The 48,575-nt window shown below is 67.8% G+C and carries 43 protein-coding genes and 1 tRNA gene (1 of these 44 only partly in view); 20 read left to right on the top strand and 24 right to left on the bottom strand.

The genetic code is table 11. The features are described 5' to 3' along the window. A partial coding sequence (locus OZ671_RS17790; protein WP_268861978.1) for a DEAD/DEAH box helicase occupies window positions 1-2,713 on the bottom strand: 2,713 nt, incomplete at its 3' end. Window positions 2,714-3,171: 458 nt separating this feature from the next. Then, window positions 3,172-3,897 carry a response regulator gene (locus OZ671_RS17785; RefSeq protein ID WP_268861977.1) on the bottom strand — a complete coding sequence of 242 codons (726 nt, stop codon included), beginning with the start codon at window positions 3,895-3,897 and terminating at the stop codon, window positions 3,172-3,174. 181 nt (window positions 3,898-4,078) lie between these two features. Here OZ671_RS17785 and OZ671_RS17780 point away from each other — a divergent pair, with 181 nt between their 5' ends. Further along, the gene (locus OZ671_RS17780) at window positions 4,079-4,795 is read left to right on the top strand and encodes a response regulator transcription factor (protein ID WP_038302492.1); all 717 of its coding nucleotides are present in this window, start codon (window positions 4,079-4,081) and stop codon (window positions 4,793-4,795) included. Window positions 4,796-5,061: 266 nt separating this feature from the next. After that, complete coding sequence (locus tag OZ671_RS17775) at window positions 5,062-5,487, top strand: globin domain-containing protein (RefSeq protein ID WP_268861976.1); 426 nt, start codon at window positions 5,062-5,064, stop codon at window positions 5,485-5,487. 101 nt (window positions 5,488-5,588) lie between these two features. Here the strand turns inward: OZ671_RS17775 and OZ671_RS17770 are convergent, their stop codons facing one another. The 3 genes from OZ671_RS17770 to OZ671_RS17760 all read right to left on the bottom strand — a co-directional run bounded on the left by OZ671_RS17770 (window position 5,589) and on the right by OZ671_RS17760 (window position 9,369). Then, window positions 5,589-7,886 (bottom strand): PAS domain-containing hybrid sensor histidine kinase/response regulator, encoded by a 2,298-nt coding sequence (locus OZ671_RS17770; RefSeq protein WP_268861975.1) that lies wholly within the window; start codon window positions 7,884-7,886, stop codon window positions 5,589-5,591. Between the two features lie 158 nt (window positions 7,887-8,044). Further along, complete coding sequence (locus OZ671_RS17765; protein ID WP_038302490.1) at window positions 8,045-8,503, bottom strand: cyclic nucleotide-binding domain-containing protein; 459 nt, start codon at window positions 8,501-8,503, stop codon at window positions 8,045-8,047. Window positions 8,504-8,682: 179 nt separating this feature from the next. Beyond that, complete coding sequence (locus OZ671_RS17760) at window positions 8,683-9,369, bottom strand: response regulator transcription factor (RefSeq protein WP_268861974.1); 687 nt, start codon at window positions 9,367-9,369, stop codon at window positions 8,683-8,685. Here OZ671_RS17760 and OZ671_RS17755 point away from each other — a divergent pair. Then, window positions 9,289-10,062, top strand: coding sequence for a L,D-transpeptidase family protein (locus OZ671_RS17755; RefSeq protein ID WP_268861985.1), 774 nt, complete (start codon window positions 9,289-9,291; stop codon window positions 10,060-10,062). The genes OZ671_RS17760 and OZ671_RS17755 overlap by 81 nt on opposite strands. Window positions 10,063-10,086: 24 nt before the next feature. Here the strand turns inward: OZ671_RS17755 and OZ671_RS17750 are convergent, their stop codons facing one another. From OZ671_RS17750 to acs, 3 genes are all read right to left on the bottom strand, one after another. Next, entirely contained in the window at window positions 10,087-11,493 is a 1,407-nt protein-coding gene (locus OZ671_RS17750; protein ID WP_038302515.1) for a M48 family metalloprotease, read from the bottom strand. A gap of 66 nt (window positions 11,494-11,559) precedes the next feature. Then, on the bottom strand, window positions 11,560-12,294 hold the full coding sequence (locus tag OZ671_RS17745; RefSeq protein WP_268861973.1) for a hypothetical protein: 735 nt from the start codon (window positions 12,292-12,294) through the stop codon (window positions 11,560-11,562). 6 nt (window positions 12,295-12,300) lie between these two features. Beyond that, window positions 12,301-14,253, bottom strand: coding sequence for an acetate--CoA ligase (gene acs / locus OZ671_RS17740; RefSeq protein ID WP_268861972.1), 1,953 nt, complete (start codon window positions 14,251-14,253; stop codon window positions 12,301-12,303). 390 nt (window positions 14,254-14,643) lie between these two features. Here acs and OZ671_RS17735 point away from each other — a divergent pair, with 390 nt between their 5' ends. After that, a complete protein-coding gene (locus OZ671_RS17735; protein WP_268861971.1) occupies window positions 14,644-15,807 on the top strand; it encodes a serine hydrolase domain-containing protein in 1,164 nt (387 codons plus the stop codon). Between the two features lie 122 nt (window positions 15,808-15,929). Then, complete coding sequence (locus tag OZ671_RS17730; protein ID WP_268861970.1) at window positions 15,930-17,090, top strand: serine hydrolase domain-containing protein; 1,161 nt, start codon at window positions 15,930-15,932, stop codon at window positions 17,088-17,090. A 25-nt stretch (window positions 17,091-17,115) separates the two neighbouring features. Here the strand turns inward: OZ671_RS17730 and OZ671_RS17725 are convergent, their stop codons facing one another. The 4 genes from OZ671_RS17725 to tsaD are packed head-to-tail and all read right to left on the bottom strand — an operon-like array spanning window position 17,116 to window position 19,944. Continuing rightward, window positions 17,116-17,559 carry an EVE domain-containing protein gene (locus tag OZ671_RS17725; protein WP_268861969.1) on the bottom strand — a complete coding sequence of 148 codons (444 nt, stop codon included), beginning with the start codon at window positions 17,557-17,559 and terminating at the stop codon, window positions 17,116-17,118. A gap of 1 nt (window position 17,560) precedes the next feature. Then, window positions 17,561-17,848: a hypothetical protein gene (locus tag OZ671_RS17720; protein WP_038302484.1), complete on the bottom strand. Its 288-nt coding sequence runs from the start codon at window positions 17,846-17,848 to the stop codon at window positions 17,561-17,563. A 3-nt stretch (window positions 17,849-17,851) separates the two neighbouring features. After that, complete coding sequence (locus tag OZ671_RS17715; RefSeq protein WP_268861984.1) at window positions 17,852-18,847, bottom strand: NAD(P)H-dependent glycerol-3-phosphate dehydrogenase; 996 nt, start codon at window positions 18,845-18,847, stop codon at window positions 17,852-17,854. 14 nt (window positions 18,848-18,861) lie between these two features. Further along, on the bottom strand, window positions 18,862-19,944 hold the full coding sequence (gene tsaD, locus OZ671_RS17710) for a tRNA (adenosine(37)-N6)-threonylcarbamoyltransferase complex transferase subunit TsaD (RefSeq protein WP_268861968.1): 1,083 nt from the start codon (window positions 19,942-19,944) through the stop codon (window positions 18,862-18,864). A 98-nt stretch (window positions 19,945-20,042) separates the two neighbouring features. On the opposite strand from tsaD, the gene hemC reads away from it, so the two are divergent. The 5 genes from hemC to OZ671_RS17685 all read left to right on the top strand — a co-directional run bounded on the left by hemC (window position 20,043) and on the right by OZ671_RS17685 (window position 25,273). Further along, complete coding sequence (gene hemC / locus OZ671_RS17705) at window positions 20,043-20,972, top strand: hydroxymethylbilane synthase (protein WP_268861967.1); 930 nt, start codon at window positions 20,043-20,045, stop codon at window positions 20,970-20,972. Then, a complete protein-coding gene (locus OZ671_RS17700; RefSeq protein ID WP_268861966.1) occupies window positions 20,972-21,691 on the top strand; it encodes a uroporphyrinogen-III synthase in 720 nt (239 codons plus the stop codon). The genes hemC and OZ671_RS17700 overlap by 1 nt, the downstream gene beginning before the upstream one ends. A gap of 224 nt (window positions 21,692-21,915) precedes the next feature. Beyond that, entirely contained in the window at window positions 21,916-23,397 is a 1,482-nt protein-coding gene (locus OZ671_RS17695) for a COG4223 family protein (protein WP_268861965.1), read from the top strand. A gap of 10 nt (window positions 23,398-23,407) precedes the next feature. Continuing rightward, complete coding sequence (locus tag OZ671_RS17690; RefSeq protein ID WP_268861964.1) at window positions 23,408-25,114, top strand: heme biosynthesis protein HemY; 1,707 nt, start codon at window positions 23,408-23,410, stop codon at window positions 25,112-25,114. Window positions 25,115-25,196: 82 nt separating this feature from the next. Then, window positions 25,197-25,273, top strand: a tRNA-Arg gene (locus OZ671_RS17685). 128 nt (window positions 25,274-25,401) lie between these two features. On the opposite strand, the gene OZ671_RS17680 is transcribed toward OZ671_RS17685, so the two are convergent. Beyond that, a complete protein-coding gene (locus OZ671_RS17680) occupies window positions 25,402-25,974 on the bottom strand; it encodes a TetR/AcrR family transcriptional regulator (protein WP_268861963.1) in 573 nt (190 codons plus the stop codon). Window positions 25,975-26,082: 108 nt separating this feature from the next. Between OZ671_RS17680 and OZ671_RS17675 the strand changes: the two genes are divergently transcribed. Then, complete coding sequence (locus tag OZ671_RS17675) at window positions 26,083-26,511, top strand: tautomerase family protein (RefSeq protein ID WP_268861962.1); 429 nt, start codon at window positions 26,083-26,085, stop codon at window positions 26,509-26,511. Between the two features lie 88 nt (window positions 26,512-26,599). On the opposite strand, the gene OZ671_RS17670 is transcribed toward OZ671_RS17675, so the two are convergent. Then, a complete protein-coding gene (locus OZ671_RS17670) occupies window positions 26,600-27,265 on the bottom strand; it encodes a YggS family pyridoxal phosphate-dependent enzyme (protein ID WP_268861961.1) in 666 nt (221 codons plus the stop codon). Between the two features lie 117 nt (window positions 27,266-27,382). On the opposite strand from OZ671_RS17670, the gene leuS reads away from it, so the two are divergent. From leuS to holA, 3 genes are read left to right on the top strand one after another with little or no spacing between them, the layout of a single operon-like run. Continuing rightward, complete coding sequence (leuS, locus tag OZ671_RS17665; protein ID WP_268861960.1) at window positions 27,383-30,007, top strand: leucine--tRNA ligase; 2,625 nt, start codon at window positions 27,383-27,385, stop codon at window positions 30,005-30,007. After that, entirely contained in the window at window positions 29,994-30,536 is a 543-nt protein-coding gene (locus OZ671_RS17660) for an LPS assembly lipoprotein LptE (RefSeq protein ID WP_268861959.1), read from the top strand. Before leuS ends, OZ671_RS17660 begins: the two co-directional genes overlap by 14 nt. Before the next feature lie 58 nt (window positions 30,537-30,594). Then, on the top strand, window positions 30,595-31,626 hold the full coding sequence (gene holA, locus OZ671_RS17655) for a DNA polymerase III subunit delta (RefSeq protein WP_268861958.1): 1,032 nt from the start codon (window positions 30,595-30,597) through the stop codon (window positions 31,624-31,626). A 45-nt stretch (window positions 31,627-31,671) separates the two neighbouring features. On the opposite strand, the gene OZ671_RS17650 is transcribed toward holA, so the two are convergent. From OZ671_RS17650 to hemE, 8 genes are all read right to left on the bottom strand, one after another. Further along, window positions 31,672-32,550: a ParB/RepB/Spo0J family partition protein gene (locus OZ671_RS17650; RefSeq protein ID WP_268861957.1), complete on the bottom strand. Its 879-nt coding sequence runs from the start codon at window positions 32,548-32,550 to the stop codon at window positions 31,672-31,674. A 76-nt stretch (window positions 32,551-32,626) separates the two neighbouring features. After that, complete coding sequence (locus OZ671_RS17645; RefSeq protein ID WP_442957096.1) at window positions 32,627-33,469, bottom strand: ParA family protein; 843 nt, start codon at window positions 33,467-33,469, stop codon at window positions 32,627-32,629. After that, window positions 33,466-34,122 carry a 16S rRNA (guanine(527)-N(7))-methyltransferase RsmG gene (gene rsmG / locus OZ671_RS17640; protein ID WP_268861956.1) on the bottom strand — a complete coding sequence of 219 codons (657 nt, stop codon included), beginning with the start codon at window positions 34,120-34,122 and terminating at the stop codon, window positions 33,466-33,468. Before rsmG ends, OZ671_RS17645 begins: the two co-directional genes overlap by 4 nt. Before the next feature lie 9 nt (window positions 34,123-34,131). Further along, a complete protein-coding gene (gene mnmG / locus OZ671_RS17635; RefSeq protein WP_268861955.1) occupies window positions 34,132-36,003 on the bottom strand; it encodes a tRNA uridine-5-carboxymethylaminomethyl(34) synthesis enzyme MnmG in 1,872 nt (623 codons plus the stop codon). A 218-nt stretch (window positions 36,004-36,221) separates the two neighbouring features. Next, window positions 36,222-37,550 (bottom strand): tRNA uridine-5-carboxymethylaminomethyl(34) synthesis GTPase MnmE, encoded by a 1,329-nt coding sequence (mnmE, locus tag OZ671_RS17630; protein WP_268861954.1) that lies wholly within the window; start codon window positions 37,548-37,550, stop codon window positions 36,222-36,224. A 132-nt stretch (window positions 37,551-37,682) separates the two neighbouring features. Continuing rightward, window positions 37,683-38,948, bottom strand: a complete 1,266-nt coding sequence (gene rho, locus OZ671_RS17625; protein ID WP_038302447.1) for a transcription termination factor Rho — start codon at window positions 38,946-38,948, stop codon at window positions 37,683-37,685. A gap of 268 nt (window positions 38,949-39,216) precedes the next feature. Further along, entirely contained in the window at window positions 39,217-39,747 is a 531-nt protein-coding gene (gene hemJ, locus OZ671_RS17620; RefSeq protein ID WP_268861953.1) for a protoporphyrinogen oxidase HemJ, read from the bottom strand. After that, window positions 39,747-40,718 (bottom strand): uroporphyrinogen decarboxylase, encoded by a 972-nt coding sequence (hemE, locus tag OZ671_RS17615; RefSeq protein ID WP_442957097.1) that lies wholly within the window; start codon window positions 40,716-40,718, stop codon window positions 39,747-39,749. The genes hemJ and hemE overlap by 1 nt, the downstream gene beginning before the upstream one ends. A gap of 448 nt (window positions 40,719-41,166) precedes the next feature. Here hemE and OZ671_RS17610 point away from each other — a divergent pair, with 448 nt between their 5' ends. The 6 genes from OZ671_RS17610 to OZ671_RS17585 all read left to right on the top strand — a co-directional run bounded on the left by OZ671_RS17610 (window position 41,167) and on the right by OZ671_RS17585 (window position 45,462). Beyond that, window positions 41,167-42,018 carry a pyruvate, water dikinase regulatory protein gene (locus tag OZ671_RS17610; RefSeq protein WP_268861951.1) on the top strand — a complete coding sequence of 284 codons (852 nt, stop codon included), beginning with the start codon at window positions 41,167-41,169 and terminating at the stop codon, window positions 42,016-42,018. A 2-nt stretch (window positions 42,019-42,020) separates the two neighbouring features. Next, complete coding sequence (locus tag OZ671_RS17605) at window positions 42,021-42,611, top strand: Maf family protein (protein WP_268861950.1); 591 nt, start codon at window positions 42,021-42,023, stop codon at window positions 42,609-42,611. Beyond that, complete coding sequence (locus OZ671_RS17600) at window positions 42,608-43,438, top strand: shikimate dehydrogenase (RefSeq protein WP_268861949.1); 831 nt, start codon at window positions 42,608-42,610, stop codon at window positions 43,436-43,438. Before OZ671_RS17605 ends, OZ671_RS17600 begins: the two co-directional genes overlap by 4 nt. A gap of 1 nt (window position 43,439) precedes the next feature. After that, window positions 43,440-44,036, top strand: a complete 597-nt coding sequence (gene coaE, locus OZ671_RS17595; protein WP_268861948.1) for a dephospho-CoA kinase — start codon at window positions 43,440-43,442, stop codon at window positions 44,034-44,036. Continuing rightward, window positions 44,036-44,743, top strand: coding sequence for a DNA polymerase III subunit epsilon (gene dnaQ, locus OZ671_RS17590; RefSeq protein ID WP_268861947.1), 708 nt, complete (start codon window positions 44,036-44,038; stop codon window positions 44,741-44,743). Before coaE ends, dnaQ begins: the two co-directional genes overlap by 1 nt. Before the next feature lie 101 nt (window positions 44,744-44,844). Beyond that, window positions 44,845-45,462 carry a class I SAM-dependent methyltransferase gene (locus OZ671_RS17585; RefSeq protein ID WP_268861946.1) on the top strand — a complete coding sequence of 206 codons (618 nt, stop codon included), beginning with the start codon at window positions 44,845-44,847 and terminating at the stop codon, window positions 45,460-45,462. A gap of 59 nt (window positions 45,463-45,521) precedes the next feature. On the opposite strand, the gene pdeM is transcribed toward OZ671_RS17585, so the two are convergent. Next, window positions 45,522-46,226 (bottom strand): ligase-associated DNA damage response endonuclease PdeM, encoded by a 705-nt coding sequence (gene pdeM, locus OZ671_RS17580; protein WP_268861945.1) that lies wholly within the window; start codon window positions 46,224-46,226, stop codon window positions 45,522-45,524. Continuing rightward, window positions 46,223-48,575 carry the 3' portion of a ligase-associated DNA damage response DEXH box helicase gene (locus OZ671_RS17575; RefSeq protein WP_268861944.1) on the bottom strand. Its footprint extends 182 nt past the window's final position, so the window shows 2,353 of its 2,535 coding nt (coding positions 183-2,535); its start codon lies off the right edge, out of view; its stop codon occupies window positions 46,223-46,225. Before OZ671_RS17575 ends, pdeM begins: the two co-directional genes overlap by 4 nt.

Here is a 48,575-nt window from a genome sequence, read left to right as displayed (position 1 = left end):
CGGCCTCGGCCGCCAGCTCCTCCACCGGCGGCGCTTCGGTCGCCGCTTCCGTGACCGCGGCGGCCGGCGCGGCCGGTTCGAGCGGCTCGGGGCTGGCGATCAGGTCCGGCCCGGCGACCAGCACGGCCACCGGCCGCGCGGCCGGCGCGACGGTTGTTTCGCCGGCAACCGGTTCGGCGGCGGCATCCGCGACCTGCGGAACCACAGGCGCAATCGTCGCAGGCGCCGCCTCCACTTTCGGCGGCGGCGCGGGTCGCTTGTCCGAGCGATAGCCGAGGCCTTTCAGGATCGAGGCGAAGTCATCGCCCGAACAGCCGACCAGCGAGGTCATGCCGACGGTCGCGGTGAAGCCGCCGCCGGGAAAATGACCGGCGGGCTCCGGCGTCGCCGAACCCGGGCGCCAGGCGAGCGCCGGCCGGATCAGATCGGCGAGGCGCTCCAGGATGTCGACCCGCACGGCGCGCGGCCCGAGCGCTCGGAAGCCGACAAAACGATAGAGCTCCTTGTCGATCTCGGTATCGACCGCGATCGAGGTCCGGCCGGACGCGGCAAGCGCCGGCAGTTCGCTCAGCCCCTTGGCCTCCAGCTTGTCGGCCTTGAGCATGTAGAGCTGCAGGGCGAGCGCGCGCGGAGCGGGCTTCAGCGTCGCCGGCAGATAGATGTGATAGGCGCCGAAACGCACGCCGAGCTTGCGCAGGGCAGCGCGCGCCTCCTGGTCGAGCTGCTTGACCTCCTCGGCGATCTTCGAGCGCTCGATGACGCCGAGCGCTTCGGCCAGCTGGAACGCGACACCGCGGGCAAGGCCGGTCAGCTCTTCCGAACGCTCGAGGGCGGTGACCGGCCCGAGCAGCTTTTCGATCTGGGCGTGAACCCAGAGATCGAGCCGAGCCTGCACCTGATCGCGCGGCGTGCCGGTCAGATGCTCGTCGGCGAGAATGCGCACGCGCGGCGACAGCACCTTGTCGCCGGCGACCAGCTTGGCGACCGCATCGCCGTGCCACCGGATGGTGCCGTCGTTCGACAGGATGAAGGCATCGTCGCCGGAGGCGCTCAGCTTTTCGGCGCGCGCGTCGATTTCGCCGCCCAGCGCCTTCGAGGCCGCGGCCCGCAATGCCCGGCCGGCCTCGCCGTCGCCGGCCGACGGATCCGGCGTGAAGCGGAAGCCGTCCAGCCGCCCGACATGTTGGCCTTCGACGGTCACGTCTCCGGTCCTGGTGATCTCGGCCTCAAGCATTGTGTTTTCCCTTAGGCGCCGCATCAGCACGCTCGTCCTGCGATCGACGAAGCGCTGCGTCAAGCGCTCGTGAAGCGCATCCGACAGTTTGTCCTCGACCCGTCGCGTCTCCCCCTCCCAATGGACGGGGTCGTCGACCCAGTCCGGACGGTTGGCGGCGAAGGTCCATGTGCGGATATGGGCGATGCGGTTGGACAGCGTGTCGATGTCGCCGTCGATGCGATCGGCGAAGGCAACCTGCGAGGCGATCCAGTCGGACGGAATCCGGCCGGAACGGCCCGTCAGGAAGCCAAAAATAGTGGTTACGAGGTCGGCATGGCTCGCCGGCGATATCTTTCGATAATCCGGCATGAGGCAGGCGTCCCACAGTTTCGACACGGCCGCCCTGCCCCTGGCGCGGTTGCGCACGTCCTCGTCGCGCAGCGCCAGCTCCAGCACGCGCTGGTCCTCGGCGAGCGGCGAGCGGGTCAAACCAGGCTCGGTCGGCACCACGTCGAGGCTCTCGCGCAAGGTCTCGGCGGATGAGAAATTCAGATCGGTGTTGCGCCATTGCAGCACTTTCACGCCGTCGAAACTATGGGCCTCGAGCGCCTGGACGAGTTCAGGCTCGAACGGCGGACAACGCCCGGTGGTTCCGAAGGTTCCATCGCGCGTCGAGCGGCCGGCGCGGCCGGCGACCTGGGCGAATTCGACGGGGTTCAGCCGGCGGAACTGATAGCCGTCGAACTTGCGGTCGGCGGCAAAGGCGACGTGCTCGACATCGAGGTTCAGGCCCATGCCGATCGCGTCGGTCGCGACGAGATAATCGACATCGCCCGACTGGTACATCTCGACCTGGGCGTTGCGGGTGCGCGGCGACAACGCGCCGAGCACCACCGCCGCGCCGCCGCGCTGCCGGCGGATCAGCTCGGCGATGGCATAGACCTCGTCGGCCGAGAAGGCGACGATGGCCGAGCGGCGCGGCAGCCGGGTGAGCTTGCGCTCGCCGGCGAAGGAAAGATTGGAGAAGCGCGGCCGCGTGACGATGTTGGTGCCGGGCACGAGCTTCTCAATGAGGCCGCGCATGGTGGCGGCACCGAGCAGCATCGTCTCGTCGCGGCCGCGGCGATTGAGCAGTCGGTCGGTGAAGACGTGGCCGCGGTCGAGATCCGCCGCGATCTGGATTTCGTCGATGGCCAGGAACGACACGTCGATATCGAGCGGCATCGCTTCGACCGTCGAGACCCAGTAGCGGGCGCCGGCCGGCTTGATCTTCTCCTCGCCGGTGATGAGCGCGACCTGCGCCTCGCCGACCCGGGCGACGAGTTTTCCGTAAACCTCGCGGGCGAGCAGACGCAGCGGCAGGCCGATCAGTCCCGAGGGATGCGCGACCATGCGCTCGATCGCGAGCGTGGTCTTGCCCGTATTGGTGGGACCGAGGACTGCGGTAACCCCGCGCCCGCGATGGGCAGGAGGCAATGGCGGCAAGGATGAGGTCATGCAGAGCTCGACAGACGCCGCGCGGAGGCCGCGACGGCGTGGGGGTTGTAGCACGCGGCTGGCCGAAAGGAGTGATATTTCGGTACCGCCCGCCTGGCTGATGACGAGTAGAACGACTCTGGAACGAATCAGGGCCGAATCGCTGACACCTGCCGAGTCATGATTCGTTCACTACGAGATGTGGTGTGCGGAAGTTGTGCTTCATACCATGTGAATCAAATATGCGGTGAAATGATTCAAATTACCGATACCGTGAATCCCATCCCGCCGCGAATGCTTGGCGACACCTGTCCGTCGACGGCAGCGGCGGCGGTTCTGCCTTGCCCAAGACTCGAAACAGCGTCTTTGGCACCGCGACGGCAAACGCCGGCGCGGCGGTTCCGGACGCCGCTCCATTGATATGGGTGGCCCTGCGCGCCGGAGCCAGCACGGAATCGTCCCGATGGTCGGCCTGCGGTTCAACCACCGCCGGGGACGAAAACATAACCTTCGCCGCGGACGGTCTTGATGAAGCGGGGATGTTCGGGATCCGGCTCGATCTTCTTGCGCAGCCGCGTCACCCTGATATCGATCGAGCGGTCGCTTTCCTCGGCGCTGCGACCATGGGCGAATTCCTGCAGCTGCCCGCGCGAGAGCACCCGGTTCGGCCGCGTCGCCAGCGCCTGCAGCAGATCGAACTCCATGGCGGTCAGGTCGATCGCGATGCCCTGACCGTCGACCAGCCGCCGGGCATCGAGATCGAGTGTCAGGGTGCCGAACTTCAGGTGACGGCCTTCGGGCGCAGCGCCCGCGGCGGCCGCGGCGGCCCCCGCCGGCGCCGCCTTGACCCGGCGCAGCACGCTCTTGATCCTGGCCAGCAGCTCGCGCAGCTCGTAGGGTTTGACGAGATAGTCGTCAGCGCCGATCTCGAGCCCGACGATGCGGTCGATCGGCCTGCCGGCGGCCGTCGCCATGATGATCCCGGTGCCGCCCGACCGGCGAATGAAACGGGCAAGTGAAAGCCCGTCCTCGCCCGGCATCGCTATGTCGAGAATGGCGACGTCGATGGTCTTTCCGACGCTCTCCTCACGGAAGGCCAGCGCATTACGATAGGTTAACACCTCGAACCCCTGAAGGTCGAGATATTCGGCAACGGCTTCGCGCAGATGCTCTTCGTCGTCGACGATGGCGACCGTTGTCTTCATTCGTCATGCCCTTGCTGTTTGAGCCATGATGACAGCCTGTAGCACTCCGCACTAGGATGAACTGTCACGAGTTTCAACATGCCGGTTCGCGCCCTTGGCGCACGGCCCGCGGAACACGGATGCGGCGCGGGCCAAGACCCGGGCGATCGATGGGAACGAAGTGCCGAAGTGAGGTCCCGACATGGCGCGGCGCGGTCGCATCGCCATCCTTGACGACGAGCCGGACTGGGTCGAGGCGGTGCATGAATATCTGGTCGACCTCGGCTACGACGTCGACCGGCTCGGTGCCGCCTGGGAGCTCGAGCCCTATCTTGCGCGCGAGCGGCCGGATCTCATCATCCTGGATGTCGGCCTGCCCGGCGAGAGCGGCATCGACATCCTGATCCGCACCGATCTTGCAAGCGACATTGCCGTGCTGGTGCTGACCGGCAATCCCGATCCCGTCGACCGGGTTCTGGGGCTGGAGCTCGGCGCCGACGACTATGTGCAGAAACCGGTCGAGCTGCGCGAGCTGGCCGCTCGGGTGGCGGGCATTCTGCAGCGGCGGCTGGGCCGCCGGCACAATCTGGTGGTCTTCGAAACGACCTCGGTCGACCTCGTGGCGGCACGCGTGCTGCGGACCGACGGTTCGACCGAACGGCTTTCGGCCGGCGAGGTCGCCCTGATCAGGGCCTTCGCCGACAGTCCCGGCAAGGTTCTGACCCGCGAGGAAATCATGGAGCGGGCGCCGGCGGAGGACGAGGAGGCTTTCGACCGGGCCATCGATTCCCGGATCGCCCGCCTCAGGCGCAAGCTGGACACCGAAGCGATCCGCACCGTGCGCGGCCACGGCTATGTCTTCGATCTGCCGAGCCACGGCGCGCATGCGGCCGCCGGCGGTCTCGACGACCACCCCTAGCGCGGCCCTGCGCCGCCCCGTTCCGACTGCCTGGGCGACGTGGGCCATCCGCCAACTCCTGTCCCGCCGTTCGCGCAGCTTCGGCTGCGAGGTTCGCTCAATGATGGCGCGCCGCCGACCGCCGTGTTTCAGGCGAGCACGCCTCGTGCCGGCCGGAACATGCGGGCCGAAATAATCGAAACGGCACTCGGCGCGCCGCGGCATGACGGGGAAGGAGGCGAGGCGGAGGCTGGTGGGACTGCAACGGCAAGGCCCAAGACAGCATCATGACACCGCAGCAGGTCAGTCTCATTCGCCGCCAGTTCGGCATCGTCGCCGAGCGCAAGGACGATTTCGCGGCTGCCTTCTACGATGCGCTGTTTTATGTCGACCCGACCCTGCGGCCGCTGTTTCCTGCCGATATGCGTCCCGCACGCCAGCAATTCGTCAAGGCGCTGGCCCATGCCATCCTGGCGCTCGATGATCTCGACGCGGTCATCGAGGATGTCAGGGCGCTCGGTCTCCGGCATGTCGGCTACGGCGCCGAGCCGGATCAGGACAATGTCGTCGGCGAGGCGCTGCTATCGGCGCTCGCCGAAACCCTCGGCGAAGCCTTCGATGGATCGGCCCAGGCAGCCTGGGCGCTCGCCTATGGCACGATGACCGATGTCATGGCCGGTCCCGCGACCGGCGCGCCCCGGCTTCACGCCTGACGACGGATAGCGAATAGGGGATGCCGGGCGGGAGCGCGGAGCAGATCCCAGCTCTCCGGAGCGCCGGCCATTCCCTATTCGCTAGTCGCCACTCGCTGCCCTCAGACCTTGAGCCGCGCGGCGAGGCCGTTGGTGGCGACCTTGGCGAGCACCAGCCGGACGTCGTCGAGCGTGAACGGCTTTTCCAGCACGACCACGTCCGCGCCCTGGGCGCGCGCCAGCCGATCCGGCCCGGCCACCGTATCGCCGGTGACGATGATGGTCCGTTCGGCGAGCTTTGGGTCGCGGTCATGCACCCGGTCGCGGAAATCGATGCCGTCGAGGCCCGGCATACGCAGGTCGGCAAAGACCACGTCGAACACCGTCCGCTCGATCTGCTCGAGCGCGACGACCGACCGGTCGACCACGCGCGGCCGATGGCCGAGGCCTTCCACCATTTCAGCCAGGCTGCGGGCGACATCCGCCTCGTCGTCGACGATCAGCACCGACAGGCCGCGATGGCCGGCCGGGTCGCTCGCGACCGGAATGGCGGGTCGCTCGTCGTCGCTGCGTGGCAGGCTGATATCGAAGCGGGCGCCGCCATCCGGACCGTTCGCAAGCGCGATCGTGCCGCCATGCGCCTCGACGACATTGCGGCAGATCGACAGGCCGATGCCAGTGCCGACCCCGGCCGGCTTGGTGGTGAAATAGGGGTCGAACACCCGCCGGGCGAGATCGGGGGGTACGCCCGGTCCGTTGTCCTCGACCGTGATGCCGACCCGGTCGCCGGCCAGCCGCGTCTCCACCCGGATCAGGCGCGGCGCCGGCCGGTCCATCAGCGCCTGCTGCGCATTGATGACGAGATTGGCGATGACCTGCGAGAGCAGGTCACGGTCGCCGGTAATGGCGGGGAGGTCGCCGGCGAGCACGGTCTCGACCGCAATGTCGGAACTGCGCAGGCCATAGGCGACCATGTCGAGCGCGCCGGAAACGACGGCATTGATGTCGACCGCATCGCGCTGCGGCGGCTTCTGCCGCGCCATGGCGAGGAAACTCTTGACGATGCGGCCGCACCGCTCGGCGGCGGCACGGATGCGGTCGCCGCGCCGCTTGACCTCTTCGCTTTCGGCCTTTTCGACGAGCAGCGAGGACTGGGCGATCACGATGGCCAGCGGATTGTTCAGCTCATGAGCGACGCCAGCGAGCAGCGAGCCCATGGCCGAGAGCTTTTCGATCTGGTGCAGCCGCTCGCGGCTCGCCTGGGCTTCCCTCGCCATGCGCCGCGCCTCGGTGAGGTCGCGGGCATGGGCCATGAACAGGCGGTGGCCGGCAAAGCGCACCGTATTGACCGAATATTCGACCGGAAACACCGAGCCGTCCTTGCGCTGGCCTTCGGTCTCGAACCGGCGCGCAAGGCTGCCGACATCGGTCTTGGCCTTGTAGCGCTCCATGGTCGCTATCTGCGGCTCGCGCTGGCTGGACGGCACGACGAGATCCCAGGCGAGCCGGCCGAGCGCCTCGTCGCGGGTGAAGCCCAGCATCGCCTCCGCCGCCGGGTTGAACTCGATGACGTGCCAGTCCTCGTCGGCGACGATGATGGCATCGAGCGAGGACTGCACGACCGCCTTGTTCAGCGCCTCCGACCGGGCGAGCGCATCGATGTTCAGCGCCAGCTGCTGCTCGCCGTGCTTCAGCTCGGTCAGGTCGCGTGTGAAGGTGAGGAAACCGACTTCCGTCTCGCCGACGGGAATATAGGGAATGAGCGACACCTGCAGGTAGCGATCACCCTTTTCGATGAAGTTGATCCAGCCTTCCCAGCGCATGGTCTGACCGCTGCGCACCTGGTCGCTCATCGCCTGATATTCGGCAACCACGCGGGGCCCGAGGATCTCGCCGACGGTGTGGCCGAGCACTTCGTCCGCCGTCTTGCCCAGGAATTCCAGGAATTCCCGGTTGGCGTCGCGATAGATCAGGTTGTGGTCGACATAGACGGTGCGCAGCGGAATGCCGTCGATCATGGCGCGCAGCTGGTGGATCTGCGCGATCCGCTCGCCGACCGCCGCCTCGATCTGCTGGCGCAGCGGCATCCACGGCGCCGGCACGGCGGGAGCCGGCATGCCGCCCTTGGTCGCCTCGATGCCGTAGCGGGCGAGCGCCACCGCCGGCGCGACGAACTGGCGCCAGATCAGCGCCGCGAGCACGGTGAAGGTCGCGACGATGCCGGCGACGAGCGTGACATGTTCGACGAGATGCTCGCGCGCCTGCGCCGTGACCTCGGCACGGCCATAGGTCGACCAGGAGAGATAGACGACCAGAAGCAGCAGCGGCAGGCCGCACAGAACCAGGAGACCCGCAAAGCGGCGCGACAGTTCAGAGCGGCTCTGGCGCGTAAGGCTGTTCCGCCCGCCGGGCTGGACCATGGCTCATTCTCCGGTGCTTGCGAGGCGGGCGATCGCGAGCGATCGCCTCTGTTCCGGGACCGGGCGACATAGGGGTTGCAATTGCCGACTGTGCATCCGGAAGGGGACATTGGGCGGCTGTTGACGTTTCGTCAAGCAAGCCGCGCGCGGGGCGTGTTTCAGCGCTCCTCGATGGCGGTGAACAGGCCGCCGATGCGGTTGAGCTCATCGGTGGTCGCCTGCATCTTGCGGCGGAACTCGCCGTGCACGCGCCGCGCCGCCTCGGGAAACTCGACGAGGATGCGGCGGAACAGGCTGCGCGGCACCCGCATGGCCGAGGATGCGCCGCGCGCCGTGGCCGTCGCCGGCCTCAGCGTCTCGACGATCAGCGCGATCTCGCCGAGCAGCACGCCCGGCCCGACGACGCGCTCGGCTATGCCGCTGGCGCTGCTGAGAACGAACGCGCCCTCGACCACGACGAAGCCGGCATCCGCCGCCTGGCCTTCGCGGAACAGGATGTCGCCGCCACGCACCGTCCGCGTCTCGGCCGAGAAGGCGAGCAGCCGCAGCGGCTCCTGGCCGAGGGACGCAAAGAGCGGCACGCGCGCAAGCAGGGCGATGTCATCGTCGAGAGCCATCGAAAGCCGTCTAGTGTCGTGATTTCGAAGTCCGCTCCATTTCGAAATCAAGCTCTGGGCGAACTTCGAAATCGAGGCGACACTAGAAATCAATACGTTACTAGTGTCCTGGTATCCGAAATTCGCTCTGCGCTCGGCAATCAGACTTAAGCGAATTTCAGATTCGGGACACTAGCTCTTCAGGGGACGAGCTTGTAGCCGCCGGCTTCGGTGACCAGCAATGACGCATTGGCGGGATCTTTTTCGATCTTCTGCCTCAAGCGGTAGATGTGGGTTTCGAGCGTATGGGTGGTGACGCCCGAATTGTAGCCCCAGACCTCCGACAGCAGCACCTCGCGCGAGACCGGCTTCAGCCCCTGCCGGTAGAGATAGCGCAGGATCGCGGTCTCCTTCTCGGTCAGCCGGATCTTGCCGTTCTTCTCCGTGACCAGGAGCTTGGAGGACGGCCGGAAGCTGTAGGCACCGATCTGGAACACCGCGTCCTCGCTCGCCTCGTGCTGGCGCAGTTGCGCGCGGATGCGGGCGAGCAGAACGGCGAACCGGAACGGCTTGACGACGTAGTCGTTGGCGCCGGCCTCGAGGCCGAGGATCGTGTCGGAATCGGTATCATGGCCGGTCAGCATGATCACCGGGCTCTTGAAGCCGCCCTTGCGCATGATCTTGACCGCCTCGCGCCCGTCCATGTCGGGCAGGCCTACGTCCATGATCAGGAGGTCGATATGCTCGCCCTTGGTGGCCTGGATCGCCTTGGCTGCGGAATCGACCGTGCTCGTCTCGAATTCCTCGTGGAGCGCCAGCTGTTCCGCCAGCGCCTCGCGCATGTCGGCATCATCGTCGCAGAGCAGAATCTTTCGCACTTGGCTCATCGAATCACCCAGAAAAAGGAAGGGGGCGGCCGTCAAGGTGAGGTTTCGACTACGACACAGAACAGCATGTCGTGCAAATGTCCGGCGGTATTACCGAATCCATCTCAGCCTTCTAACCTGAAATTCCCAGGGCGGTTAGCTAGCAATCCAAGTGTCGATATGATGGCGAAACGGTTGGTCAGCCGGATTTTTGTTCATAGCCTGCCCGGACGGCCGAGCCGGGGCGTCCTTCGCGTCGGCGAGGCGTCCTTTCCGTGCGCCCTCGGCCGGTCGGGCATCCATGCCGTCAAGCGCGAAGGCGACGGCCGGACGCCGCGCGCGAGCCTGCCCCTGCGCCGCGTGTTCTACCGCAGCGACCGGCTGCGGCGCCCGGCGAGCCTGCAGGCCGTCAGAGCGATCCGGCCAACCGATGCCTGGTGCGACGATGCGGGCGACCGGCGCTACAACCGGCTGATCAGCCGGCCGCCCGGCTCGGCCGAGGAATCCCTGGCCCGCTCCGACCATCTCTATGACGTGATCGTCGAGCTCGGCTGGAACGACCGGCCGGTGCGCCGGCATTACGGCAGCGCGATCTTCTGGCACGGCGCGCGTGACGGCTTCACGCCGACCGCCGGCTGCGTCGCGATCCGGCGCGAGGATTTCGCCAAGATCCTGCCGCGGCTCGCCCGCGATGCGGTGATGGTGGTCCGATGAACGATCCGCCGGCGCCGCGCACGGTCATTCCTGGATGATCTTGACCAGCTCGCCGCCGCGCGGTTCCTCGTCCGGTCCGAGGCCGTTGAGCACCCGGAAGCGCTCGGCCGGGCGGTCGGTGATCTGCATGCGCGGCAGGAAGGTCTCGACCGTGTCGCCCTGGCCGGCGCGCATGGTGCGGATGCGCACCTGCTTCACCGCAGCTTCCGCGGCGCTGAGGCGGCGGAAGGTCTCCATCGAGGCGCGGAACATCTGGTCGACCTCGCCATTGAGGTCGCGCGCGGCATAGATCAGCCGGTAGACCTCGCTGCCGAACCGCACCACGAAGATGCGGAACGACCAGTCCGGACCGCGCGCTATCGCGGTCGCCGCCTGGAAGCCGTTGACGGTGACCGCCTCGACCGAGCTTTCGGCGAGCCCGTCGATCCAGCCGGAACCCAGATAGGCGGTCAGCGACTGGTTGGACGGCACGCGCACCACATCGAGCCTGATCGCCATGTCGTTCGGGCCGAGGCCGGTGACCGCCGCGCGCGAATTTTCGAGCGTGAAGCCCTCCGGCGCGGTCACGGTGAAGCCGAGCCGGGGATGGATGAAGCTGCGGCCGCGCACAAAGCCCTGGCGCGGATCCTCGCCATAGGTCACGCCCTCGAGCGCGCGCAGATAGCGCTCGCGATCGCGCGGCATGCCGTCCGGGCCCGAATATTGCCGGGCGACGAGCACCGCCTGGCGGATCCGCTCGGGCGTCGTCGGGTGGGACGCCATGAAATCCGGTCCGCCGCTCGCCGCCTGCGCCTGGCTGCGCAGGGCGGCGTTGCGCTCCATGGTCTGCAGGAAGCGCGAGGCGCCATAGGGGTCGAAGCCGGCCTTGGCGAGCAGGCGCACGCCGATCGCGTCGGCCTCCAGCTCCTGCGTGCGCGAGAAGCTCGCCAGCGACACGCGTGCCGCCTCGCGCCGCTGCTCGGCGCCGGCGACGTCGTTGAGCAGACGGGCGCGCATGACGGCCACGAGCTCGCTGGTGCGCACCTGATCCTCGCGCTGGTTGGCGTGGCGCGCCGAGACATGCGCCATTTCATGGCCGAGCACGGCGGCGAATTCGCTGACGTCGTTGATCAGCGCCAGCATGCCGCGGGTGATGTAGAGATGGCCCGACGGCAGCGCGAAGGCGTTGATCGAGGGCGAGTTGAGCACCGTGAGCCGATAGCGCTGGTCCGGCCGGTCCGAGGCCGCACCGAGCCGGTCGAGAATATCGGAGGCCAGCCGCTGGATGGCCGGCGCGTCATATTCGCCACCGAAAGCGGTCAGGATGCGCGAATGATCGCGTGTGGTCAGTGGCGGCAGGCGCGCTTCGGTCGGGGCCGGCGTCGGCGTCGGTACGTTCGCTGCCGGGTCGGGCGCGGTCGCGCAAGCGGCCAGCAGGAGGGTAAGCGCCAATGTCGCCGGGCCTGCCACCCAGCGCAAATGCTTCTGTGCTCGTCCGAACCGAATCACGGTCCGCCGCTACCTAGCACCGCCCGATGGCGGCTCCGCGATGGTGAGGGCCTCCGGTATCGCCGCCGCGATAAAGGGGCCGCGCCGGATCGTCACGATCCCACGCACGCGCAGCATGTGCCCACGGATTGCGGCAGGTTCAAGCCCAACCTCGCGGAAAGTGGCCATGTCGCGGTCAGATATGGTTACAGTCAGGGCACCGGATTGTGGCGCGCCGAAATTGACATAGGTCGTCCGGCCCTGGCTGCGGACGCTGCGGATGCGGCCTTCGACGATGGCGAAACGCCCGTCGGCGCGGGCGAGAGCATCGGCATCGGTGGCTGAAATCGGCGCGCCGGCGCCGGCCCAGAGCCCGCGGCGCGCCCGAATCGCTTCGGTTTCGGCGCGTTCGAACAGTGTCCAGCAATCGCGCGGCACGAGCCGCGTCGCCGTCAGCCGCGCGCGGCCCTCGCGCAGCAATGGGATCTCGACAGGGCCATCCGGGCCGAAGGCCTGGGCCGGCACGCGGCCGTGCCGGTCGGTCGCGCCGAGCGCAACGAGGCGCAGCGGACCATCGGGCGCGACCAGGACCTCGCCGGCCAGCGCGACGAGGCGAAAGCGACGGCCATCGGCCGCGGCGAGCACGAGAGGCCCATCGGCGCTGAGCCCGGTCACCTCGAAGCCGGTATCGGAAACGCAGGCGGCGGCCGGAAGGGCCGCCGCCTGGCACAGGATCAGGGCAAGCGCGGCGCGCCGGCCGGCCATCGGGTCTCAGGCGCCCTTGCGGTTCTGCCGGTTGGCGATGAGATCGTCGACGACCGCCGGATCGGCCAGCGTCGAGGTGTCGCCGAGCGCGCCGAACTCGTCCTCTGCGATCTTGCGCAGGATGCGGCGCATGATCTTGCCGGAGCGGGTCTTCGGCAGCCCGGGCGCGAACTGAATGAGGTCGGGCGAGGCGATCGGGCCGATCTCCTTGCGCACCCAGGCGACCAGTTCCTTGCGCAGGTCCTCGCTCGGCGCCTCCCCGGTCATCAGCGTGACATAGGCATAGATGCCCTGGCCCTTGATGTCGTGGGGATAGCCGACGACCGCGGCTTCCGAGACCTTGGCATGCGCCACAAGGGCGCTTTCGACCTCCGCCGTGCCCATGCGGTGGCCGGACACGTTGATCACGTCATCGACGCGGCCGGTGATCCAGTAATAGCCGTCGGCATCGCGCCGGCAGCCATCGCCGGTGAAATATTTGTTCTTGTAGGTCGAGAAATAGGTCTGCACGAAGCGCTCGTGGTCGCCGAACACCGTGCGCATCTGGCCGGGCCAGGACGTGGCGATGACGAGATTGCCCTCGGTCGCGCCCTCCAGCACCTTGCCGTCGGCATCGACCACTTCCGGCCTGACGCCGAAGAAGGGCCGCGTCGCCGAGCCGGGCTTGAGCTTGGTCGCGCCCGGCAGGGGCGTGATCAGGATGCCGCCGGTCTCGGTCTGCCACCAGGTGTCGACGATAGGGCAGCGGCCCTCGCCGACCACCCGGTGATACCATTCCCAGGCCTCCGGGTTGATCGGCTCGCCGACCGAACCGAGCAGGCGCAGCGAGGCGCGCGAGGTGCTCTTCACCGGCGCCTCGCCGGCACCCATCAGCGAGCGGATGGCGGTCGGCGCGGTGTAGAAGGTATTGACCTTGTGCTTGTCGACCACCTCCCAGAACCGCGAGATCGAAGGATAGGTCGGAATGCCCTCGAACATCAGCGTGGTGGCGCCGTTGGCGAGCGGCCCGTAGAGGATGTAGCTATGGCCGGTGACCCAGCCGACATCGGCGGTGCACCAGTAGATGTCGCCGTCCTTGTAGTCGAAGACATATTGGTGGGTCATCGACGCGAAGACGAGATAGCCTGCCGTCGTGTGCAGCACGCCCTTCGGCTTGCCGGTCGAGCCGGACGTATAGAGGATGAACAGCGGATCCTCCGCATTCATCGGCTCGGCCGGGCATTCGGCGGGCACCTTGGCGGCGAGATCGTCGAAATAGTGGTCGCGTCCGGCGGTCATCGCCACGCCACCGCCGGTGCGCTTGACGACGATGACGCTTTTCACGATGCCGGCCGCCTTGTCGCAGGCGGCATCGACGTTGACCTTCAGCGGCACCTTGCGGCCGCCGCGCAGGCCCTCGTCGGCGGTCACCACCACGGCCGTGCCGGCATCCTCGATGCGGCCGGCCAGGCTGTCGGGCGAGAAGCCGCCGAACACCACCGAATGGACGGCGCCGATGCGCGCGCAGGCGAGCATGGCGTAGGCCGCTTCCGGGATCATCGGCAGGTAGACGGTGACCCGGTCGCCCTTCTTCACGCCCTGGGCCTTCAGCACGTTGGCCCATTTCATCACATGGGCATGCAGCTCCCGGTAGGTGATGCGGGCATCGTCCTTCGGATCATCGCCTTCCCAGATGATCGCCACCTGGTCGCCGCGGCTTGCAAGGTGCCTGTCGACGCAATTGTGCGAGACGTTGGTCGTGCCGTCCTCGAACCACTTGATCGAGACGTTGTCGGGCGCGAACGAGGTGTTCTGCACCTTGGTATAGGGCTTGAACCAGTCGATCCGCTTGCCGTGCTCGCCCCAGAATGCGTCCGGATCGCGGATCGAGGCCTCGTACATCGCCTGATATTTGGCGTCGTCGATATAGGCCCGCTCAGCCCATTCCGGGCTCACCGGATAGACCTTTTCCGTCGACATCGCGCAACTCCTCACATCGTCATGGCAGCCGGCGGCCCCGTGTCCTTCGCGGTGGCGACGGGCTGCGAGTGTTTCCTCGAGCGGGCGGTCGTCGTCTCCGGACCGCCTCTGCATTCATCCCGGACCATACGTCGCCGTCACCCGCCGGCTCAAGTCATCGGGCTTCAAACTTTGGTCGTTCGCCTTTCGGCTTAAGCGCCGCCGGCAGGCGGAAGCGCCGCGGGGCGGCCCTGCCGATGAGATATGCCGGCGTTTCAGACCCGCCCTGCGGCCGCTGCCGGCCTCGCCTCCGCCGCTCGAACGCGCTAGCCGAGATCGATCGGCGCCGGCTAGTCTCCTCCGCACAACGACAAGACGTTTTCGGGAAACGGCCAAGAGGGAGCACCGATCATGACATCTTATGCCGCTTTGGACGGAATTCTGGGCGCAGCCGCCGAGCGCGGCGACGTGCCCGGCGTGGTCGCCGTCGTCGGCGGGCCGGAGGGCCTGCGCTACGAGGGGGCCTTCGGCCGGCGCGACCTGACCAAACCGCAGGCGATGACGCCGGATACGGTCGCCTGGATCGCCTCGATGACCAAGGCCGTGACCGGCGCCGCCGCCATGCAGCTCGTCGAGCAGGGACGGATCGACCTCGACGCGCCCGCCGCCCGCCACGTCGCCGAGATCGGCAAGGCCCAGGTGCTCGACGGCTTCGATGCCGCGGGCCAGCCGAAGTTCCGGCCGCCGAAGCGGCCCATCACGCTGCGCGACCTGCTCACCCATACCGCCGGCTACAGCTATGAAATGTGGAACCCGGACATCCTGCGCTACCAGGAGGCAACGGGGACGCCGAGCGTCACCGGCTGCCAGAACATCGCGCTGACGACGCCGCTCGTCGCCGATCCCGGCGAGGTCTTCGAATATGGCATTTCCATCGACTGGGCCGGCAAGATGGTCGAAGCCGTGTCCGGCCAGCATCTCGAGGACTATTTCGCCGGCAATATTTTTGGCCCCCTCGGCATGAACGACACCATGTTCCGCATGGGTCCCGGCCAGCGCGAGCGCTTGGCGCCGATCCATGCCCGCACGCCGGAAGGGCTCGCGCCGATCGACCTGACGATTCCCCAGGAACCGGAATTTTTCATGGGAGGCGGCGGGCTCTATTCGACCGCGCGCGACTACCTCGCCTTCACCCGCATGATCCTCAACGGCGGCACGGGTAACGGCAACCGCGTGCTGAAGGCCGAGACGGTGGCCGAGATGGCCCGCGACCAGATCCCGCAGATCAGCATCGGCACGATGAAATCGGCGGTGCCCTTCGCCACCAACGACGCCAATTTCTTCCCCGATGTGAGCCAGGGCTGGGGCCTGAGCTTTCTGATCAACCGGGAACGGTCGCCCGAGGGCCGGCCGGCCGGCTCGCTCGCCTGGGCGGGCCTTGCCAACAGCTACTACTGGATCGATCCCCACTCGGGCGTGACAGGTATTTTCGTGACCCAGATCCTGCCGTTCTTCGACATCGAGGCGATCAAGCTGTTCCGCGCCTTCGAAACCGCCGTCTACAAGGCCGCCTGAAGGGCTGACGAAACCCCGACGAGAGGGGGAGGCCGCGGCGGATTGACCTCGCCGCGGCCGGCGACCATCGTTCGCCCGGCCCGCGTGGCGGTGCCGGATGTCTGCAGGAGGTTTCGTTGAGCATGTCGGCCGGCCTTGATCGGATCCTCGCAGCCGCCGTGGAACGCGGCGACCTGCCCGGCGTGGTCGCGACCGTCGCGACGCGCGATGGTCCGCTCTATGAAGGCGCCTTCGGACGGCGCAGCATCGGCAAGCCGGAACCGATGACGTCGGATACCGTCTTCTGGATCGCCTCGATGACCAAGGCAGTGACAACGGTTGCGGTCATGCAGCTCGTCGAAGCGGGCCGGATCGACCTCGATGCGCCGGCGAGCCGCTATCTCGGCGCGCTCGGCGAGGCCAGGGTGCTCGAAGGGTTCGACGAGGCGGGGCAGCCGAGGCTCAGGCCGCCGAAGACCGCCATCACGACCCGCCACCTGCTCACCCACACGTCGGGCTTCGGCTACGACTTCGCCTCCAGCGCCATCCGCCAGTTCATGAAGGCGACTGGAACGCCCTCCTCCGCCTCGGCAAAGAACGCCTCGCTCGCCATTCCCCTGCTCGCCGATCCCGGCGAGCGCTTCAATTACGGCATCAGCACCGACTGGGCCGGCAAGATCGTCGAGGCGGTCAGCGGCGAGGATCTCGAGACCTATTTCCGCCGGCACATCTTCGATCCGCTTGGCATGGCCGACACACGCTTCGTGCTCGGCCCCGCGCAGCAGGCCCGGCGCGCCACCGTCCACGCCATTCGCGAGGACGCCTCGTTCGTTGCGACCGACATGGTGGTCGAGCAGCAGCCGGAATTCTTCAGCGGCGGCGGCGGGCTCTATTCGACTGCGCCGGACTATCGCACCTTCCTGACCATGCTCCTGGAGGAGGGCCGCGGCCGAGACGCGCGCGTCCTGAAGGCCGAGACGGTCACGGCCATGGCCGTCGACCAGATCCCGCACATGACCATGCCGGAGATGAAGCTCAATTCGCCGACCGGCCTGCGCGACACCAATTTTTTCCCGGGCATGAGCCAGGGCTGGAGCCTCGGCTTCCTGGTCAACCGCGAGACCTCGCCGGAGGGCCGGCCCGCCGGCTCGCTCGCCTGGGGCGGCTTTGCCAATACGCTCTACTGGATCGACCTGAAGAACGGCCTTGCCGGCCTGTTCATGACGCAGATCGTGCCCTATTTCGACCCGCGCGCGATTGCGGCCTTCAAGGCCTTCGAGGCGGAGGTCTATCGCGGCCTGTAGGCCACAGGCCGCGAACGATGCGGGCTCAGCCCCGGCCGCCGGCCTTTTTCGGATCGATGCCGCCCATGGTGCAGACGAGGTCCCATTCGGCTTCGGTCACCGGCTGCACCGAGAGCCGCGAATATTTCATCAGGGCCATGTCGGCGAGCCGCGGCTCGCCCTTGATCGTGGCGAGCGGCACCGGCGTCTTCAGCGGCATCACCGCCTTGATGTCGACCACCACCCAGGGTTCGCCCGGAGCGGCCGTCGGGTCGGGATAGGCCTCGCGGATCACCTCGACAATGCCGACGATCTCCTTGCCCTCGTTCGAGTGGTAGAAGAAGCCGCGGTCGCCGCGCTTCATCGCGAGGAGGTTGAGCTTGGCGGCATGGTTGCGCACGCCGTCCCAGAACGTGCCCTTGGCACCTGCGGCGACCTGGGCGTCCCAGGACCACTTGAACGGCTCGGATTTGTACAGCCAATGCGCCACGTCAGCCCTCACCCTGGCTTTTCTGTCCCGCCACCGGGATCAACTTGCGGAATGCGTCGAGCTCGGTGACGAAGCGGTCGAACTCGGCCAGCGTCATGGTGGTGCGGCCGTCGGACAGTTCGATCACCACGATCGGCTCGCCATTGCCACGCCGCTTCATCAGCTTGGCGACGGGAAAGACGACCGAATGGGTCAGGTCGAAGGGATGGGTTTCAGCGACGAGATCCGCGCCCATCGCCTTCTGGGCCGCCTCAACGCCTCGTGCGAGCCGCTCGAAGAAGTTCGTCATGCCTCACTCCGCCTTCTGGGGCCTGGCCATCAGCTGGGCGATCGCCTGGTCGACGTCGATCAGGCCGCCCAGCACTGCGTCGATGGCCTCGGCGATCGGCATGTCGATGCCGCGCGTCCGGGCCGTCTCGACCAATATTTCGGCTGTCAGCGCGCCTTCGGCAAGCGCCCCGCGGCCGCTGAGCAGATCCAGGCCCTTGCCTTCGCCGAGCGCAAAGCCGAGCGCGAAATTGCGCGATTGCGGCCCTGAACAGGTCAGGATCAGGTCGCCGAGGCCCGACAGGCCCATCAGCGTCTCCGGCCGGGCACCGAAGGCGCGGCCGAACCGGCTGAGCTCGGCAAAGCCGCGCGCGGTGATGGCGGCGGCGGCGCTCGCGCCGAGCCGGCGGCCGCCGACGATGCCGGCAGCGATTGCCAGCACGTTCTTGGCGGCGCCGCCGATCTCGACGCCGCGGACATCGGTCGAATGATAAAGCCGGAAGGTCGGCGACCCCATGGTCTCGGCGATCCGCCGGGCAAGCGCTTCGTCGGCGGCCGCCACCGTCACGGCCGTCGGCAGCCCCTTTTCGACATCGGACGCAAAGCTCGGACCCGACAGGATCGCCGGCACGGCGGCGGGCGCGGCTTCCGCCACCACCTCGGTCATGAACCGGCCGGTGCCGCGCTCGATACCCTTGGCGCAGACCACCAGCACCGTGCCCGGCCGGATCAGCGGCTGCAGCGCCGCGGCGACCTGCCGCAGGGCCTGCGCCGGCACCACGGCCAGCACCATGTCGGCCGCGGCGGCCTCGGCAAGCGAGGCCGTGGCGCGGACCCGGTCGACGATGCGCGCGCCCGGCAGACGCGTCTCATTGGTGCGCTGGTCGTTGATCTCGGCGGCGACAGCGGGCTCGCGCGCCCAGATCGTGGTCGGCCGGCCGGCGCGCGCCGCGGCATTGGCGAGTGCCGTGCCCCAGGCACCCGCTCCCAGGACGGCAACCCGCATCGCGGCGCTCGCCATTGTCGCGTCCATCGTCATGCCTTGGCCCCCAGGCGGCCGGAACCGATGGTTGCAGCCTCGGCATCGAGCGGCCAGCGCGCACGCGGTGCGATGTCGAGCGGATCGGTCAAGCCTCGGGCGAGACGCTCGGCACCGGCCCAGGCGATCATCGCCCCATTGTCGGTGCACAGTTTCGGTGGCGGCACGACGAGCGGCAGGCCGGCCGCGGCTGCCTTCTCGCCGAGTACCCGCTTCAGCGTCTGGTTGGCGCCGACGCCGCCGGCGACGACCAGGGCGGTCGGCTCGCCGAACCGCTCCCGGAACAGCCGGATCGCGACCTTGGCGCGATCCGCCACCATGTCCGCGACGGCCATCTGGAACGAAGCCGCGATGTCCGCAATGTCCTGGTCGCCGAGGCCGCCGGCCGCCGCCTCGATCCGCTCGACCTCCAGGCGCACGGCGGTCTTCAGACCCGAAAGCGAGAAATCAGCTGTCGGCCGGCCAAGCAGCGGCCGTGGAAAGGCAAAGCGCCCGGCATTGCCGGCGCTGGCGCGCCGTTCCACCTCCGGCCCGCCGGGATAGGGCAGGTCGAGAAGCTTGGCGACCTTGTCGAAGGCTTCGCCGATGGCGTCGTCGATCGTGGTGCCGAGCTTCGAATAGGCGCCGATGCCCGTCACCGCCAGAAGCTGGGTATGGCCACCGGAGGCCAGCAGCAGGAGATAGGGAAAGGCGATACCGTCGGTCAGCCGCACGGTCAGGGCGTGGGCTTCGAGGTGATTGACCGCGATCAGCGGCTTGCCGGCGACGAGCGCGATCGCCTTCGCCGCGGTCAGCCCGATCAGCACGCCGCCGACGAGGCCGGGCCCGGCGGCCGCCGCCACGGCATCGAGATCGTCGATGCCGGTGCCGGCCTGGCGCAGCGCCTCGGCCACCACGCGGTCGACGATATCCACATGGGCGCGGGCCGCGATCTCCGGCACGACGCCGCCGAAGGGCGCATGATCCTCGACCTGCGAGCGCACGACATTGGACAGAATCTCGCCGGTTCCGGCCGCGCCGACGCGCACGACGGCGGCCGCCGTCTCGTCGCAGGTCGTTTCGATGCCGAGAACAAGCATTTGGTTCGTTTTCGCTTTGCGGCTACGGGATGTCCGCGGCCCGGACGGATCGTTATGATCCGCCCTCGTCCGCCCTCCGCCTAACATCGGACCTTGATATGGTGCAATCGCCCTTCCTCCGCATCGGCACGCGCGGCTCCGCCCTGGCGCTGGCCCAGGCCCATCAGGTGCGCGCGCTCCTCGCCGCGGCCCACGCCGTCGGCGAGGAGGAGATCGACATCGAGATCATCCGCACCAGCGGCGACATGATCCAGGACCGGCCGCTGTCGGAAGCCGGCGGCAAAGGGTTGTTTACCAAGGAGATCGAGGAGGCCCTGCTCCGCGGCGGCATCGATCTGGCCGTCCATTCCTCCAAGGACATGCCGACGGTCCTGCCCGCCGGGCTCGGGCTGACAGCGTTCCTGGCACGCGAGGACGTGCGCGACGCCTTCATCGGCCATGCGGTGGCCCGCCTCGCCGACCTGCCCGGGGCGGCAGTCGTGGGTTCGGCATCGCTCCGGCGCCAGGCGCAGATCCGGCGCGAGCGGCCGGACCTTGAGACCGTGCTGTTCCGCGGCAATGTGCCGACCCGGCTCGACAAGGTGCGGAGGGGCGAGGTGGCCGGCACGCTGCTCGCGATGGCCGGCCTGAAGCGCCTCGGCCTGGCCGACCGGGCGACCGAGATCATCGCCGCCGACCGGTTCCTGCCGGCGGTCGGCCAGGGCGCCATCGGCATCGAGACGCGGCTCGACGACACGCGGACGCGCGACCTCATCGCCCCGCTCAACGATCAGGACACCGAAACGGCGCTGCGTGTCGAACGCGCCTTTCTGAAGGTGCTCGACGGCTCCTGCCGCACGCCGATCGCCGGGCTTGCCCGGATCGAGGCCGGCCGGATCCTGTTCGACGGCGAGATCTTGCGGCCCGACGGCAGCGAGAGCTTTCGCGTCGTCCGCACCGGCGGCCTCGCCGAGGCGGAAAGCCTCGGCCACGACGCGGGCATCGAATTGAAGGCGCGCGCGCCGGCCGATGTCCTGGTGCACGTTTGATGCGCCTCATTCTCGTCAGGCCGGAGCCGGAGGCCGGGCGGAGCGCTGCCCGGCTGGCGCGCCTCGGCCACGAGGTCGTCAATGCGCCTCTGCTCGTGACCGAGCCGATCGCCCAGGGCCAGGCGGCGGGCAGCGCGCGCGATGATGTCGCGGCGCTCGTCGTCACCAGCCCGCGCAGCGCCGGGCTGATCGACGATGGCACCAGGGCAGCGTTCCGCCATCTGCCGGTCTTCGCGGTCGGCGACCGAACCGCTGCGGCCATGCTGGAGACCGGTTTTGCCGATGTCCGCTCCGCCGCCGGCGACATCCTCGCCCTGGGGCGGCTGATCGCCGCGGCCGGACTGCCCGCGGGCGCCCGGCTGCTCAGCCTCGGCGGCGAGGAGCGCGCCGGGGATCTCGCTGCGCTCGTCGCGCCGGCCGGATTGACGGTCGAGCGGCGGATTCTTTATCGCATGGTGCAGGTCGGCAGCCTGCCGCCGTCGCTCGCCGCGGCGCTTCGCGCGCCGGGCCCTGCCGCCGTCCTGCACTATTCGCCCCGCTCGGCCGAAACCTTTGTCGCGAGGGTCGGCGAGGCCGGTCTTGCAACGGCGGCGGCGCGGCTCGACCATCTCTGTCTTTCTCCAGCCGTCGCCGCGCCGCTGGCGCGAGCGGGTTTCGGCCGGCTGCGCATCGCCGCGACGCCCGATGAGGCCGCGCTGCTTGCACTGATCGAGGGTTGACCGGGCCTCCCGGGCGCAACCGGTATCGGCAGACGCATCACGAATATCGAAGAAATATACATGATATCAATGGATTAATCGTTCATCCGAAGCGCCCGGACATCCGTCGCGGGCCGAGGCGGACCCTCACCCCACGGCATCGGCGGCTCGCGGAACCGGGGGTCTATCCCTTGTGATAAATGCGGGCTAGACCTTGGCCGAGTGCTGCAACGGAGACGCGACGTATGGCCCATGACGAGCGCCCCGACGACGCCAAGGCGAAACGCCGCGCCAAGTCGCCCGTCATCACGCTCGAGGCGACGGACATGACGCCGGCCGAGGCGACGAAACCCGAGACCGCCGCCGGCCTGTCCGAACCAGGCGTCGAGCCGACCGCAAAAACCGAGTCGCAAGCTTCCTTGGACGCGCAGGCCGAGGTCGCGGCGGCGACGCCCGAGCCGGCCGCTGCCGCCAGCGAGGCCGACACTGCCGGTCCGGCCGGTCGTCCCGAAACGGACGGGCCGTCGGCGGAAGCCGCGCCCCCTCCTGCGCCCCCTCCTGCGCCTCCTCCACGCGAAGAGCGGACGGCCGCGCCGCAGTCCGGCTTCGGCCGCCTGGCCGCCGCCGGCCTAGTCGGCGCGCTGATATCGGGCGGTCTTGGTTATGGCGCCGCCGTGAGCGGGCTGCTGCCCGTCGCGGGCAAGACCGAGGTCGTGGCGCTCGAACAGCGCATCGCCGATCTCGACCGGGCGCTGCGCGAAGCCAATGCGCGCACGCCGCCGGCGCCCGATCTGTCCGCGCTGACCCGCCAGATCGCCGCCTGGGATGCCGCGCGGGCCACCCTGGACACGCGGCTCGCCGCCCTGGAACGCCGTCCGGCGGAGCCGGCCGGGTCACAGACGGCCACCACCGAGCCCGTCGATCTCAGTCCGCTCACACGCGAGATCGACGCGCTGAAGGCGGCCGTCGCCGCGCTCAGCGAACAGCAGGCGCGCACCGCCAGCCTGCCGCCAGCGGGCATTGCGGGGCCGGACCTTGCCGCGGTCGAGAACCGGGTCGGCAGCGAGCTTGGCACCCAGGCGCAGCGGATCGACGGCATCCAGGCCCGCGTCCAGAACCTCGGCGCGGATGTCGCCGCGGCCACCGAGGCGGCACGCGGCCTGGCCACCCGCCTTGCCGCGCTCGACAGCGCCCGGGCCGAGGCGGCGGGAACCGGCCAGAAGGCCGCGGTGCTCGTCGGCATCGAGGTGCTCCGGTCCGCCGTCGATCGCGGCCGGCCCTACGCCGCCGAGCTCAGGGCGCTGAAGGCTCTCGGCGCCGATGCGGCCGCGTTGCAGCCGCTGGAGGCTGCGTCCGAACGCGGCGTGCCCTCGGCCTCGGCGCTGGCGCGCCAGTTCTCCGGCCTCGGTTCGGCCATGACCCGCGCCGTGCCGCGGCCGTCCGACGGCAGCCTGCTCGACCGCCTCGCCGCCAACGCCCAGGCCCTGTTCCGGATCCGGCCGGTGGGCGAAGCGGCCGGGGACGATACATCGGTGGTGATCGCCCGGATCGAGGCCAAGCTCGGCCGCGGCGACCTTGCCGGTGCGCTCGCCGATTTCGGCAAGCTGCCCGAGCCGGTGAAGGTGGTCGCCAAGGACTGGGAAGCACAGGCCCGTGCGCGTCTCGCCGCCGATACGGCGCTGAAACGAATGGCCGACGAGGCCATGGGCGCGCTCGCCGCGCGCTGAGGAGAAGGTCATGGTCCGCGTCATTCTTTTCCTCGCCCTGATCGCCGCACTCGCCACCGGCGCGGCCTGGATCGCCGATCAGCCGGGCACCGTGACGATCGTCTGGCTCGGCCGGCAGATCGAATTCGAGGTGCTCACCGGGCTGGTTGCGGTGCTTGCGCTCGCCATCGTCACCATGGTGCTCATCGCCTTCGTCCGCTGGCTGATCGCGAGCCCGCGCATTGCCGCGCGCGTCATGCGCCGGCGCAAGATCGAGCGGGGCCAGGAGGCGATCTCGCGCGGCATCGTCGCGATCGGCGCAGGCGACCGGCGCGCCGCCGAAAAACATGCCGCCGACGCCGAACGGCTGGTGCCCAAGGCCGCGCTCACCCTGCTCCTGAAGGCGCAGGCGGCGCAGCTCGCCGGCGACCGGCACGGCGCCGAGGAGGCGTTCCGCGCCATGGTGGACCGATCGGACACCCGCCTGCTCGGCCTGCGCGGCCTCTATGTCGAGGCGCAGCGGCGGACCGACCCGGTCGCTGCGCGCGCCATTGCCGAGGAGGCGGTGAAGGCCTCGCCTTCCGCCACCTGGGCATCGCAGGCGGTGTTGGAGCATCAGGGCGGCACCGGCGACTGGGACGGCGCGCTGACCAGCATCGAGCGTCAATACGCCGCGCGCGTCATCGACAAGGACACCGCCAAGCGCCTGCGCGCCGTGCTGCTGACCGCCAAGGCGCTGGCCGCCGAGGACAGCGATCCGGCAACCGCCAAAACGCTGGCGCTGGAGGCCGTCGGCCTCGCCCCGGATCTCGTGCCGGCCGCCGCGCTCGCCGCTCGCCTGGCCGCCGCGGGCGGCGACATCCGCAAGGCCTCGCGCATCGTCGAGGCGGCCTGGAAGCTCTCGCCGCATCCGGATCTCGCCGAGGCTTACGCCCATGCCCGCCACGGCGATTCGCGCGGCGACCAGCTGCGCCGTGTCGAAACCCTGGCGCGTCTCACGCCCTCGCATCCGGAAGGCCTGCTCGCCATCGGCCGGGCCGCCATCGACGCGGGCGAGTTCGCCACCGCCCATCAGGCCCTGGACGAACTCGCTGCCAAAGCCCCGACGCAGCGCCTCTGCCTCCTGATGGCCGAGCTCGCCGCCAAGGAGAGCAACGACCATGGCCGTGCGCGCGAATGGATGACTCGCGCCCTGCGCGCCGCCCGCGACCCGGCCTGGACCGCCGACGGCCAGGCGAGCGACGTCTGGCTGCCGGCCTCGCCGGTTACCGGGCGGCTGGACGCCTTCCAGTGGAGGGTGCCGGTCGCCGAGCTCGGCGGACCGATGCTGCATGTCGACGACGTGCTCGCCGACACCGCCGACCCCGCCGTTCCGGCCGAGATCGTCACCATCGAGGCGGAGGCCGGTCCCGTTGCCGCGGCCGAGCCGGCTCCGGCTCAGCCCGCGCCGCCTGCCGCGCCCGCTCCGACGCAGCCCGCCCCCCCGCCCGCCGAGGCGGCGCCTGCAGCCGCGCCGATCGCGGTGACACAAGATCCCGCGCCATCCGAGCCGCCCGCCCGGGGGCCCGACGCCGCCGAGGCGAAGCCCGGGGCTTCCCCCAACGGTGCGTCCGATCCTGGCGAGAAGCCGCGGCCGCCGCGCGGCGAAACGGTCTTCCCGATCGCCCGCGCGCCCGACGATCCCGGCCCGGAGGTTGCTGCCGAACCACGCAAGCGCATGTCGTTTTTCGGCAGTTGAGCGCCCTGCCGATCACAATCGTCGCCAATGCCGCGGGTGCGACTTGCCCGGCCTTGCCCGGCTGTGAGATAGAGGGCGCGTCGGTCCCGTAGCTCAGCAGGATAGAGCAGCGGTTTCCTAAACCGGAGGTCAGGGGTTCGAATCCCTTCGGGACCGCCATCTCGCTTCTTGTCCAGCCTGGGCATGCCTGCGCGCAGGAAGCTTCCCGCGTGGGCCCTTCCAGGCCGCAGCGTCCCTGCCGCGCCCTGCGAGCGATGCTCCAGGTGCGCCTGGCCCCGTCCGCGCCGTCAGCCTTCCGCTGGCTCACCTGCATACTGCGCCCGGACGGCGCACAGCAGCTCTTCCGAGAGCGCCGGATCGTTCGAGGCGCGCGCGAGCACGACCGCGCCGACCATGGCTGAAAGGGTCCGGAGCGCCAGCGCGCGGCTTTCGGCCGGCGAGCCCTCGGCGGGCGCCAGCAGGTCGGCATAGATGCGGATCGCCCGCGCGAAGATGGTGCGGATGTTGTCGGGCTGCCGGGCCGCCTCGCCGGCGAGCGCCGGGAGCAGGCAGCCTTGGGCGACGCTGTCCCGGTGCTTGTCCGAGAGATAGGCGCGGATGAAGGCGGTACGGCGATCGGCCGCCCCGTCCAGATAGGTCTCCCAGAAGCCCAAGGTCTGGCCGAGCGCCACCGCGCAAGCCTCCTCGACGAGCTGCGCCTTGGACTCGAACTGCTTGTAGAAACCGCCATGGGTCAGGCCGGCCTGGCTCATCAGGTCGGCGATACCGACCCCGTCGACGCCCTTTTCGCGAAACAGCGCGCTCGACACCGACACCACCCGCTCCCGGTTCTCGCGGGCCTGCTCCCGGCTCACACGCATCGCGATCTCCCGCTCGAAAAAGATGTTGACCAACATCTATCAACGATTAGGATTATGATCAACATCTATCGGAGCGCCGATGCGCGTCAAACGCTGGGAGATCGTCACATGCCCCTTTGGAAGATCTATCATCCGGTCGGCGCCTATACGCCCGGCGACAAGCAGGCAATCGCCCAGGCGCTGTCCGATCTCTACGGCCGGATGATGCCGCGTTTCTATGTCGGCGTGATCTTCCAGGCGGTCGGCGCCGACAATTTCTACATTGGTGGCGAACCGCATGCGCGGTTCGTCCGCATCTGGGTCGACCACATCGCGCGGACTTTCGCGTCAGACGCGGCGAGGGCCGGCTTCTTCAAGAAGATCAACCAGATCCTGGCGCCCTGGATCGCCGATCGCGGCTACGACTGGGAGATCCATGTCGACGAGACGCCGTTCGATCTCTGGACGATTCAGGGCCACTTCCCGCCTCGGGAAGGCACGGAGGACGAGAAGCGCTGGATGGCCGAGAACCGCGCGTCGCCACGCACCCACGCGTAACGCCGCCGCCGGTGCAGCGAAACGAGCGCCCGCCGGCGGCGCATGGATCGTCCGTGCTGGCGCCGCCGGACGGCCTCTGCCGCCAGATTCAGCCGCGCGCGCCAAAAATGGCGCTGCCGACGCGGACATGGGTGGCGCCCATGGCGATCGCCTGCTGGTAGTCGGCGCTCATGCCCATCGAGACGATGGCAAGGCCGTTGCGGCGGGCAATGGTGGTGAGCAGGGCGAAATGCGGCGCCGGCGGCTCGTCGGCCGGCGGAATGGCCATCAGACCGCTGACGGCGAGGCCGTGCTGGTCGCGGCACTCGGCCAGGAAGGCATCGACCTGTTCCGGCAGGACGCCGCCCTTCTGTGGCTCCGCGCCGGTATTGACCTGCACGAGCAGGGTCGGCCGGCGCTGCTGGCGCGCCATTTCCTTCGCCAGCTCCTTGGCGAGCGAGGTGCGGTCGAGGCTTTCGATGACGTCGAACAGCTGCACGGCATCGCGCGCCTTGTTCGACTGGAGCGGCCCGATCATGTGCAGCTCGACGCCGGGGTGGCGCTCGCGCAGCGCGGGCCACTTCTCCTTCGCCTCCTGCACGTAGTTCTCGCCGAAGACCCGCTGTCCGGCGATGAGCGCCGGCTCGATGGCCTCGGCCGGGAAGGTCTTGGAAACGGCGACCAGGGTCACCGCATCGGCGGGCCGCGCCGCCGCGCGGGCGGCTTCGGCGATGGCGTGCTTCACTTCGGCGAGACGAACGGGGATATCGGACATGGAGGCACTCCGCAGGTTCGCCCTGCGCTAGCCTGTAAATGGTTGACCGGTCCAGGCCTTTCGTGTGTTGTCCGCGCTTCGCTCTTAGCCCCTCGTGCCGCTGCCGAACCGCTGATCATGTCGACTGAACGTTACAATGCCCGCACCGCCGAGCCGAAATGGCGCGCGACCTGGGACCAGAACAAGATCTTCGAGACGAAAAACACCGATCCGCGGCCGAAATATTACGTGCTCGAGATGTTTCCCTATCCATCGGGGCGCATCCATATGGGCCACGTGCGCAATTATACGATGGGCGACGTGGTGGCCCGCTACAAGCGCGCCAAGGGTTTCAACGTGCTGCATCCGATGGGCTGGGATGCGTTCGGCCTGCCGGCCGAGAACGCGGCCATGGCCTCGAAGGTCCATCCCAAGGAATGGACCTACAAGAACATCGAGACCATGAAGGCCCAGCTGAAGAATATGGGCCTGTCGCTGGACTGGTCGCGCGAGCTCGCGACCTGCGATCCGCTCTATTACGGCCATCAGCAGAAGCTTTTCACCGACTTCATGAAGGCAGGGCTCGTCGAGCGGCGCTCGGCGCGGGTCAACTGGGATCCGGTCGACCAGACCGTGCTTGCCAACGAGCAGGTCATCGACGGGCGCGGCTGGCGCTCGGGCGCGCCCGTGGAGCAGCGGGATCTCACCCAGTGGTTCTTCAAGATCACCGCCTACAATCAGGAACTCCTGGACGCGCTCGACACGCTCGATCGCTGGCCGGACAAGGTCCGGCTGATGCAGAAGAACTGGATCGGCCGCTCCGAAGGCCTGCTGGTGCGCTGGGCGCTGAAGGCCGGCACCACCCCGGCGGGAGAAACCGAGCTCGAAATCTATACGACCCGCCCGGACACGCTGTTCGGCGCGAGCTTCATGGCGATCGCCCCCGACCATCCCCTGGCGAAGTCGGCGGCTGCCGCCGATCCGAAGCTTGCCGCTTTCGCCGAGGAATGCCGTCGCATGGGCACCTCCGTGGCCACCCTCGAGACCGCCGAGAAGCTCGGCTATGACACCGGCATCAAGGCCCTGCATCCGCTGGATCCGAGCATCGAGATCCCGGTCTATGTCGCCAATTTCATCCTGATGGACTACGGCACGGGCGCCATTTTCGGCTGTCCGTCGGGCGACCAGCGCGACCTCGACTTTGCCCGCAAATACGGCCTGCCGGTGGTGACGGTCGTGCGTCCGGCCGATGCCGGCGATGATTTCGAGGTCGACGACACCTCCTTCGACGGCGAAGGCGTGATGATCAATTCGCGCTTTCTGAACGGGATGACCAGCACCGCTGCCTTCCAGGAGGTCGCCTCGCGTCTCGAAAACGCGACGCTGGGCAACCGCCCGGTCGCCGCACGCAAGGTGAATTTCCGCCTGCGCGACTGGCTGATCTCGCGCCAGCGCTACTGGGGCTGTCCCATCCCGGTGATCCATTGCGACGATTGCGGCGCCGTGCCGGTGCCGCATGCCGACCTGCCCGTGCGCCTGCCGGAGGACGCCGACTTCTCGAAGCCCGGCAACCCGCTCGACCGGCATCCGACCTGGAAACACGTCGCCTGCCCGCAATGCGCGAAACCGGCGCGGCGCGAGACCGATACCATGGACACTTTCGTCGACAGCTCCTGGTATTTCATCCGCTTCTCGGATCCCTGGCGCACCGACACGCCGACCGATCCCGACATCGTCAATGCCTGGCTGCCGGTGGATCAGTATATCGGCGGCATCGAGCATGCGATCCTGCACCTGCTCTACAGCCGCTTCTTCACGCGGGCGATGAAGCTGACCGGTCATTCCGGTTTCGAGGAACCGTTCCGCGGCCTGTTCACCCAGGGCATGGTGGTGCATGAGACCTATCGCGGCGCCGACGGCGCCTATGTGACGCCGGCCGAGGTGACCATTTCCGGCGAAGGCAGCGCCCGCCGCGCGGTGCTGACCGGTACCAGCCAGCCGGTCGAGATCGGTCCGATCGAGAAGATGTCGAAGTCGAAAAAGAATGTCGTCGACCCCGACGACATCATCGACACCTACGGCGCCGACACCGCCCGCTGGTTCATGCTCTCGGATTCGCCGCCCGAACGCGACGTGATCTGGACCGAGGCCGGCGTCGAGGGCGCCAGCCGTTTCGTCCAGCGCGTCTGGCGCTTGGTCAACGACATCGCCGCGAGGACCGCCGCCGATGCCAAGGCCGCAACTTTCGGCGAGGTTGCGGCGGGCATCCGCCGGGCCGCCCACACGGCTCTGGCAGCGGTCGAAACCGACATCGAACGCCTCGCCTTCAACCGCTGCGTCGCGCATATCTACACATTGGCCAATGCGCTGACGCGCGCGCTCGAAGCCGTCAAGGGCGACGAACAGCCCACGGCGGAGGTCGCGGCCGCGCTGCGCGAAGCCGCCCAAATCCTGGTTCAACTCGTCGCGCCGATGATGCCGCATCTGGCCGAGGAATGCTGGGCCGTCCTCGGCAGCGGCGGCCTGGTTGCCGAAAAAGCCTGGCCCGTCGTCGACCGGGCGATCCTCGTTCAGGACACCGTCACATTGCCGGTGCAGGTCAATGGCAAGAAGCGCGCGGACTTGACGATCGCGCGCGACGCGTCCCAGAAAGACATCGAAGCTGCCGTGCTTGGGCTGGACCAGGTGACCAAAGCCCTGGAGGGCCGCCCGGTGAAGAAGGTCATCGTCGTGCCGCAGAGGATCGTGAATGTCGTCGGCTAACCCTTCCCGGCGCGCAGCCCTTCGCGCCCTCGCCGTGACCGCCGGCGCCGGAGCGCTCGCGGGCTGCTTCACGCCGCTCTACGGCGATCCCAACGTGGTGCCGGGCGCCCATAACGCCCAGGCCCACCTGCGCGACCTCGAAATTCCCGAGATCGCCGGGCGCTCGGGCGTCATCCTGCGCAACGAGCTGATCTATCTGACGCAGGGCGGTGGCGGGCGGGCCCAGTCGCCGACCCACACATTGAGGGTTTCGCTCGGCGTCGACAGCGTGCCGCTCGTGCTGAACACCGCGGCCGGCCGGCCGTCGGCCCAGTCGGTGACGCTGATTGCCAACTATTCGATCACACCGGTGGGCAGCCAGCAGGTTCTGATGCGTGGCCAGGCCTTCGCCAGCGCGTCCTTCGACCGCACCGCGCAGCGGCTCGCCTCCGACCGCGCCATGATCGAGGCGCAGGAGCGGGCGGCCAAGTCGCTGGCACAGACGGTCGTCACCCAGGTTGCCGGCTGGTACGTCACGCGCCCGCGCTGACGATGTCGACGATACGGCGGCCTCGCCGCCGGTGCCGTCTGCAATGTGGGTTGAGCCGGTGACCGCACTCAAAGCAGGCGAAATCGATCGCTACCTGAAGAACCCGGACACCGGACGCACGATCGCGCTGGTCTACGGTCCGGATTCCGGCCTCGTCGCCGAGCGCGCGCGGACCTTGGCCAAGGCCGCCGTCGGCGATCTCGACGATCCTTTCGCCGTCGTTCGCCTCGATGGCGACGTGCTCGCCTCCGACCCGATCCGCCTTGCTGACGAAGCCAACACGGTCGGCCTGTTCGGCGGCAAGCGGCTGATCTGGGTCCGCGCCGGTGAAAGGCCAATCGCCGCAGCGGTCACGCCCATTCTCGCCAATCCCCCGACCGACGCCTTCGTGCTGATCGAGGCGGGGGACCTCAAGAAGAACGCGCCGCTCAGGGTTGAGGCCGAACGTTCGCCCAAGGCCGCGGTCATTCCCTGCTATTCCGACGGCGAGGCCGATCTGAAACGCCTTATCGCCGAAGAAACCGCCGCGGCCGGCCTGACCATGGAGCCGCCGGCCGTCGCCGCTCTCGTCGCCTTTCTCGGCGGCGATCGGGCTGCCTCACGCGCGGAGATCCGCAAGGTCTGCCTCTATGCTCACGGCCGGGGCAAGATCACGCTGGCCGATATCGAAGCGGTCGCCGGCGACAGCCTCGAGCTCGGCATCGACGAGATTGTCGATGCGGCCGCGGGCGGCGACGCCGCGAGGCTCGACCGGCTGCTGGTCAAGGCCTCGGCATCCGGCATTGCCGTGCCGCAGATCATGGTGGTGGTTGGCCGCCACCTCTCGGCGCTGCACAAGGCGCGCCTCGCGATCGAGCGCGGCGCGACCATCAGCGCCGCCACGGATCGGTTCGAGCCGCCGGTCTTTTTTCGCCGCCGGCCGACGGTGGAGCGTCAGCTCGGTCTCTGGAACGCCGCGCGCCTCGAACGCATGATGGCGCGCGTTGCCGAAGCGACCTTCGAGACGCGCATCAAGGCCAGCCTCGCCGAAGCCATCGTCAGCCGGACGCTGATGGCAATCGCCATGACCGCCCGCGCCGGTCGCGGCTGATACCCCATGCCACGGCTTCTTGCCGGGCTGGACCGGCAAGGACCGTCAGCGCTGCAGGCGCCGGCAGATTTCGTCCAGCTGCTCCAGCGATTTGTAGCGGATCTTCAATTCGCCGCCTGAACCGCGGTGATCCACCGTCACGGTCATGCCGAGCGCGTCGGTCAGCGCCTTTTCCAGCGCCTTCGTATCGGTATCCTTCTCGACCCGCTCGCGCTGGCGCGGCGGCCGGCCGGACCGCTGTTCGGCCTGTTCCTGTGCCAGCGCTTCAACCTGCCGGACATTCAGGCCGCGCTCGATGATGTCGGCCGCCACGCGCTCCGGATCGTCATGAGCGAGCAGCGCGCGGGCATGACCGGCGGTCAGCTGGCCATCCCGGAGGTAGGACTGAACCCGGTCGGACAGTTTCAGAAGACGCAGCGTATTGGCGACGTGGCTGCGACTCTTGCCGATCACCTTGGCCATGTCGGCCTGGCTGTAGCCGAACTGCTCGATCAGCTCGTTATAGCCCATGGCCTCTTCCAGCGGATTGAGATCCGCCCGCTGGACATTCTCGATGATGGCGAGTTCCAGCGCTTCCCGGTCGCCGACCTCGACCAGGTGGATCGGCACCTCGTGCAGGCCGGCCTGCTGGGCAGCCCGCCAGCGGCGTTCGCCGGCGACGATCTCATAGGCATCGACCGCCCCGGCCACCGTGCGCACGACGATCGGCTGGATGATGCCGCGCTCGCGGATGGAATCGGCAAGCTCCTGCAGGTCCTCGTCCTTGAACACCCGGCGCGGATTGCGCGGATTGGCGCGGACGAATTCGATCGGCACGCGGCGCGTGGCGCGAACCCGGTCGATCGCGGCGGTTTCCTCGCCGACATCGCCGATCAGGGCGGCCAGGCCCCGGCCGAGACGCGATCTTACCGCCTCTTCCGCCATGGTTCACTCTCCTTCAACTCCGCTTCCGAACGAAGCGCCACGCCATTGGTTCGATGCGAGATCCGGCCGATCGCAATCAGGCCGCGCGCAGATGTTTTTCGCGCTGGATGATTTCCGAGGCGAGCCGGAGATAGGCCTGGCTGCCGACACATTTGAGATCGTAGAGCAGCACCGGCTTGCCGTAGCTCGGCGCCTCCGAAACCCGGACATTGCGCGGGATGATGGTCTGGTAGACCTTGTCTCCCATGAACTGGCGGACATCGTCGACGACCTGCGTCGACAGGTTGTTGCGCGCATCATACATGGTCAGGACGATGCCGTGGATGGTCAGGCCCGGATTGAAGGTCGCCTTGACCTGCTCGACCGTCTTGATCAGCTGCGACAGCCCTTCGAGCGCGAAGAACTCGCACTGCAGCGGCACCAGGATGGCATTGGCTGCAGCCATCGCGTTGATGGTGAGCAGGTTGAGCGAGGGCGGGCAGTCGATCAGGACATAGGAATAGCCGTCCGCAAGACTCTGGATCGCCTGCCTCAGCCGGTAGGCCCTGTCCTTCTGGGTCGAAATCTCGAGTTCGACCCCCGACAGGTCCATGGTCGAAGGCGCGATCGACAGCCGCGGCACGGAGGTGTCCTGCACCACTTCGGCAAGGCTGAGGTCGCCGACCAGCACATGGTAGGTCGAGCGATGGCGCGCGCGCCGGTCGATGCCGAGGCCGGTCGAGGCGTTGCCCTGGGGATCGAGATCGATGATCAGCACCCGCTCGCCGATGGCGGCGAGCGCCGTGCCCAGATTGATGGCGGTGGTCGTCTTGCCGACACCGCCCTTCTGGTTGGCGAGCGCCAGCACCCGAGGGCCGACCGGCGGAAGAGACGAGGAGAGCGTCGTCATGACGAACCGTCCGACGTTGAAAGGGTTCATGATGGGACTGGAGCCGCGCCGCGGAGCGTGACGATACGCGCCTGGGGATCCGTTGCGCTGGGCGTCAATACGGTGTCGAGTGTCCAATATTTAGCGGCTTCCGTCAATTCTCGCCCCACATCTTGTCCCTTGGGGAAGAGTCCGACTGCTCCACTTTTCAACAGATCCTGGCTCATCCGGACGAGATCGACGAGCGGGGCGAGCGCCCGGGCGCTGACAACGTCGACCGGTCCGCGCCAGCGCCCGACGACATCTTCGATTCGCGCGGCATGGACCGTCACGGGCACGCCCATGACACGGGCCGCCTCGCGCAGGAAAGCGGCCTTGCCCTGCTTGCTCTCGACACAATGGACCTGCGCACCCGGTCGCTCGGCCAGAACAGCGGCGACGATGAGCCCGGGAAGACCGCCCCCCGAGCCGAGATCGACCCAGATCTTCGCCTCGGGCACGAGGGTCACGAGCTGGAGGCAATCGGCGATGTGGCGGGTCCAGACCGATGCGAGGGTCGCGGGCGCCACCAGGTTCTTCGACGGATTCCAGCGCCTGAGCAGGCCGACATAGGTCACCAGCCGATCGCGCGTTTCACGTGAAACGACGACGCCGGCGAGAGCTGCCGCGGCTTCGGCCGCGCTCTCGTCTTCCCTATTGGGCACCGCTCGACCTCATGCCGCATCGAGGGCGCGGGCGCGGCGCGCCCACACCGCTATCAGTGTCAGTGCCGCCGGCGTCATGCCATCCATGCGCCCCGCCTGGCCGAGGGTGCGCGGCCGCACGCGCCTGAGCTTGGCCTTGATCTCGTTCGAAAGGCCGGGAATGGCGTCGACGTCCCAATCCTGCGGCAGAGCCACGTCTTCGTCGCGCCGATAGGCCTCCGCCTCGACCGCCTGCCGACCGAGATAGACGGCATAACGCGCGTCGGTTTCCACCTGCTCGGCCAGGCGCCGGTCGGCGGCGCCAAGCTCGGGCCAGACCCGCGCAAGATCCGCCCAGCCGATATCGGGACGAGACAGGAGATCGAAGCCCGACCGGCGAATGCCATCCCGGTTGAGCGCAATGCCGCACTTGGCCGCCTGGTTGGGCGTCAGGCTCAGTGCTTCGACCTGCGCACGCAGCGCCTGCAGGGCCTGAATCTTGGACCGGAACCGAATCGACCGCTCCGGCCCGACGCAACCTATCGCGATCCCACGCCCGGTCAGGCGCTGGTCGGCATTGTCGGCCCTCAGCGTCAGGCGATACTCCGCCCGCGAGGTGAACATGCGATAAGGTTCGCTCACGCCCCGCGTTGTCAGATCGTCGATCATCACGCCGAGATAGGATTCCTCGCGACCGAAGATCTCCCCCTCACCACCGCCTGCGCGGCGCGCGGCATTGATGCCGGCCACGAGGCCCTGCCCGGCCGCCTCCTCGTAACCGGTCGTGCCATTGATCTGGCCGGCCAGGAACAGGCCGCGCACGCGCCGGGTCTCAAGTGTCGCCTCGAGCTCGCGCGGGTCGACATGGTCATATTCGATGGCATAGCCGAAGCGCTTGATCCTGACCGCCGCGAGACCCGGAAGCGTCCGCAGGAACGCCTCCTGCACCTCCTCCGGCAGCGACGTCGACAGCCCGTTCGGATAGACGGTCGGGTCCTCCAGGCCTTCCGGCTCCAGAAAGATCTGGTGCCCGTCACGGTCGCCGAAGCGCACCACCTTGTCTTCGATCGACGGACAATAGCGCGGTCCGACGCCCTCGATCCGGCCGGCATACATGGCCGACCGGCCGAGATTGTCGCGGATGATACGGTGGGTTTCGAGCGTCGTCCGGGTAATGCCGCAGGCGATTTGCGGATTGACGATGCGCTCGGTCAGGCTCGAAAACGGTTCCGGATCCGAATCGGCTTCCTGCCGCTCCAGGCTCTGCCAGTCGATCGTCGTTCCGTCCAGGCGCGCTGGCGTACCCGTCTTCAGGCGGCCCAGCACGAAGCCATGCGCCATCAGGCTCGCGGCTAGGCCAAGACTGGGCGCCTCGTCGGCACGTCCGGCCGGGATCTGCCGCTCGCCAATATGGATCATGCCGCGCAGAAAGGTGCCCGTCGTGATGACCAGAGCGCCGCAGGTGAGGCGCAAGCCATCGGCCAATTGCAGCCCCGTCACCCGCCCCTGTTCGATATCGATGGCCGTCGCCTCGGCCTCGACGACGCTGAGACCGGCCTGGCCGCGGATGGCGGCCTGCATGGCGGCCGCATAGAGCCTGCGATCGGCCTGCGTCCTCGGGCCGCGGACCGCCGGGCCCTTACGCCGGTTGAGCAGCCTGAACTGAATGCCGCCGGCATCGGCCACACGGCCCATCAGGCCATCCAGCGCATCGACCTCGCGGACCAGGTGACCCTTGCCCAGTCCACCGATCGCCGGATTGCAGGACATGGCTCCGACGGTATCGAAACGGTGGGTGACGAGAGCCGTCCGCGCGCCCATACGCGCGGCGGCAGCGGCCGCCTCGCAGCCAGCGTGGCCGCCGCCGATCACCACGACATCGAAGTTCGTATGCGAATCCATCGTTCCGAAGCTCACCTGCCAGCGAGCTTTCCTAGCGCCCGCCCCTCGTCAGGTCAAAAGGCAATTGCGGGCGGCCCGGAGCCGAATTCGCCCGCACCACTTGAGACCCGCAGCCTTCGAGCGCGGTCCCCAGAAGCGACAATCGGCCATTGGCGCAGCCTAAGCATTCCGGATGCGAGATGATGCGTCTGTTTCACGTGAAACAGGTGCGAGTCAATTCATTTACCGATACAGAAAGACGAGAAGACCACATCGAGGACGGCCTCGACATCGACCCGCCCCGTCGCCCGCCCAAGGGCATTCAAGCCCGTCCGAAGATCTTCCGCCACCAGCTCGGCAGCGGCCGACCAGTCGTCGATGGCGAGACTTTCGGCCAGCGCTTCGTGCAATGTCTGAAACACTTGCCGATGCCTTTCTCGTACGAGAACAGCAGGCTCGCCGGCGAGAAGATCACGCCCGAAGGCGCTCAGATCGGCCAGAAGTTCACGGATACCGACGCCCTGAACGGCCGAAATGTGATGGCGGTAGAACGGATCGTGCGGCATGTCGGAGCCGAATCGATCGATCTGGCTCCGGACGTGCCAGATCTTGACCTGCTGGCCGAGATCCCAATCCGGATCCATCGCCTCCGACGGGTCGGCCGTTTGCAGGAAGAGCACGAGATCGGACTCCCGCATGCGCGAATGGGCGCGTCTCACGCCCTCCGCTTCAATCGGATCGATACCCTCGCGCAGGCCGGCGGTATCGGTCAGGATGAAGGCCATGCCGTCGAGATCGAGATGCACCTCCAGGGTATCGCGCGTCGTACCGGCAATGGGGGAAACGATGGCAACATCCCTGCCCGCCAACGTGTTGAGCAGGGTCGACTTGCCGGCATTCGGCGGGCCCGCAATGGCGACATGCAGGCCATCCCTGACACGCTCGCCGCGGTGACTGTCGGCCAGGAGCGTCAGGACCTCACCGTCGAGCTTTTCGATGATGCTGCGCGCCTCCGACAAAGCGCTCGCGCCGACATCGTCCTCGTCGGGAAAGTCGATCGTGGCTTCGACGAGGGCCAGGGCGTGGATCATGGTTGCCCGCAACCGCTCGGCCGTCTGGCCAAGCCTGCTGGCATATTGCGCATAGGCCTGCCGACGCTGCCCTTCCGTTTCCGCGCCGATGAGGTCGGCGAGACCTTCGACGGCCGCAAGATCCATCTTGCCGTTCTCGAAGGCCCGGCGCGTAAATTCACCCGGCTCCGCGACGCGGAGGCCGGGAACCGCCAGGACGGTGCGCAGGACGGCGGTCGTCACCGCCCGCCCGCCATGGACATGGAGCTCGGCGACATCCTCGCCGGTAAAACTTCCGGGGGCGGGAAACCAAAGGATCAGGGCCGAATCGATCGGCTCACCATCAGGCTGCCGAAGCACTGCGTTGGTCGCGAAGCGGGGCCGCGGCCGCTTGCCGGCAAGCCGCTCCAGAACCGGGCCGGCGGCAGGGCCGGATATCCTGATGATCGCGACCCCCGCCATGCCGGGGGCCGTCGACAAGGCCGCTATTGTCGTCACGAGGCCGCACTCCGGGATCCGGATTAACCCCGCCGCGCCAGGTGCGGCGCGGGTCGTTCCGTGTGCGAATCGGTGGTCGCAATGACCGTGAACGACTCGCGTGGGTTGTTCCGTACGCGAATCGGTCTGGCCTCAGGTGTTCATCGAGTCGAAGAAGTCGCCATTGGTCTTGGTCTGGCGCAGCTTGTCGAGCAGGAACTCGATAGCGTCGACCGTACCCATTGGATTGAGGATGCGGCGCAGGACGTACATCTTCTTGAGCACGTCGGGCGCGACCAGCAGCTCTTCCTTGCGGGTGCCGGAACGGGTGATGTCGATCGCCGGGAAGGTGCGCTTGTCCGAAACCTTGCGGTCGAGGATGATTTCGGAATTGCCGGTGCCCTTGAACTCTTCGAAGATCACCTCGTCCATGCGGCTGCCGGTCTCGATCAGCGCGGTGGCGATGATGGTCAGCGAGCCGCCCTCCTCGATATTGCGGGCGGCGCCGAAGAAGCGCTTCGGCCGCTGCAGGGCATTGGCATCGACACCACCGGTCAGCACCTTGCCCGAGGACGGGACGACCGTATTGTAGGCGCGGCCGAGGCGGGTGATCGAATCGAGCAGGATGACCACGTCGCGGCCATGCTCGACCAGGCGCTTCGCCTTTTCGATGACCATTTCAGCGACCTGCACGTGACGGGTGGCCGGCTCGTCGAAGGTCGACGAGATGACCTCGCCATTGACCGAGCGCTGCATGTCCGTGACCTCTTCCGGACGTTCGTCGATCAGCAGCACGATCAGGTAACATTCGGGGTGGTTGCGGGTGATCGACTGCGCGATGTTCTGCAGCAGCACGGTCTTGCCCGTCCGCGGCGGTGCGACGATGAGGGCGCGCTGGCCCTTGCCGATCGGCACCACGACGTCCATGACCCGCGCCGAGAAGTCCTTTTTCGGCAGGTCTTCGTTTTCGAGCTTGATCCGCTGGTTCGGATAGAGCGGCGTCAGATTGTCGAAATTGACCTTGTGACGCGCCTTCTCCGGCTCTTCGAAATTGATCAGGTTGACCTTGAGCAGGGCGAAATAGCGCTCGCCTTCCTTGGGCGAGCGGATCTGTCCCTCGACGGTGTCGCCGGTGCGCAGGCCGAAGCGGCGGATCTGCGAGGGCGATACATAGATATCGTCAGGCCCGGCGAGATAGTTGGCGTCGGGCGAGCGCAGGAAGCCGAAGCCGTCCTGCAGCACCTCGACGACGCCCTCCCCGATGATCTCGATCTCCTGGGCCGCGAGCTGCTTGAGGCAAGCGAACATCAGCTCCTGCTTGCGCAGGGTGGACGCGTTTTCGACCTGCAGCTCTTCGGCAAAGGCGAGGAGTTCGGTAGGCGATTTGGATTTGATGTCTTGAAGTTTGATTTGCTGCATCGGAACCGCAATAGGGTGTGGGCCGGCCGATGGCGCGGGACGGGCTGAACCGAAACCGCACCGGAACTGGAAGGGAATGAAGGTCGCAGATCGCGAGGGAATGCGGGGCCGGGGAGGCCTCTATCCGGATCGATTGAGCGGCACTCTGGTGCTGCTTCACACGACCCTGTCTGCGTTGGGGAGGCGCATTTGCAATAAGCGCTGCGCCGGCCAATTGCAAGCCCTGCTCATGCGCCCCGCCCGCGGCCGCTGATGTTCAGCCCGCCGCTCAGAACGGCTTGACGATCACCAGAATCACCACGAGCACCATGATCAGCGTCGGCACCTCGTTCATGAGGCGCCAGTGCCTGGCGCTACGCGTGTTGCGATCGGCCGCAAAGGCCCTGACGGCACCGGTGAAATAACCGTGCACGCCCGAGAGGATGACGACGAGCCCGAGCTTGGCATGCAGCCAGCCGCCATGAAATCGGAAGGCGGTCCAGGCGAGCCAGAGACCGAGAACCCAGGTCATGATCATGGCCGGGTTGATGATGAACTCGAGCAGCCGGGCCTCCATGAGCTTGAAGGTCTCGGAGGCTTCCGAGCCCGGCGCGACGCCCGCGTGATAGACGAAGAGCCGCGGCAGATAGAGCATGCCGGCCATCCACGAGATGACCGCGATCACGTGCAGGGCCTTGATCCAGAGCAGCCCGCTGACCGGCGCGAAGAGAATGAGGCCGCCGGCGAGAAGCCCGGTCACGACGAGTGCAGTGACCGCTCGCCTGGCACGGGCCGCACCGCTCATGTCAGGACCTGCCATTACGACCTCCAGGCCCGCACGCGCGCCAGCATCTGCTCGACATGCGCGACCGGCGTCGGCGGCAGGATGCCGTGGCCGAGATTGAAGATATGGCGACCGGCGGCGTAGTTCGCCAGGGCTTCGTCCACCGCCCGGTCCAGCGCGGCACCGCCGGCCAGCAGCGCGAGCGGATCGATATTGCCCTGGACCGCCACTTTCGGCTGGATTTCGCGTCGGACGAAATCGGCATCGGCCGTCCAGTCGAGCCCGACGGCATCGGCGCCGGTGCCAGCGACGATCCGGCCGAGCCGATAGCCGGCGCCTTTCGGAAAAGCGATCACGGGCACATCCGGAGCCGCGGCCTTCACGCCGGCAATGATGCGGGCGACGGGTTCGACCGCCCAGCGTTCGAATTCGGCCGCCGGCAGGATGCCAGCCCAGGTATCGAAGATCTGCACCGCATCGGCTCCGGCCCGGATCTGGCCGAGGAGATAGTCGATCGAAGCCCGGACGATCTGATCGATCAGCACCGCGAAGCCGTCCGGATCGCGATAGGCGAAGAGCCTGGCGGCCGCCTGATCGTCGCCGCCCCGGCCGGCCACCATATAGGTCGCAACGGTCCAGGGAGCTCCGCAGAAGCCGAGCAGCGTCACGTCGGGTGCGAGCATGGCGCGGACCTTGCGCACGGTCTCGTAGACCGGCCCGACAATGGCTGGATCAGGCCTTGCCGAAAGCCTGGCGAAGCCGGATCGGTCGGCGATCGGGTCGAGCCTTGGACCCTCCCCCGCCTCGAAAGCGACCTGCTGGCCAAGCGCATGGGGCACGACCAGAATGTCGGAGAACAGAATGGCTGCATCGAAACCGAAGCGCCTGATCGGCTGCATGGTGACCTCGGCCGCCTTGTCCGGGTCGAAGCAGAGGTTGAGAAAGGAACCTGCCTCCGCGCGGACGGCACGGTATTCGGCAAGGTAGCGGCCGGCCTGGCGCATCATCCAGACGGGTGGGCTTGCGGCTCGCTCGCCCTTGAGGACGGAGAGGAGAGGCTTTGTCACCAGGCTGCCTGCCTTCCTTTTCTCCCTTCAAGAGAGTCTTAAAGAGAGTCTTTTGAGATTCTTTGAGCCTGGATTAGGCGAAGCCAATTTCCTCCACAAGCTGTCCACCGGCTGTTCGGGCATGGCCGTTTTGTCCCACCCTGTGCGCCGGCGCGCTGGCGCCCGCACTAAGTAGCTGGAGTCGCCTTGCTTTTGTCCGGCGCGCGACGGGCCCTGGCAAGCTGCCGTCGGGCCATCCCGGACCGCTCCGGAATCGTTGTCCCGTTCGGCGGGGCTGGGGACAGCGCCGGGATGTTTCACATGAAAAGCCTTGCCGTCCTCCGCCTGGCATGGCCTTGTCGGCATTCATCCACAGGCCCATGCAATGCCGGTCCCCCGGTCGAGGTCGATGCCACACCGTCACGAAAGTTATTTCCACCTGCACCTGGTGTCCGACGCGACCGGCGAGACGCTGATGACCGTCGGCCGTGCGGCCGCCGTGCAATATGCGACCGTTTCCGCGATCGAGCATGTCTATCCGCTGGTCCGTTCGCAAAAGCAGCTCGACCGGGTGATTTCGGAGATCGAGAACAATCCCGGCATCGTGCTCTACACGCTCGTCGATCCCGAGCTTTCCGAGCGGCTCGAGACGAAGTGCCGCGAATTCGGCTGTCCGTCGATGTCCGTGCTCGCCCCGGTCCTGGCGATGTTCCAGAACTATCTCGGGGCCGCATCGACGCCGCGGGTCGGCGCACAGCACATGCTGAACGCGGAATATTTCCAGCGTATCGACGCCCTGAACTACACGATGATGCATGATGACGGCCAGTTGCCCGAAAACTGGGAAGAAGCCGATGTCCTGCTCGTCGGCGTCTCCCGGACCTCGAAGACGCCAACCTCCATCTACCTCGCCAATCGCGGCATCAAGACCGCCAATATCCCGATGGTGCCGGGCATCGCCCTGCCGCCGCAAATCGAATCGCTGAAGAAGCCGCTGGTGGTCGGGCTGTTCGCAAGCCCGGAGCGGATCGTGCAGATCCGCGAGAACCGCATCCTTAGCCTCAACGCCACGCAGGACAAGTCGAGCTATGTCGACCGCACCGCCGTGACCGAGGAGGTCGCGCAATCGCGCCGGCTGTTCACCAACAAGAACTGGCCGATGATCGACGTCACCCGCCGCTCGATCGAGGAAACGGCCGCAGCGATCATCACCTATCTGAAGGACCACCGGCGCAGCCTGGCCGACCAGGGTCATTTCTGACCATGCTGATCCTGGCCTCGAAATCGCCGGCTCGCGCCGCCATGCTGGCTGCGGCCGGCGTGGCAGTGGAGCTCGTTCCCGCCGATATCGACGAGCGCGCCCTCGATGCCGGCTGGACCGCCGCCGGGCACGGGCCGGCCGAGATCGCGCGGCGGCTTGCGGAGGCGAAGGCGGTGGCGGTCAGCCGGATGCGGCCGGGAGCGGTCGTCATCGGCGCCGATCAGACCCTGGCGCTCGGACCGGAGCGTTTCTCCAAGCCGCATGACCTTGCCGAGGCGCGCCGGCACCTGCTGTCGTTTCGCGGCCGAATCCACCATCTTCATTCGGCCGTGGTGCTCGCGCGCGACGGCGCTCCGACCTTTGCCCATGTCGCGAGTGCCGCCATGCATATGAGGACCTTCTCGGATCGCTATCTCGACAGCTATCTCGCCGTCATGGGCGACCAGACGTTGGCGAGCGTCGGGTGCTATCAGCTCGAGGGGCCGGGCATTCAGCTGTTCGACCGCATCGACGGCGACTATTTCACCATTCTCGGCATGCCGCTGCTTCCCCTGCTTGCGGCGCTGAGACAACAGGGTCTTCTTCTCACATGAAACGCGCCTGCATCGTCGGTTGGCCCGTCAAGCACAGTCGGTCGCCGATGATCCATCGCTATTGGCTTCGGCGGCTCGGCCTTGCCGGCGATTATGTTCAGGAAGGTGTGCCGCCGGAAGACTTCGCGCGGTTCCTGAAGAGCCTCGGGGATCGTGGTTATGTCGGGTGCAACGTCACCCTCCCGCACAAGGAAGCCGCCTTTGCGCTGCTCGACGAGGTCGATCCGGCCGCGGCCGCGCTCGGCGCGGCCAATACGATTTGGCTCGACGACGGTAGGCTGTGCGGCAGCAACAGCGACGTCATGGGCTTTCTGGCAAGTCTCGACGCGGACGTGCCGGGCTGGGCGGAGGAAGCAGGGCATGCCCTGGTGCTCGGTGCCGGCGGAGCCGCCCGCGGCATCGTTCACGGGCTTATCTCGCGCGGGGTCGCGAAAATTACGGTGGCGAATCGGTCGACCGAGCGCGCCGAGGCGATCGCGGCGGAGTTCGGCCCGCGCGTCGCGGCAGCGGCCCTGACGTCTGCGCCGAGCCTGTTGCCCGGCATCGACCTCCTGATCAATACGACGGCCCTCGGCATGGCGGGCCAGCCGCCGCTCGATCTCGCCCTGGATGGTCTGAAGACGAGCGCGATCGTCGCCGATATCGTTTATGTTCCCCTGGAGACACCGCTGATCGCGGTCGCCCGGGCGCGGGGGCATCGCGTCGTCGGGGGGCTCGGCATGCTGCTCTACCAAGCCATTCCAGGCTTTTCGAAATGGTTCGGCACGACACCGGTGGTCACGCCGGAGCTCTACGAGCTTGTTGCGGCCGACGTCAGGGGATCATGACATGCTTGTGCTCGGACTGACGGGCTCGATCGGCATGGGCAAATCGACCACCTCGCAGTTCTTTCGCGAGGCCGGGGTTCCCGTGCACGATGCCGATGCGGTGGTACACAGGCTCTATTCCGGGGCTGCAGCGCCCCTGATCGAAGCCGCCTTTCCGGGGGTGACGACGGCCGGCACGGTCGACCGGACCAGGCTCGGCGCGGCGGTGCTCGGCAAGCCGGAGGCGCTGAAGAAGCTCGAAGGCATCGTTCATCCGCTCGTCCAGGCCGAAAAGACGGATTTCCTGGCACGTTGCCGCGCGGCGGGCCACCAGCTCGCCGTGCTCGACATTCCGCTGCTCTTCGAGACTGGCGGCGAGGCCGCCGTCGACGCCGTCGTGGTCGTGTCGGCCCCGGCGGATGTGCAGCGCGCGCGTGTGCTGGCCCGCCCGGGCATGACCGCCGAAAAGCTCGATGCCATCCTGGCGCGACAGATGCCCGATTCGGACAAGCGCCGGCGCGCCCATGTGGTGATCGACACCAGCCACAGCTTCGAGGCCGCGCGCCGCCAGGTCCAGTCGATCGTTCGGGCTTTTGCCGGCAGCCGCGGGAGCCATTGATGCGCGAAATCATCCTGGATACGGAAACCACTGGCCTCGACCCGCTGCGCGGCGACCGCCTGGTCGAGATCGGCGGGGTCGAGCTCGTCAATCAGTTTCCGACCGGCCGGACCTTCCATGTCTACATCAACCCGGAACGGGACATGCCCGAGGAGGCTTTCCGCGTTCACGGCCTGTCGGCCGAGTTCCTGAGCGACAAGCCGGTCTTCGCCGCTGTCGTCGACGATTTCGTCACCTTTGCCGAAGGCGCCAAGCTCGTCATCCACAATGCCGCGTTCGACATGGGCTTCATCAATGCCGAGCTGAAGCGGGCCGGGCGCGAGCCGATCAACATGGACCGGGTGGTCGACACGCTGACCATGGCCCGGCGGCGCTTCCCGGGCGGCTCGAACAGTCTCGATGCCCTGTGCGGCCGTTTCGGCATCGACAATTCGAAGCGTACGAAGCACGGCGCTCTGCTCGACGCCGAGCTTCTTGCGGAGGTCTATATCGAGCTCATCGGCGGCCGGCAGACCTCGCTGGTTCTCGCCGATTCGCGGCCGCGCACGATCCGGACGACGGTGGTTGCGGCTGCGATCGGCCGCCGCGAAAGGCCGCTTCAGCCCCGCCTGACGCCGGAAGCGATGGCGCTGCACATGAAGTTTGTTGCCGAAATGGGCGAAAAGGCCATTTGGTACGACACATTGCCGAAACCGGAAGCGGATTGAACGAGCGCGGGGAGCGCTTCTTGACCCTCCGCGCTCATCCCGATACGAATGACCAAATCATGACAGGGTCCGCGACGGACCCTTTTTTGTCGGACCTTTCAATGGTCGATCGCACGCCTACGGGCCGGGCTCTGGTGCGCAAAAGCGCCGAGCAGCGGCACGATGACGAAGCCCGATTTCTCCGCAACTGGCTGAAAAACCCGCTCCGAATGGGCGCGGTGACGCCGTCCGGTCCCGTTCTGGCCCGCCGCATGGCCGGTTATGTCGATCCGGCGGGCGCCGGTCCGGTGATCGAGCTTGGCCCCGGGACGGGACCCGTCACGGCGGCTCTGGTCGAGCGCGGCGTCGACCCTGCCCGGCTCGTCCTCGTCGAATATTCCGCCGAATTCTGCCGGCTGCTGCGCGAACGCTTCCCCAAGGCGACCGTGGTGCATGGCGATGCCTATACGCTCGGCCGGACCCTCGCCGGCAAGCTCAGCGCGCCCGCCGATGCCGTGGTCTCGGGCCTGCCGCTGGTGACGCGGCCGGAGCCGGTGCGTATCAAGCTGCTGCACGAAGCCTTCGGGTTGATGAAGCCCGGCGCGCCTTTCATCCAGTTCACCTATGCGGTGGTCTCGCCGGTGCCGCTCAAGGGTGCCGATTTCGCCGCCGAACCGTCCGACCGGGTCTGGCGCAACATCCCGCCGGCGCGCGTCTGGGTCTATCGTCGCGGCTCGTGATGGGTGAATGATTCACGTGAAACATGTGCCAGGCCGGGCCTTCGCGCGCGGCCGGCGCATCAGTCCGGCAGGCAATGCGCCTGGCGGAAGGTGTAGATCCGCTCGTCGCCGAGCATGAAGGCCGAAAAGCCGCGGGGAAACAGGGCTTCGATGGCGCCGTCGCGGACATTGAGACCACCGGCATAGGCTCCGAAAGCCGGCATGACCAGCCGGTCGCCGTCGCTGGCATAGGCCCGCCGGCGAATGCCGCGGCCACGGCCGCGCACCTTGGCGCAAGGGTGATAATGCCCGGCAATCTCGCCGGGCGATGACCCCCTGCCCGGCTCGTGCACGAAAACGAGGCCCCTCTCCGCAAGACGCGCCATGTGATCGCCCGGCAATACGCCGCTCAGCGCCCCGTCATGATTGCCTTCGATCCAGACCCAGGTCAGGCCTGCCTGCAGCCGGGTCAGGGTCGACCGGTCGCTGTCGGCGATCCGGCCGAGCGCTCCGCCATCATGGAAGCTGTCGCCGAGCGCGATCACCCGGCGTGGTCGATAACGCCGCAGCGCGGTGTCGAGCATGGCAAAGGTCGCGGCCGTGTCGTAGGGCGGCAGCAGAATGCCGCGGGCGGCAAAGCTCGATCCCTTTTCGAGGTGCAGGTCGGAGACGATCAAGGTTTGCGCCGCGTCCCACCAGAGCGCGCCGGAGCAATCGGCGAGAAACGCCTCGCCGGCGACCTGGATGACGGTCTCCGGGACGGCACGCAAGGCGGCAATGGTCATGTCATGGCTCCAATGCCGGCCTCGGCCAGAAGATCCGCCTCCGCCTCGGCCAGGATTGCGTCGCCCGCCTCGCCATAGATCGGCTCGCGTCCGATCTCCAGCATGACCGGCACGGCGAGCGGCGAGATCCGGTCGAGCCGCTTGTGCACGATTCGCCCCTTGATGCGCGAGAGCATCTGGCCGAGCCGGGCAATGTCGAGCAGTCCGGTCGCCGCGTCGGCGCGCGCGGCGCGCAGGAGAATATGGCCGGGCTCGTGCCGGCGCAGCACGTCGTAGACCAGGTCGGTCGACAGGGTGACCTGCCGGCCGGTCTTTTCCTTGCCCGGGTGGCGCCGCTCGATCAGGCCGGAAATGATCGCGCAGGTGCGGAACATGCGCTTCATCAGCTGGCTCTCGGCGAGCCAGGCTTCGAGATCGTCGCCCAGCATGTCCTCGTCGAACAGGGCGGCCATGGACAGGCGGCGCTGCGACAGCGCGGAACCGACATCCGCGAGGCTCCAGACCGACAGGGAATAGTCGGTGGCGACGAAGCCCATGGGCTTCATGCCGGCCCGTTCGAGCCGGCGTGTCAACAGCATGCCCAGGGTCTGATGAGCGAGGCGTCCTTCGAACGGATAGACGACCAGGTAGTGTTTGTCGGCGCGCGGAAAGGTCTCGACCAGCAACTGGTCGCGGGCCGGAATGACCGAAACGAGGCGCTGCAGCTCCAGCCAGTCGGCGACCGGACGCGGCAGGTCGCGCCAGGACGCGCGGTCGGCGAGCATGCGGCGGACGCCGTCGGCGAGGAAGGTGGAGAGCGGAAATTTGCCGCCGGCATAAGCGGGGACGCGGGGCTCCCTGGCGGCCGAACGGGACGCATAGACTTCGTCCTCGACCAGGGCCTCGTATTGCAGGACCTCGCCGGCGAACAGGAAGGTGTCGCCGGGAACGAGGCCCTCGATGAAATATTCCTCGATTTCGCCGAGCACCCGGCCGCCACGGGCGATCGGACCGACATAGCCGTGCTTGGGCTGACGGGCGGCGCGCATGAGGCGCACCTTCAGCATGGCGGATTCGACGATCGTGCCGACATTCATCCGGTACTGGGCGGCGACCTTGGGATGGGCCACGTACCAGAGGCCGTTCTTGGCGCGCCGGATCTTGGCGAAGCGCTCGTAGTTCTTCAGCGCGTAGCCGCCGGTCGCGACGAAAGCGAGCGCATCGTCGAAATCGGCACGGGAGAGGCCGGCATAGGGCGCGGCCGCGCATATTTCCTCATAGAGCGCGGTCGCGTCGAACGGTCCCGCGCAGGCCATGCCGAGAATATGCTGGGCCAGCACGTCGAAGGCGCCGATGCGCAGCGCCGGCGTATCCTGGACGCCGTCGCGCACGGCCTCGAGCGCCGCTCGACATTCAAGCACTTCGAAGCGGTTGGCCGGCACCAGAACGGCCTTGGAGGCTTCGTCCAGCCGATGGTTGGCGCGTCCGATCCGCTGCATGAGCCGGCTCGCGCCCTTGGGCGCGCCGACATTCAGAACGAGATCGACATCGCCCCAGTCGACGCCGAGATCGAGCGAGGACGTGCAGACGATGGCCTTCAGGCGGCCGGCCGCCATGGCATCCTCGACCCGGCGGCGCTGGGCGACGTCGAGCGAGCCGTGATGCAGGGCGATGGCAAGTCCGTCGTCGTTGATGCGCCAGAGCGACTGGAACAGCAGCTCGGCCTGGGAACGGGTATTGACGAAAACGAGCGTCGTGCGATGGGCGCGGATCGCCTCGTAGATCTCGTCGAGCGCATGGCGTGCCGAATGGCCGGACCAGGGCAGGCGTGCACGCGTGTCCAGCATGGAAACCTCGGCCCGCGCGCCGCCCTCGGCGACGACGATGGCGGCCGGCGGCCGGTCCTGCTGCTGCGGCGTGAGGAAGCGTGCGAGGTCGACCGGATCGGCGACGGTGGCGGACAGACCGACCATCTGCACCTCCGGCGCCAGCCGGAACAGCCTGGACAGGCCGAGCGACAGGAGGTCGCCGCGCTTGGAGGTGACAAGCGCATGCAGCTCGTCGAGCACGATGCGCTTGAGGCTGCCGAACATGAAGGGCGCATCGGCGCTCGCCAGCAGCAGAGCGAGCTGTTCGGGTGTCGTCAGCAGGATCTGTGGCGGATCGGCCCGCTGGCGCAGGCGCTTGGAGGCCGGCGTGTCGCCGGTCCGGGTCTCGATGCGCATGGCAAGACCCATTTCGACCACCGGCTTGTACAGATTGCGGGCGACGTCGACGGCGAGCGCCTTCAGGGGCGAGATGTAGAGCGTATGCAGGCCGGAACGGGCGCTTGCCCGGATCTGCGCAAGTTCGACGAGGCTCGGCAGAAAA

This window comes from Phreatobacter sp. AB_2022a (assembly GCF_026847585.1).
Lineage (GTDB): Bacteria > Pseudomonadota > Alphaproteobacteria > Rhizobiales > Phreatobacteraceae > Phreatobacter.
The sequence above is the reverse complement of the archived record's forward strand: the minus strand, read 5'-3'. Positions and strand labels throughout refer to the sequence as shown.

Excerpts from the sequence above, each read along its gene's own strand:
- OZ671_RS17785 (WP_268861977.1), bottom strand. The coding sequence starts at position 3,897 with ATGAAGACAACGGTCGCCATCGTCGACGACGAAGAGCATCTGCGCGAA.
- OZ671_RS17780 (WP_038302492.1), top strand. The coding sequence starts at position 4,079 with ATGGCGCGGCGCGGTCGCATCGCCATCCTTGACGACGAGCCGGACTGG.
- OZ671_RS17775 (WP_268861976.1), top strand. The coding sequence starts at position 5,062 with ATGACACCGCAGCAGGTCAGTCTCATTCGCCGCCAGTTCGGCATCGTC.
- OZ671_RS17770 (WP_268861975.1), bottom strand. The coding sequence starts at position 7,886 with ATGGTCCAGCCCGGCGGGCGGAACAGCCTTACGCGCCAGAGCCGCTCT.
- OZ671_RS17765 (WP_038302490.1), bottom strand. The coding sequence starts at position 8,503 with ATGGCTCTCGACGATGACATCGCCCTGCTTGCGCGCGTGCCGCTCTTT.
- OZ671_RS17760 (WP_268861974.1), bottom strand. The coding sequence starts at position 9,369 with ATGAGCCAAGTGCGAAAGATTCTGCTCTGCGACGATGATGCCGACATG.
- OZ671_RS17745 (WP_268861973.1), bottom strand. The coding sequence starts at position 12,294 with ATGGCCGGCCGGCGCGCCGCGCTTGCCCTGATCCTGTGCCAGGCGGCG.
- acs (WP_268861972.1), bottom strand. The coding sequence starts at position 14,253 with ATGTCGACGGAAAAGGTCTATCCGGTGAGCCCGGAATGGGCTGAGCGG.
- OZ671_RS17735 (WP_268861971.1), top strand. The coding sequence starts at position 14,644 with ATGACATCTTATGCCGCTTTGGACGGAATTCTGGGCGCAGCCGCCGAG.
- OZ671_RS17730 (WP_268861970.1), top strand. The coding sequence starts at position 15,930 with ATGTCGGCCGGCCTTGATCGGATCCTCGCAGCCGCCGTGGAACGCGGC.
- OZ671_RS17720 (WP_038302484.1), bottom strand. The coding sequence starts at position 17,848 with ATGACGAACTTCTTCGAGCGGCTCGCACGAGGCGTTGAGGCGGCCCAG.
- OZ671_RS17715 (WP_268861984.1), bottom strand. The coding sequence starts at position 18,847 with ATGGCGAGCGCCGCGATGCGGGTTGCCGTCCTGGGAGCGGGTGCCTGG.
- tsaD (WP_268861968.1), bottom strand. The coding sequence starts at position 19,944 with ATGCTTGTTCTCGGCATCGAAACGACCTGCGACGAGACGGCGGCCGCC.
- hemC (WP_268861967.1), top strand. The coding sequence starts at position 20,043 with ATGGTGCAATCGCCCTTCCTCCGCATCGGCACGCGCGGCTCCGCCCTG.
- OZ671_RS17700 (WP_268861966.1), top strand. The coding sequence starts at position 20,972 with ATGCGCCTCATTCTCGTCAGGCCGGAGCCGGAGGCCGGGCGGAGCGCT.
- OZ671_RS17695 (WP_268861965.1), top strand. The coding sequence starts at position 21,916 with ATGGCCCATGACGAGCGCCCCGACGACGCCAAGGCGAAACGCCGCGCC.
- OZ671_RS17690 (WP_268861964.1), top strand. The coding sequence starts at position 23,408 with ATGGTCCGCGTCATTCTTTTCCTCGCCCTGATCGCCGCACTCGCCACC.
- OZ671_RS17680 (WP_268861963.1), bottom strand. The coding sequence starts at position 25,974 with ATGCGTGTGAGCCGGGAGCAGGCCCGCGAGAACCGGGAGCGGGTGGTG.
- OZ671_RS17675 (WP_268861962.1), top strand. The coding sequence starts at position 26,083 with ATGCCCCTTTGGAAGATCTATCATCCGGTCGGCGCCTATACGCCCGGC.
- OZ671_RS17670 (WP_268861961.1), bottom strand. The coding sequence starts at position 27,265 with ATGTCCGATATCCCCGTTCGTCTCGCCGAAGTGAAGCACGCCATCGCC.
- leuS (WP_268861960.1), top strand. The coding sequence starts at position 27,383 with ATGTCGACTGAACGTTACAATGCCCGCACCGCCGAGCCGAAATGGCGC.
- OZ671_RS17660 (WP_268861959.1), top strand. The coding sequence starts at position 29,994 with ATGTCGTCGGCTAACCCTTCCCGGCGCGCAGCCCTTCGCGCCCTCGCC.
- OZ671_RS17650 (WP_268861957.1), bottom strand. The coding sequence starts at position 32,550 with ATGGCGGAAGAGGCGGTAAGATCGCGTCTCGGCCGGGGCCTGGCCGCC.
- OZ671_RS17645 (WP_442957096.1), bottom strand. The coding sequence starts at position 33,469 with ATGAACCCTTTCAACGTCGGACGGTTCGTCATGACGACGCTCTCCTCG.
- mnmG (WP_268861955.1), bottom strand. The coding sequence starts at position 36,003 with ATGGATTCGCATACGAACTTCGATGTCGTGGTGATCGGCGGCGGCCAC.
- rho (WP_038302447.1), bottom strand. The coding sequence starts at position 38,948 with ATGCAGCAAATCAAACTTCAAGACATCAAATCCAAATCGCCTACCGAA.
- hemJ (WP_268861953.1), bottom strand. The coding sequence starts at position 39,747 with ATGGCAGGTCCTGACATGAGCGGTGCGGCCCGTGCCAGGCGAGCGGTC.
- hemE (WP_442957097.1), bottom strand. The coding sequence starts at position 40,718 with ATGATGCGCCAGGCCGGCCGCTACCTTGCCGAATACCGTGCCGTCCGC.
- OZ671_RS17610 (WP_268861951.1), top strand. The coding sequence starts at position 41,167 with ATGCCACACCGTCACGAAAGTTATTTCCACCTGCACCTGGTGTCCGAC.
- OZ671_RS17605 (WP_268861950.1), top strand. The coding sequence starts at position 42,021 with ATGCTGATCCTGGCCTCGAAATCGCCGGCTCGCGCCGCCATGCTGGCT.
- OZ671_RS17600 (WP_268861949.1), top strand. The coding sequence starts at position 42,608 with ATGAAACGCGCCTGCATCGTCGGTTGGCCCGTCAAGCACAGTCGGTCG.
- coaE (WP_268861948.1), top strand. The coding sequence starts at position 43,440 with ATGCTTGTGCTCGGACTGACGGGCTCGATCGGCATGGGCAAATCGACC.
- dnaQ (WP_268861947.1), top strand. The coding sequence starts at position 44,036 with ATGCGCGAAATCATCCTGGATACGGAAACCACTGGCCTCGACCCGCTG.
- OZ671_RS17585 (WP_268861946.1), top strand. The coding sequence starts at position 44,845 with ATGGTCGATCGCACGCCTACGGGCCGGGCTCTGGTGCGCAAAAGCGCC.
- pdeM (WP_268861945.1), bottom strand. The coding sequence starts at position 46,226 with ATGACCATTGCCGCCTTGCGTGCCGTCCCGGAGACCGTCATCCAGGTC.